The sequence below is a fragment of the Gordonia sp. AC31 genome, from assembly GCF_031844505.1.
Lineage (GTDB): Bacteria > Actinomycetota > Actinomycetes > Mycobacteriales > Mycobacteriaceae > Gordonia > Gordonia hongkongensis.
The window spans coordinates 1-42,491 of record NZ_JAUZVK010000029.1 but is presented as its reverse complement, the minus strand read 5'-3'; the positions used below and the strand labels follow the sequence as shown (position 1 = coordinate 42,491).

Genomic DNA, 42,491 nt, shown 5'->3' with positions numbered 1-42,491 from the left:
GACCCAGGTGTTGAAGCGGCGGTTCCACTCAGCGACGAGGCGGTCGCGGCGCTCATCATCCGACCACAGCCACGACCGGAACTCGGTGGTGATCTTCTCGGCTTGGACCTGGGCGAGGATGGTGGCCTGGGCGTCGACTTCCGGTGCCCCCTCTTCCTGCGCTGGCTTGGAGTTTTTGACCACGATCGACCGTTGGTTGAGCAGCATTTCGGTGAGGTCGATCGCATCGAGCGCCTTGTTCTTCCTGTCGGCATTGTCGGCGCCGTACTCGGTGCGCATCAGCGCGCTGTTGCGTTCGTCAGGTGGCACCTCGACGCCCCACGAACCGGCCGCGCGCGTCACTCGGGCACTCGTGGCGCCGAAGGTTTCGCGCACGAACGCTTCGTAGTCGCGTGGCTCGATCCAGGTCGGTCCGAGTTTGACTGACCCGATCTGGGAGGGTTGCTTGTCGTCCGGAATCACCTGCGCCAGTGCTTGTGTTAGCTCTGCCCAGTCCCGGTTACCGGGATCGGTACGGGCAGCTTCGGCGGCGCGGGCGTGTTTGGCGCGCACGTTGCCCGACAACGCTGTGGGCGCGGGCACCAGGTCCTCGGGCATGTCCGGGTCGGCGTAGACCAGCCCACGGATCGACTCGCGCGCCTGCTGGGCGGGCTGGTCGAGCAGTTCGGCGACGCGGTCGAGATCGACTCGCCCGCGTTCACCGAGACTGATCGCGACCGCCTCGGCCGGGGTGTCCGCGCGTGACACCGGGACCGGGGCGACGACGACGTCGCGGGAGAACACCGCGGTCTTGCTGACCGTGCCGGTCTGGTCGTCGTAGCGTTCCAACGCCAGCACGCCGGCCATCCCTGGATCGGCGCGGACCGCCTCGAGATGGGTTTGGCGCCGCGAGGGTGCGCTGACCTGCCATGCTTTCTCATCGAGCTCGGCCGCCACATCCTCGGGCAGCGGGCCGGGATAGTCGGCGCCGTCGGCGTCGCGATTGGCAGTACGCCACTTGCCTTCGAGTTCTGTGAACTTCTTCGCGGCTTCCTCGGCGGTGCGTTCCTTGCCGCCCACCAGCTTCGCCCGGTTCACCGGGCCGTAGGTGTTCAGGTAGGCGTCGTAGACCTCGTTGAGGTCCGCGCGCAGCGCGTCACGCTCGGCGCGGCTGCTCTGGGTGCGCTGGGCGGCGATCGTGGCCGCGAACAGATCGCGCAGCCGCAATAGGTGCCGGGTCTCGGTGGTGCGGGTGGCGGGCACCTTCATCGGCTCATCGCCGTCGATCCCGCGGCGGGTGAACACCCCGGTGGTCTCGTCGTAGCTGACGTGCCCGATCGGGATGTCCTCGCCGTAGAGGGCGGCGGCGTCCAGGGCGCCGGCGGTGAACTCCATCCCGGCTGTGGCGGTGTCGTCGGCGAGAAACAGTCCGTCGCCGCGCTCCAGTGCGGCGTCGACGATGTTGGTCAGTCGGTCGTTCAGGTCGGCGGCGACATCGCTGCCGGTTTCGGCGGCCACGACGAGCATTCCGTCGCGGTAGAGCCCGCGATCGACACGCATCGTGCCGAGCACATGTTCTGGGTGGGTGGTGAAGTAGCGGTTCACCCCGATCTCGGTGGTCTCGCCGGTCCGGTCAGGGAGGGCGACGAGGTCAGAATGCAGCCAGTCGGCGTCCGCAGGTGCGGCGACGTCGGCCTCGCGACGGCGGAACACCAGCACGTCGGTGACGACCTGGGTGCCGGCAACCCGTTCGAATGCCGTCGAGGGCAACCGGACCGCGCCGACGAGGTCGGCGACGGCGTGCATGTCGCGGCGCGCCTTGTCCGAGGCGGCATCCAGCGTTCCGGCCGTAGTGATCGCCATGACGTAACCGCCGGGGGCGGTGAGGTTGAGCGACTTGAGCAGGAAGTGGTTGTGGATGCGGTGGCGGGCCGGATTGTGGATCGGGTCGTGCACGGTGAACCCGCCGAACGGCACATTGCCGATCACCGCGGCGAACGAGCCGTCCGGGACGCGGGTGGTCTCGAAACCCTCCAACCGCACCTGGGCGTCGGGGTAGAGAAGATGTGCGATCTGAGCGGTCGTCGGGTCGAGCTCCACGCCCACCATCTGCGCGCCGGGCGGTGCCAGACCGATGAACGTGCCGCTGCCACAACCCGGTTCGAGTACCAGTCCCTCGTCTAACCCAGCGCGAGTCATCGCCGACCACATCGTCTGGGCGATCGCCGGATCGGTGTAGTGGGCGTTGAGTGTGGAGGCCTTCGCCTGACGCCACTGCTCGGAATCCAACAGGGCGCGCAACTGGTCGCGTTCGGGTGCCCACTCCGGCTTGGACTCGTCGAAGATGTCGGCCGCGGCACCCCACCCCGACCACTGCGCCAGGACCTCGTGCTCGGCGGGCGTCGCCGGGCGTCCGGTGCGCGCTGTCTCGGTGAGGACCTCGAGTGCGGCGATATTGGCGCGGGCGCGGGACTTGGCCCCGGAGGGCACGAGCACCGTCCCCGGATGGGTGAACCGGGTCGCAGCCACCACCTCGGTCGGTGCCGGGGTGGTGGCCTCGTCGAGGGCCGCGATGCTCGGCGGCTCCGGTTCCGGTGCCTCCGAGTCGGGGATGGGGTCGGGTTCGAGGCCGGCCACCACATGGTCGGCCTTGACGTAGACGACCGAGCCGTCCGGGCGGCGTGCGGGGGCGACTCGGGTGCTCGCCCACGCTGTCAGCGGCAACCCGGTCTCGGACTGCGGCACCTGCGGCAGTGCGTCGTCGGCCTTCGGTGGCAGCGGCGTGCCGCCGGGGTCGACGACGGCGGGGTCAGTTGGGATCCGCAGATCGTCCAGAGACTCAAACAGCAGTCCCTGGCCGTCGTCGACTACCTCCGCACGCGCTCGGCGTCGGCGCGATCCTGATCGGCCAGCGCTGCGTCCACCATCGCGGTCAGCTCCGGAACCAGCGGATGTGCCGGCCCGTCGGGCACCGGCAGTCCGTCGGTCAGACGTGCTTCCAGCAGTTGCTCGGCCCACACCTGAAACCGTGGTGTCTGATCCGGCCACACCTGCTCGGTCAGTCGTTCGGTCTCTCGGCTCGCCTCGATCGCCCACTGCGTCAGCCACCGTTGCATCCCGGTCATCGTGTCCGGGTTCGGCTCGTCGTCCGGCTGATCGTCGTCCTCGGGACTGCTGAATCCCTCCCACAGCGTCGCCAGCACCGTCTCCTCCGCCGAGTACCGGGCCTGCTGATACAGCCGCTGCGTCGTCAGCACGTCCGGGTCGTTGCCCCCGTGCTCGTTCTTCCACGCCGCGATCGCCGCCAGCTCCGTCTGTGACTGCGTCTGAGCGATCTCGGCCTCCAGCCGAGTCGCTTCGGCGGTCAGGAAGTCCTCGAACTCCATGCGGTCCATCTGCGTCAGTTCCTGGGCGTACCGCTCGGTCAGTGCCGTGCGCAGATCGTGAAACATCGGTGTCCTCCTCGTTGTGGGTATCCATAGTGCTCTGCGATGCCGACAACCGCTGACCCGATGGGTCGGTATCGGCGAGCAGATCGAACAGATTGGGGGTGTTGTCGTCAGGGGTGGCGTTACGCGCCATACGTCGGAGCTCCTACCAAGTGAGGTCCGCCCGGCCCGGCCAACGCCGGCCCTCGCGGGGGTGGTTATCGTTTCTCACTGGTCAGAGGCTGGATCTCTGGCCGATCAGTGCCCTGGCAGGTGTGTCCGCACCTGTCAGGGCCTGAGACATCTCACGGCGGGTCCACCCGGTCACCTGAGGACACGTGCATGTGGGTGTCGCTGCCGTCGTCTGTCTCGGGGTCGTCAGTGCCGGGCTGCTCGCTGGCAGCATCAGCCGGGGTGTCGCGCTGCCAGCCGACCACCGCGGCCGCGATGAACGCCGCCCCCGCAGCCACCATCAGCGACATGCCTGCGACGGTGCCCAACACCGCCGCCGACCACCCGAAGCCACGACCCCATGCGTCAAGGTCGCGGCGATCGGCGCCCAGCAGGGCCATTTCGGCCACCGAGAACATGGCGAGCCCAACCGCCGTCGCCAGACACATCCGGATCGACTTCTCGGGCACAGCCACACCACGCCGAATGTGGAGGGTGAACATTACGACTGCCCCCACCGCGAAGACCGGCCACACTACGGCGAACACTGACCACATCCAGGTGTGGTCGACGTGCCAGGTTGGGGGTGGTGGTAGCGGGGCGGGAAAGGCCTGCACTATCGTCAGGGCGCTCATCAGTCATTCACCCCGCAGGTGATAGTCGGACTCGATGGGCTCGCCCAGTGCCCGGCCGTCGTCGACGGTGCCCGCAGCGGCGGGGTCCTGCATGGAATCGTGGCGCTGGATGCGGCGTTGGCGAGCGCGGTTCAACTCGTAGTCGATGCGGCGGCTGAGGTCGCGGCCCTCGACTCGAAGCATAAGGATCAGCCCACCGACCACGACAGCAGAGATGCCGGTCACGGTCAGGCCGAAAACGTCGAGACCGATACCGACCACTGCCGCAGCACAACCCAGAATCGAGACCATGGCGGCCGCGAATCCGGTGTCGATGCCCGACCGGCCACGGGGAATGGCATACCTGGGGTCGGAGAGTACGGTGACCGGATCGGACAGGCAGGTGCGAATTTCCGTTGCATACAGGGGTTTCGGGATGACATGGAGGAAGTTCGCCGCCGCGGCCTGAGCCAGGGCTGCAACTTCCACGCTGTGATCGGCCAGTAGTTCGACCGCTCGTCGGCTCGCTGCGGCGAGGATGCCGTCGATGCTCCACTCTCCGGAGTAGTCGGCGGGTCGGTCGTCGCTCACCAACAGGCGAAGCGCCACCTGGTGAAGCCGTGATAGCTCGTCATCGGTCCACTCGGCCATCTGTGGGTCACCGATGGCGCCGCGGTAGTGGTAGGACGCTGCGATTGTGGCCACCAGTGTCGCCCAATTCTTTTCGGTGTTAGTGGCCGGCTCTTGCAGGAGAGCACGCCAGAGGGCGAAGGTCCCTCCGGCACGGAGTGTGGAGTTGACGATGGTGCTGCTCAGTCTGATCTCGCTCACCTGGGCGCCGAAGGCCTGCAACACCACTGTCTGAGCTGCGTGGTAGCGGGCCACAGCATCGACGGTGTCGGAGTTCTCGTAGTTCACGCTCCGCTTCATGAGGCCCCGGTGGGGCATCGCGGCGCCGGCGAGTCGGACGGTCACGAATGTGAGGGCGATGATCCCTATGACGGCGATGACTGTGGCTCCGGTGCTCACGAATCGTCCGCGGTCCTCAGCGAGTGTGTGCAGCCACGACCACACCTGTCCGCCACCGTCGTCGGAGGTCCAGAGGTCGCGAAGCGCGAGCACGAGACCGACGATGACGGCCGCGATGCCCATGTTGGCAGCAAATGTTGACGACACCGACCGCCGGTAGGGCTGCCAGCCGGGTCCCATTGACGGTCCAGGAAACGACGCGAGGGGGATGGCGATCATGATTGGTCTCCTTGGGGTGTATCGAGCTGGCCAGGATCGTGGGGTTGGCGCTCGGATGGTCGGCGACGTTGATGGAGGACGGCTCTGATGACGACGACAGCGCTGGTGATAGCGAGGATCACCAGGAGCACGACGCAGCCGACGAGTGCCCAATGAATCAGTGGCGGTGGTGGCATGGGTTGTCCCTCAGGGCTATGCGGCGTTGATGTCGGCGGGCGGGTCGAACCATCCCGGTGGGGGTGGGGTGGATTGATCGGCCAGCGTCTCGGTGGTGGTGTGTTTGTCGGGTGTGCACAGGTAGAGCGGCCCGTTTTCGGCGGTGAGCGTCCGCCAGTGGGTGTCGAGGTGGGCGGTCCACCACGACGACAGGGCGGCGGGGTCTTCGCTCAGGCGGGCGGTCTCCCACGCCTTCCACAGCTCCTCGAGGCGGATGACGACTTCGTCGTGGCGCCACCATTGCGGGCACCAGCGGGTGTCGCGGTCGAAGCGTCCAGCCTTGATGTGGCTGAGCCAGTTGGTGAACCAGTCGGCGCCGGAGGTGAATCGCCAGTGCGCGCGAGGGTCGTCGTCGGGGCTGTCGGTGTCGGGGGTGGTCATCGGGAAGTCCTTTCGCGGAGGGCGGCGGGTTGGGGTGCGGCGGACAGTGCGGCCTGCTGGGCTGCGCGTTCTGCCCCGCAGGCCTTCTTGGAGGCGTCGATCAGTTCGGCGTAGGGGCCGAGCCAGTAGGAGTTCTTGGTGGTGACGACGGTGCGGTTTCCGGAGGTCGCCAGCACTGCTCGTTCGGCGGGGAGTGCTTTGAGGTCGTCGATGCCGAGAATGGGTTCGCTGGACCAGGATTCGCTGGTGCTGGTCGATCCGAGTCCGGAGTTGGAGTGCGAGCGGCTGCGGCGGCGGACGTCGCGTTGGCCGATCATGCGGCTCAGGCCGGACAGGTAGGACTCGTTGTTCGATGATCCGGCGTAGATGTAGACGTTCGAGGAGTCCACGAGCATGTCGAGTTTGTCCTTGGACCACACTTTCGCGGCCTGGGCCAGCGATTGCAGCATCGTGACGATGACGATGCCCTGGCTGCCGAAGTGGGAGTACCAGTCGGGTAGTTCGGGCAGCTTGCATACGTTCGCGGCCTCATCGAGCACTGCCACGACGGGCACCGGCAGACGTCCACCGTTGCGCCGTGCTTGGGCGACGGAGGCTTTGAAGATGGTGTCGGCCAGTGCGGTGGTCAACGCGGTGGCCGATCCTGCCCCTTCCATCGACAGGGCATACATGGTGTCGGTGGAGGTGACGAACGCTTGCGGATCGAACTTGGGCAGGTCGTGGCGAATGTCGTTGCTGCCGACGGTGTTGTCGCCGTCGAACCGCACACGTTGGGGTGGGAGGACCGATCGGGCGTAGGCGGGCACGGTCATGACGTTGATGAACCGGCGCGCCATGTCGTAGAGGCCGTCTTGCTGGCGGGGGTTGAGGTTGGCGGCGGTGTCGATCTTGGCCGCTGCGTCGTGGTGGCCGTGGCGGGTCAGCACCTGGCGGGCGACTTTGAGTTTGGGGTCGGTGAGCCAGCCGTCGACGTGTTTGAGGTCTCCCCCACCGACGGCCGCGGCCAGAATGTGCAGTGCCAGCAGTTCTTTGGCGCCGCCGTCGAAGTAGGCGTCCAGGCGTGATCCTTCGGCGGTTTCGGCGGCGGCGAAGATCGCGGCAAGCTCGCGGGCGTCGGAGAGTTCGTGCACGCACCAGAACGGGTCCCACCACCACTGTTGGCCCTGAGTGCCGGCGATGTGCTGGAGGTCCGAGAGCCAGATGGTGCCGCGGGTGCGTGGCGGTTTGCGCCGTTGGGTGCGATAGGCCCACAGTGCGCGCAGCCCTTGTCGGCTGGTGTCGGCCATGGCGGCGGGAGCGGTGTCGAGGTCGTTGTGGTCACGGACCCAGCGGGTGGCGTCGTAGATGTCGGGCTTGTTGGAGGTGGCGAACACGGCGCCGGGCGCCTGGCAGATCATCGGGATGGCGTAGCCGGTGGTCTTGCCGCATCGGGGTCCGCCGATGACGAGTCCGACCCACTCCCAGCTCATGTAGAGCGCGGAGGTGCCCGCGCCGATCAGCGATCCCAGCACCAGCCCGTAGTCGAGGTGTCCGGTGATGGCGTCGCGGCCGCGCAGGCGCTGCGCGGAGTGCTTGGCGTCGCGGGCGGTGATGGCGTGCAGTTCCCGGGGACGGGGAAGAAACTGGGCGACCTGGTCGAACTCGCGCAGCACGGCGGTGGCGGCGCGATGACGTCCCACCACGACCGCGATCGCGGCGGCGGCGATGACCGCGACCACCAGGAGCACGGTGGAGGCCACCGGCCACTGGAAGGTGCCGTCGACGGCGGCGGTGGCCGGGTTGACCAGCACTGGGCCGGGCTGACCGGTGAGCCAGCAACCCGCCCGCCAGCACACGTAGACGATCGCCAGCAGCGCGAACAGGACTGCGGCGAGGTAGTAGCCGACCATGGACTCGTGTTGGCCGCGGTCGCGGCGATGGGTTGTGCTCACAGCTGGGCTCCGGTGTCGAGGGAGACGCTGGCGCCGACGTCGGGGGCCGGGGTGATCTGCCAGCCGCTATCGCCGGCGGCGATCAACGCGGCTTCGGGCGCGGGTTCGGTGTCGGCGATGAGCTCGCTGGTCGAGCGGTACCTGCCCGCTGACGCAGCGTCGTCGACGTCGATGGCATAGTTCGCGGCCGCGGTCGACACCTGGTCGAGCAGATCGGTGTCGGCGACCTCGCCGAGGTCCTGGTCGCGGTCGCGACCGGAGATGGTGTCGGGGTCGACGCCGGCCTCACGTAGCCGCTCATCCCAGGCTTGCGCCCATTGCTCGGCGCGCTGCACGGTGGCCTGGGTCTGGGCTTCCCGGGCGGTGTCACCGCCCCGGGCGGCCTCGGCCGCGGCCTCGCGGGCCAGGTCGGCCGCGGCGTGCGCCCCGGCCCAGCGCGCCATCAGATCCGGTGTCAGCGGGTGGCGTTCGGCGATGGTGTCGGTGTAGTGGGGCGGACGGGCGCCGGTGGCGCGCGCGGAGTTCAGGCGTTGCTGGGCGCGGGTCTGCCGGGCACGTCGCTTGTGCTGCTGGTTGCGGACCTCACGCAGCGCGTCGTCGGCGCGACGGCGGGAGTGACGCATGATCGTGCGGATTTCGTCGAAGATGTCGTCGACTTCGCGGCTGTTGTCCTGGGTGACGCTCTGTGGGTCGAGCATGGTGCGTGCCTTCCTTCGAGGGGCGGTGTTGGGAGGTCGGTGGGTCAGGTGTCGGCGCGGGGGTAGGTGGCGACCTTCCAATGGCCGTCGACGCGGACGAGTTCGGCTGTGACGGTGAACTTTCGGAAGGAGGTCACCGTGGCGTCGATGCCGAGCACGGTTTGGGTGACGGTGCCGTGCGCACTGGCCTTCTCCGGTGAGATCAGCACTGCCGAGGCGTTGTCGACGCGAGCGGTGATGACGTCGAGGGATTGCTTCCAGGCGCCCCACTGGGCGCTGGGCCGCACTGTCGCGGGGCTGTCCGCCGACGCCAGCGCTTCCCCGGTGAGGGTGGCGCGGGTGCGGCGCAGCGCGTCGGTGGGTGAGGTGTCGGTGGCGGGTTGCCAACTGAACATGGTGGTCACGGTGGTGGTGAACACCCCGATCGGTTCGGCGCGATCGGGGTGGCCGGGCGGGTTGCTGTAGTGCTCGCCGTGGTCATCGTGGCCGTGTGCGGGTTCGGTGGTGTCATCGGTGCCGGAGCATCCGGCCAGTGCGGCGATCAGCACGATCGCGATGACGACCAGGAGGTGGTGGTGGCGGTGGTGGTTCATCGGTTCTTCTCCGGAAGTCCTTGATCGGCGAACTGTTTGGCGTAGGCGATGACTTTCTGGCCGTACGGGCGGGTCTGGGTGTCGTAGTCGCCGCCGGTGGGTGTTCCGCCGGCATTGAGGACCGCGCCGACTCCGGCGTTGTAGGCGTAGGCGTAGAGAATTTCGCGGCCCTCGGCGGGTTCTTTCACCCGCCCGGCGGCGATCGCGGCGTCGATCTGTTTGGCGTTCGCGCACGAGAACCGCCCGGCGGCCATGACGGCGTCACCGATGTCGGTGGCCGAGGCGCGGCCGTTGCCGTCATCGTCTTTGGCCCAGGACGGGTAGGTGTAGTCCATGAACTGCATCGGCCCCTTCGCCCCTGCCGGGGACACCAGGGAGGCGTTGAACCCGGTCTCTTGCTTACCGATCCCGCCGAGGAACGCCGAGCTGATCTGCGGACAGAGCACCCCGGCTTTGCGGAACCACGGCTCGTAAGCCGGTGGGACCCGCCCGGCCGCGAGGTTGTCGACTCCCCCGCCGTGCTGGTCCTCGACCGGCCCGCAGTCGACGCCCTCGTCGGCGCTGATGCCGCCGGTGATCCCGGGTGCGGTGTAGACCTCATTGCCGCGGGGCATGCCGTGGCCTTCGACGGTGGCGTGGACGTGGTCGAAGTGGTTCTGGGTGGGGTCGCCGCGGTCGTTCATGACGTTGGACTTGCCGACCGCCGGGTAGTAGGTCTGACGCCAGATCGTGTACTCGAGCTTGAAGTGCTTCTTGTTGTCGTGGATGTATTTGTTGACGGCGTTGCCGAGCGCGATCCCGTGTGCGGAGGTGTAGTTGGGGATCATGACGTCGACGGCGCGGCCGGATGGGTGGTCGTTGTAGCCGCCGCCGTCGGCGCGCCAGCCGCCGATGGTCTGGATCTGGGGGAACTTGGCGGCGATCGCGCGGGCGAGGCGGATGGTGTCGACCTGGAAGTGCGCTTCGGAGCCCTTGGACTTGGGCAGCGGCGGCAGCGGGCCCGACGGCCCGGACGGTGCGGGCGGGCCGCTGGGGGCGCCTGCCGGTGGCGGCACCGCGGCGGCGTTGAGGAACGTGCCTGCGGGAGCGGGTTTCTTGCCGGTGACCCCGGCCTTCTTCGAGGTGGTCGGCCAGGCGCCCCAGCCCTGGGAACCCAGGACGCGGTTGGCGACCTCCATTTGCTGTTCGCGGGTGGCTTTGTCGGCGGTCGGCGCGTACTGTCCGCCGCCAGCGCCGGTCCAGGTCGACGCCGCGAACTGCAATCCGCCGTAGTAGCCGTTGCCGGTGTTGATCTTCCAGTTGCCGCCGGATTCGTGCTTGGCCACCGCATCCCAGTCGGCGGCGGTGACCACGTCGGCGGCGGGCAGGACTCGGGGTGCGGTGAGCACCCGCGGCCCGCCCGGTTGGGCCGGCGCTCGTCCGGCCGGGGCGGCGCCGGGTTCGGGGCTGGTCGACACCCACCCGGCTGGATCGACCGAGCGGCCGCCGGTGAAGTCGCGGTGCCCGCCATCCCACACCTCGAAATGCAGGTGCGGGCCGGTGGATTGGCCGTCGTTGCCGAGCTTGGCGATGTGTTGTCCGGCGGTGACTTTCTGGCCGGCTTTGACCAGCACGCCGTCGGCGAACATGTGCCCGTAGACCGTGGACCACACGTGCCCGTTGATGTTGTGGGTGAGCACGATCCAGTGCCCGAACCCCGAGGCGCTTCCGGCGGCGGTGACGGTGCCGTCGGCGGCGGCATAGATCGGCGAGCCGAGTGCCCCGGCCAGGTCGATACCTTCGTGCATCGCCCCGTCGCGCATCCCGTAGCCGGAGGTGATCTGAAAGTCCTTGACTTTCATCGGCTTGACCTTGGCGCCGGGTGAGAGGGAGGCGTCGGCGGGTTGGTCGATGCCGCCGGTCAGCGGCAGACACGCGTCGTCGTCGCCGGCCACGGAGATGATGACCGTGCACGAGGCGAAGAACCCCATCACCAGTGCCAGCAGCGGCACCAGCAGTTTGGAGGCGTTGCCCTCACCCACGAGGCAGACCCCGATAGTCGGCGGTGGTGATGTCGAGGTCGCGGACGTGCTCGGTGAGGGCCTTGTTCATCGAGCGCATGACCTCGAGGCGGGTGGCCCATTCGCGGTCGCGGGCGGTGACGTCGCGGCCGACCCCGGCTGCCCGGCACCACCGCATGACGCTGTTGGTGCCGGCGCCGACGTTGGCGGCGACGTCGGCGGCCGCGGCGGTCAGCGACAGCGATGTGCGAGCGAGCAGCTCAGCGACGGCGAGTACCGCCAGTCGCCGGACTTCCTCGGAGTGGGCGGTGCGGCGAGGGTTGGGTTCGACCACCCAGTCCTGCACCTGCTCCCAGGCACTGGGTTGCGGGTCGATCGGGGTGGCCACCCCCGGGTCGCTGTCGGTGCTCATGCCGCGGATCCGGATTTGGCGCCGCGGCCGCGGGCGAAGCGCTTGTTGGTGTTGTGCATCTCGGTGGCGCGCTCGGTGGCGGTCAACCGCATCTGCACCGGGATACCGGGCTGCTCACCCTCTTTGATCAGGAACTTGCCCATACCTGGCGGGACGGTGTTGGTTTCGGTGCCGGTCGCGCGGACCCCGTCGGCCCAGTCGGTTTCGCTGATCTCGGAGACGACCGGGTCGTCGATGCCGCGGGGGGTGGTGGCCCACTCGGCGAGGGTGGCGGCTTCTTTCTCGTTGAGGTTGACCTTGCCCTCCATCAGCGAGGCTTCGTCCTCGGGCAGCGGGAAGCACACCTTGACCCGGGCGCGGTCGAGAAAGCCCATGGCGCGCTGGCGATCTTCCATCGAGTCGAACGCTTGGAGGTCCTTGACGGTGTGGGTGGTGAACAGGCTGCCGGTGCCCTGTTCGCGCTGGACGCGGGTCACTTCGTCGACGCGCCACACGATGCCGTTGCCCACACCGAGCACCAGCGAGAACTCGTCGCACACCAGGTCGTAGTTGCGGGGCTCTTGCAGGCCGTGATCGGAGAGCAGGTGCGAGGCTTCGACGGCGGAGAAACCGTCGGACCAGCACGCCAGGAGCACCGCGGCGCGCAGCTTGCGGGCGTTGGCCGGCAGCCGGGACATGTCCACGCACACCCCGAGGGCGTCGATGTCGATGGGCTCTTTGGTGGGAGCGTTGAAAATCTCGCCGAACTGCCCCGACACCAGCTGGTCGAGCGACTGGCGCAGGTTCTCGGTCAGCAGCAGGTAGCGGTCGACGGCGATCGCGTCGTGGGGTCGACGCCCCAGGGCGCCGGAGGCATCGAGGAGGTCTTGGTGGGCGCGGCGCAGTTCGGGATTGGTACCGGCGTCGCGGGCGGTGGCGTCGATGAGAGTCTGCGGGACCTGACGCAGCAGGGTGAGCACATCCCCGGGCAGGGGCGCATTGGTCAAAGTGAACTCGTTGGCCGTGCCGTAGAGCACCCGCAACGCGGTGGTCAGCAGCGTCTCCTCGTGCGGAGCGATCGGGCGGCCGGAGCTGATCTCGAGCAGGCCGGTCGCGGCGGTGACCTGGCGCGCCCGCATTTCGCGTTCGGCGAGCTGGCGGGCCGCGGCGGGCAACCGGGCGATGAGGTTGCCGAAGGTGCCCACCGCCAGCGGATTCATCGGCGAGTCGAATCCGACGCTGGTGACCTGCGGGGTGACCGGGGTGATGCCGTCCTCGCGGTACTGCACCCGGCCGTTGTCGTCGTGCAGGACCATCTGGCGCATCATGTTGACGAAGTCGGGGCGGTGATCGCCCATGATGAGCGGCCGGACCCCGGTCGCGAGGTCGTGGCAGACGATGCGCCGGTTGAGGGTGCTTTTGCCGAACCCGTTGAGGCCGAACACCATCGCTGACGGTGCGGTGATCTGTCCGGCCTCGAACCAGCCGATCTGGTCGAACCCGACGGGTTGTCCGGTGTCGAGGTGCGAGCCGACGGGCGCGCCGTCCAGGGGGGCTGAGGCGCCGATGGGGAACGGATAGAACCCCGGCACGTGCGCGGTGGTGCCGCGCAGTTCGTTGGGGCGGCGCACGTGGGCGACGCGGCCGCCGCCACGACCGTCGAAGCCCCGGTTGGTGCGGATCAGGGCGGGCACATCGAACTGGATCGGCCGGGCAATGGCGGCTTCGTGGCGTTCCCGTCGGCGAGCATCGTTGCCGAGTTTCTGTCGGGCGAGGTAGCCGTTGACTCCACCGCTGCGAGCGGTGTCGAGCAGGTCCTCACGGGTGTCGTCGTCGTAGAACGTCGTCGGCTTGGCCGAGCGTTCTTTGGTGCTCGGCCGGGTGGCCGAGGCGGCACCGGCATCCAGGCGCAACGTCGAGGACGCGGTGGTGTCGCCACCAGCGGCGGTGGAGGCTTTACGGAGGTCGGTGACGGTCATAGTGGCGTCTCGCAATCGGTTAGCGGTGGCGGTGGCGCAGGGCTTCGTCGGTGATGTCGCCGTGTTCGGGCAGCAACACCCCGAGTCCGATGCCGGCGGCGAACAGTTCGGCGTGGCGGTCATAGCCGTTGCGCACGCCGAGGCGGGCGAACAGTGGCAATCGGTCGCGCACGGAGTCCACCGACGGGGTACGAGGGCGCGGCTCGGTGATCGTCAGCGTCGCGCCGAACCGCTGCAGGGTGGGCTGAAAGGTCGCCCGGATCGGGTCGTCGGGGGCGATGGTCTCGGCGATCCGAGTGGCTCGCCAGGTGATCGCCAACCGGGTGCGCGGGGTGGTCGGGTCACGCTCGAGCAGCTGGCCCAGTACCGAACCCATCGCGTGGGGCGGTTCGAGCACGTGTGGGGCGATCACCCATGTCGCCGAGACCAGGTCGTTGTGGCAGAACACATCCCGCACCCGGTGTGGTGTCGAGTCCGGTGCGATGTCGGCGAACGCGGGCGCCGGGTCGTCGGGCAGGCCGCCGCGGTAGGCCCGCACTCCGACCGCGGCGACCTGTGCTGCGGTGAGCGGTGTGGTGGGCAGCCCGGCGGCGTGCAGGGACCCGATCAGGGTGTGCAAACGCCGGCCCACTTCCACTGCCATTTCGTCGGGTGTGGACTTCATTGCTGAGGTGGCCGCCACGAACGTCACCGCGAGATAGGTGTCGGTGGCGAGGTCGGCGACGTCGAGGCGGTAGTGGTGATCTGTGTCCATCCACTGCCGGTGTGCGGTGTCGGTGCGCGGGAAGGTATCGGCGACGGCGGTGACCGCGACGACATCCCAGGCGTCGGCACCGAAGTCGATGCGGGTGAAGTCGCACAGCTGTTGCCAGTCGCGCAGCGTCGCCCCGGTCGCGGCGAGGATCACCGTGTAGTGGCCGGTGGCGTGTGCCCGGATCAGGCCGTAGTCGTGGCCGCCGGCCGAGCGGTGCTCGGTGATCGACAGCACGGTGCTGATCTGGGGCAGCGTCGTCGCCGTGGTGGACAGGCGGGCGCGTGAGCGCTGGAGCAGCGAGGTCAGGGCCGGGAGCGTCGGCATCGCAGGGTGGTCCTTTCTGTCCTGGTCAGGCGGCGAGCTTGTCGGAGACGGTGCTCTCTTCGGAGAGCACGACACCGAAACCCAGTCCGGCGCAGAAGGTGACGAGTTGTTCGTCGCGGGCCGGTTCGAGTGGGGTGGCCGCTGAGAGGCCCAGATCGGTGACGAGGGTGTCGATCTTCTGGGTATCGGCGCCGATCGGGCAGGTGGCGGTCACGACCATCGACACCCGGGTCACGCCCGCACCGCGGGCCTGTTCCTGGCGGGCGCCTTCGGCGCTGTCCAGGCGCACCAGTGCGCGTTCGGGCAGCTTGCCGACGTGGGTGCGCACGGCCTGGCGGGCATCGTTGTGGTCTTTGTTGACGATGGTGGTGGCTTGGGCCGGGGTGTAGGGCTGGTAGACGAAGGTGACTCGTTTGCGGGGCACGTCGCTGTGCGGGGACAGCAGATCAGCGAGCACGTTGGAGTCGAACGGCGCCTCGGGTTCGTTGCGCATCGTCCACGACATCGACTGCGCCGCATCGTGAAGCAGGCGGCCGTGTTGGTCTGAGGCCGAGGTCGGTCCGCAGTCTTCCCACCGCAGGCGCATCGGTTCACCGCTCATCAGACCGATCTCGAGGTCGAGCTCGTCGGCCGGGGAGAAACTGCGGCGGGCGATCGCGCAGATTTCGCGTTCGAGCATCGGCCGCACCCGCAGACCGGCGGCGTGGCAGTAGTCCCGAATCCGTCCGAGACGGCGCGCCACCTCGTTGCCCATGTCGGTGGCGTCGCGTTTGCGGTGCATGGTGTCCGCGCGCCAGGTCAATCCGATCCGGGCTTCCAGGCGCACTTCGGCGGTCGGTACCGCTTCGGTGGCTTCGATGATGATCTTGCGGGCCAGCGCCGGTGCTGTGTCCTTGAGCCGGGACCGCACGATTGTCGAGGCCCGCATCCCCGACTCGGGCAGCGTCTCCATGGTGATCGTCGCGGCCACGAAGTCCGGTGATTGGCCGAGGAAGGTGAGCATGTCGCCGAGGCGGGCGACCCAGCGGTCGCGCACAGGCTGGTCATTCCACTCCCCGCCCTGGGGCCAGGTCCGCAGCACCAGGGTGTAGAAGTTCTTCGACGACAACTTGATCAGACCGAACGGTGCCGACCCGTCGCCGGGTGAGAAGTTGAACGTCTCGGCCGTGGCCAGCGGCCCCGGTAGTGGGGTGCCGTCGGGGATCATCGTGAACGGCCCGGACCGCAGCAGAGTTTCACCGGCACGGCGGGCCTTCGACACCGAGCGTGCACCCATGCCCAGCTCCCAGGCTGAGCGGCCCCGCAGCGACACCACCAGCGGCACAAACAGCACTGCCAGCGTGAACGGCAGCCCGAAGAACTTGATCACACCGGGCAGCGGCAGCATCAGGCCCACAACGGCGACGAACATGAACACCAGCAGCACCATCGTCGAGAACATGGTGAACCCGAACGCGCCGGAGGACCGGAACGCCGCGGCCGGGCGGTACAGCAATCGGCGGGTGCTCGCTTTGTCTGTCATGACAACCTCTTTCGACAGTCAGAGAGATGGGGTGGGCGGCTAGTGCGCCATGGCGTGTTCGTTCCAACCCGAGCGCATCGGTGGCGGGCTGCTCAGTGACGGGTCGGAGCTGGTGGATTCGACTTCGGATTCGACGCTGTCGGCGACGGTTTGCATGGCTGCCCCGGCGAGTCCGCCGGCCGATCCCATCGCGTCGCCCAGCCCGGACGTGGGACCACCGCCGCCACCACCGCCGCCGGAGCTGGCCTGTCCGCCCTGGCCGCCGGAGAGGGCGGGTTGGGCGCCGGGGCCACCACCGCCCGATGGCGGTGGTGGTGAGGGTGACGATGCCGTGGAGATACCGCCCGAGGGTCCACCGCCGCCGCGACCGGCGATTGAGGACATGCCGCCCGCGCCCGCACCGCCGCTGGCCCCGGCGGTCGCCCCGCCCGAGGCAGCCATGGCCGCGACCTTGCCCGCCGCGACGCCTGCACCGATGGCCGCGCCGGCTGCCGCGGCACCCGAGCCGCCGCCCCCCATGCTCGCCACAGCAGGGGCAATCAAACGCATGAGTGCGGGTAATACGAACGCGCACAGCATCATCAGCACCATGCCGAGCACGACCTGTTGGGCGTTGTCTTTGGAGGCTCCGGCACGGAAAGCCACGAAGTAGGTCAGCGCGCCGACGGGTTTGAACAGCAGGAACGCCACCGACCAGGCGACGAGCCGCTGGTAGCTCTGTGACCCGGGGCCGGTGCCGGAGAATGCCGCGGCCACCGGGAGTGCGGCGACGACCAGCAGCAGCATCGCCTCGCGCACCACCAGCAACGCCAACTGCAAAAAGGCGCCGAGGAATCCGACGAGGGCGAAGATGCCGATGGCGGTGGTGCCCAGCGCGGAGTTGGTCAGCAGGTTGAGTTTGAGGAAGTTCTTGATGACATCGCCGTTGCCGCCGCCGGCGGTCACTGATTCGCTGACCAGCCAGTTGGAGATGCCGTCGGCGATCTGCCCGCCGACGGTCAGTGCCAGCGGGATCGCGGCGGTGGCCATCGCCGAGCGGAAGATCAGTTTGAAGCCCTCCTCGGCGTCATCGGCCATGGAGCGTTTGCGGTCGATCATCATCCGCAGGCCGAAGAACATCAGCGAGAACGTCAGGCCCACGATCTGGATTTGCAGGGTGTGGTCGTGCACTTCCTGCATGAGGGAGGAACTGTTGTCCAACTGCGGGTTCGGCAGCTTGATCCACCACGCCAACGCCCACGTCAGGATCGTCTGGTAGCCCTCCAGGAGCGAGTTGACGATCTTCTCGAACGTCCCGCCGACCACACTGCCGGCCACGTTGCTGGCGGCGTTGCCCGCGGCGCCGCAAAGGGCGCGGCTCAACGAGCCTGCCACGTCACACAACGGGTTCGCTGTCGCCTTACCGACCCCCACCCACGACGACACTGACGCAACGATCAGCGCGACCACGACCAGGGCGTGGGTCCGTCGACCGGTCAGGGCAGCGCGCAGACCCACATGGCGTCGGGTGCGGCGACGGTGAGAATTGTTGGGGCGGTTCACCATGGGGTCCACCCATCGCCAGTGGTCGAGATCAGCAGGCGGCTGGGATCGTTGCCGGGTTCGGGGACCACCCATTTCCACTGGCCGTCGCGCCAGACCATGTCGACGCCGACGGAGATGGCGGTGAAGCCGTCGTCACGATTGAGAGGTTGGGCGAACTCGACGTGGGCGAAGTCCTTCGAGTAGGTGGTGATGCGCACTGCCACCGGCACATCCCGCATCTGCGCGGGTAGCCCCGGATTGCCGGCATAGATCTGTGCACCGTTGGTGCGCAGGTTGTCGGCTTCGGGTTCGGCGGCCGCGGAGACCACCGCGGCACGATCGAGCAGGGCTGCGTTCTGGTCATCGGGTGCCCAGGTGGCGCGCTGGCCGATTTGCCAGGCCGCCAGCGCCGCGCCCTGCGGGGTGTGGGCAAACCCGGTGGGTACCCCGTCTGTGCTGATCGCGGTCGGACCATCTGAGGTGGAGAACGGGATCGTCGCGCCATATACGCGCTGCCACATCAATCCCTGCGGCGGTGGGAGCACGGCCTCGGGGTCGGTGGTGTCGGGGGTGTCTCCGGACTGCGGGAGGACCTGGCCGAGCGGGTTGGTCGGGGTTTCCACCCGGCGGCCGCGGGTGTCGGTGGTGGGCACCCCGAACGCGTCGTCGGGCAGCCGGGTGACCGGGGTTTGCGGCGGCAACGACGTCGGTGTGTCCGTGGCGGTGACCTGCGGTGGCTGCGTTGACGACTCGTCACCGTCACCGCGGACGGCGACCAGCACGGCCATGCCGATGACGATGGTCAACACCAGCAGCGACAGCACCAGGGTGGTGCCTTTGTAGCCACCGGACTGGCGCAGTGAGTGCAGCGCCGCAAGGCGGCCGAGGTCCTCGCGAGGATCGGGGGTGCTCATGAGGGTTAGGCTCCTGTCAGTGCGACCATGTCGGTCGGCGTGGCCGAGATCGCGTCCACCGGTGAGGCGCCCGCCGCCGCGTCGGGCAGCAGCAGCCGCCAATCACCGAACGCGGGCGCCCACACGACCGTGGTGTGGTTGACCGTCATCGAGCCGTCCGGCAACCGCGTGTAGATGTCGGCCGATGCCTTATCGGGGGTGAACGCGGTCAGTTTCCAGCCCTGCACCTGCGGGGCCTGACCAGCTGGCACACCCGAGGTGGTCGACAACTGAATGCGGTTGGTGATGAAGTCATCTCGTGCTTGTCCCGGCGCGATGAGTTCACGGACCACCTGCGGCCACTGGTCATCGAGCGCAACCGAGAGACGCACGATGGCATTGACCGCGGCCAGCCCAGCTCCCGGCGGTGTGCGGTCGAACCCTTCCGGAGCGACGACATCTGACACCTCGTGGGGGCCTTCGGCGGCTTGGGGAATGCGCATGCCGTTGAACTCCACCCACCGCAGCTCGGTGGGCGGCGTCGTCAACGGAATCTGTTGCGACGTCGACGGTGTGGCGGTGTCGGGGTCTGATCCGCATCCCGTCAGCGACCCGGCCAGCGCGTAGGCGGCAACGAGGGCAGCGATCAGCCGAAGACCAGCACCGCAGCGGCGAGGTTGCCGGCGATCGCTACCACCCACACCCCGAAGATGATCTTGGTGAACCACTCCCCCGCGGTGATCTGTGCGAGTGGATGCTCGCGCACCTTGTCGAACGCGATCGAGGCGCCCAGAAAGACCAGATGCACGAGTGCGAGCATGTTGGCTACGAACACGAACCAGCCGCCGATCAGGGTGATGTTGTTCATCACTTCGGCGGGCAGTTTCGCGTACGCCACTGTCATGGTGGTGTTCATCGCTGTAGCTTTCGGTCCGCACGGCTCACTGCCCGCCCGCGGCCTGGATGATCGTGGCGCTGGTCGCGATCAGCATCGTGCCGACAACGGCGCCGATCGCGATCTTCACGCCCTTGTTGTCGCCGCGGTCGGTGATCTTGTCGAAGGCGATGTACCCGCCGCCGACGACGATCGCCACGGCGGTGGCGAAGTAGGCCAGGAAGGTGACCCACCCGCCGAAAGTGTTGAGCCGGTCGGACAAACCGGGAATCGGGATGGGGTTGAACGCCACGTAGGTGGTGGTGGCTTTAACCGAGGCCAGCGTGAACTGGAGCATGATCTCTTCCTTCTCGTGAGGGTGGAGGTTGTGGAGTTGTGCCGTTATGGGGTTGTGCCGGCGTCACCTGACATCACCGCGACTGCGGCGTCGCGCAGGCCTTGGCCGACGGCGGCGATGTCAGGGGCGACGACGGTGCGCGGATCGGTGCGTCGCGCCGCTGGGGCCGGGTCGGGACCGGTCGAGGGCAACTCGTTGAGCGGGGTGTCGACGAGGAAGTCGTGCCAGGCGACGTGCCAGACGTTCGCGAAAAGCCCGGACCCGACGAGCAATTCCCGATCGCGGCGGAGCCGGGCGGTCGGCTTTCCCTTCCGCCCGGCTACCAGCACCAAACCCAGCAGCTGCACATGTGCTGGCGCATTGTTCGTCGCGTACTGGCGCGCGGCCAGCGACGCCGCGGCCAGGCCGCGCGCCGATTCCCGCGCAACGAGTACCGCAAACGGTGGCTCGTCGGCCCGCCCGGGCCACAACTGGCCGGAATCGCCGACATGCTCGAGCTGGGCCGCGAGCGTGGACACACCAGCACCGCCGTGGCAGCCCACGGCCGCCACTAGATGCGCCGGTAACCGTGTCGTGCGCCGCCCCAACATCTCCGATGCGCTCGGCGGCAGAATCGACGCACCCCGAATCGCTCCGGCGTTGTGCGCCGCCGACACCGTCTCCACACTCGCGGCCATCGTTGTTATGCCCCCTTCGGCGTGAGCTGCGGGAAGGTGACCTTGAGACCCGGGACGACCTTCTCCGCCTGCCGGGACAGGTCGACCGCAGCGTCGGTGACGGTCTTGCGCACCTGATCGGCGGCACCACCGAGTGCCTTGTAGGGGGCGTCGGCCTGCTCCGCGGTCCAGTTCGCGGTGTAGGTCTGGCCACCAATGGTGGTCTCGGCGTTCACATCTCTACCGACGTTGACCTGGTAGTGAACCGCCGGCAGACCGGCCTTGGTCGCCTGGTCGGCGGGCAGATGCACCTCGAACTGGTTCGCGCCAGGGTTAGGCAGCGGAGCCGGTTTCGGACGCGGCGGCGCAGGTGCGCGGCGGTTCGGGTCGGGCTGGCCGGGCAGTCCCGGTTGACGCGGGTTCGCACCCGGATCTCCGGCACCCAGGGCGTGCGCGAGGAGTCCACCGGCCGTTCCACCGGCCACCCCGCCGACGATCGCCGCGGGAATACCCAGCGCCGCGGCACCGATCGCCGCACCGGCTGCGGCGCCGACCCCTGCACCCGAGATGGCATTCGCGCCCGGGATCGGCAGCGGCACAGTCGCACCGATGGCCGCTCCCACGCCGGTACCGATCAACGCACCACCCACACCACCGACAACCGCGGCGGGCACGCCGAGGGCGACCGCACCTGCGGTGCCGCCCAGCGCCACACCGATGATGGTGGCCGCGGCCTGGCGGGACGCTTCGTCCTCGGGAACCCCGACCGAGATGAGGCCCTGGGCGATCTTCGCTTCGCCATAGGCCGACCACTCGTTGATCGAGACCCGCTGACGGTCGGTCAGCCAGGGAGCGTCGCGCTTGAGCTGGCCTTCCTCGACGAGGAAGTTACCCACGCGCAACGTCTTCGGGGGCGGGGCAATCGGGCGGACCGGCGCGACCGGGCGGGGCAGGGTGTAGGCCCGCGGCGGCGCCGGGTTGTAGACGGTGTCGTAGTTGGGCTGGTTGTACACCTGCGGATCGGCGTAGGGCCGATACGGCGCTTCCCGGGGCGGTGCCGGAATTGCGCCCGGACCGGGGTTGTAGTTGTAGCCCGGCGCGGTCTGCTGCGGAGGTGCGACCGGTGGGGTTGCGTCGTCGCCACCACCGCCGCCGACCCCACCCTGCTCGAATCCATCGTCGGTCTCGCCCTGGTCGATACCGCCCTGTTCGTAGGCTGCGGCCGGGCTGTCGACCAGGAGGGTGGCGCCGAAGGAACCGGAAACCATCAGCGCGGCAAGCACTGTCCCGACGAACGGGGCGGTTGGTGGGGCGGTGCGGTGCCGGCGTTGTGCCCGCGACCGCCGGGGCGGGGTGTCATACGGCGGAGCCGTGACCGCTGGTGAGGTGAGGTACATGAGAGGGGGTGACCTTTCTATTTCTTATTTCGTGTGACAGACGCGATGTAGGTGCGTTCGCCGATCTGGGTGGTGGTGATGTTCTGGACATCGGGGTCGGGGTCGCGGGTGCCGTCGGGCAGGATCAACGTGACCGCCACGCGATAGGTGTTGGAACCGGTCTCCTCAATCGACAGGCAGTACCGCGCCTGGGGATTGAGCGTGTCGATGCTCGACTGCAAATCGACGGCGCTGCCGATGCCCTCGACATTGGACGAGGCCATCGCCCGCGCGGCCGGTCCCGAACGCCAGTGGAAGTAGGCGTAGTTGAACGCTTTGATCACGTTCGGGCCCGACGTCAGGTCGCCCGGGTCGCGGCCGGTAGTGGTGGCTCCCTCACTGGTCGAGGGGCATTCCACCGCATCGGAGAACGGATCCGGGGTATCCATCGCAGTAACCGGATCGGTGATGCCGTCCTCGCCGCCGCCGCTGACCAGGCCCCGGATCATGACTGCGATCGCCACTAGCCCCATGACCGCCACCACAACGGCAGCCGCCACGATCAGCAGCCACCGGCGGTCCCGACGTCGAACCGGGGTCGGAGCGGGCGCACTTCGTGTGAATGGCGCTGCGGCATAGACGTTGTCGGTGTACGGGGGCTCCTCGACTGCGGGCTCGGCGACCTCCGCGAAATCGGCGTCATCAGATTCAGCGTCATCGAGTGGGGCGTAGCTGTATGTGTCGTCGACCTGGTCAACGCCCCCTGCTGTGATGTCCTGTTCGGGGCGCGTCGGGTCGTCAACCCACTCGGTGAGCTGGTCGGAGTGAGGCTCGCTGGTGTGCAGCCAGGACTGCACGCTCGGGTCGTTCTGCCAATCAGTGCTCATCCGAACGTCACCTCGTTCCCGTGGCGGTATGCGCGGGTCCAGCGATCGCACGCGGCGAGGTGCCAGTGCAGGGGGTGTTCGTCGCCGAACACACCGCGCCGGACCGCGGTCAGCGAGAACGGATCGATGGTGTGTAGCGTGTCGTCGAACACGTCGCGGTAGGTGGAGCCGACCAGCAGCTCGTCCGGCAACGAGCCGTTCGAGCCGACCACCAGCACAACGCTGTTCGCGTCGAGGCGGTAGCCGCGGTCACCGGGCAGTACGCACCGCGCCCGTTCGTCGTAAGCCTCTTTGAGCCGCGTGATGCTGAGGCCGTTGCCCATCCCCCATCGAGTCGACGTGCAGCCGTTCTCATCGGTCAAGATCACCGACGTGGCCGGGTCGGTGACTGCGGTGATCAGATCGATGGGACTCAACCACGCCGGCTCACCACCCTGCGGGCTGATGGGACGGTTCGGATGGCCGGGGTTGTGAGAGGCATGTCCCCCGAACGGGGGCCGGATTGCACTGTCACTGAACATGTACTCGCTCCTTCCGGAGTGATTCGTTGAGTGCGCTAGTGGAGAGGAAGGGTCTAGCTGGAGGTGGTGGTTCGACCACCACCACAAGCCCGGCACAACCCGCGCCTGCACACGCGGGAAGGGCTGGCCGAGAGGACGGTCAGACTCATTGCGAGGCCCCGCTGAGGAACGGCGGAAGGCCGGACGCGCCGCCAGGAGGTGTGGATTGCGGGACCGGTGAGGACCCTGAGGGAACCGTCTCGGACGAAGCCGATGGTGACGAAGTGTCGAGCTCCCACGGATACGCCGGTTCCGACGTCGCAGCGCTCGGCGGCAACGACGTCGTGGTCAATGATGGAAGCGTCGACGAACCAGCGGACCCCTCGCCGAACAGCCACGAAAAGTCATCGCTGCCGCTGCCGCTACCGGACGAGTTCGACGGCGCGCCGTCCTTGCCGGCGATGTCGCGCGCGGCCGCCACGATCCAATCACCGATCAGCTTCGTCGGGGGCTGGCCGGTCGGCGTGGCCGACACCTGCGAGTACGACGTGTGCTGCTTGGCCGCATCCCAGTACTTCAACAGCGAGGACACCTTGAACAGGTCGGAGTTCGCTTGGAACTCGGACTTGAACGCGGTAAATGCCTCAGAGACAAGACGTTCCTGGGTTGCCGGTGGAACCAGCGTGACCGCTGCCTGGCCCAGCTTTGCGCCCAGAATGCCGACGATGGCCAGTGGATTCGCAGCACCCGCAGTAGCGATCGCGGCGATGGTGCTCGGGGTGGCGACTGTCTGCACAACGGTCTTCACCGCGTTGAACCCGATCGTGCCCACCTTGATGACCGCCGACAACGCGTCCTGGACACTCGGCAACGGCGTACGAGGGTCTGAGGCCACGGCCAACCGCTCTGACAGGGTCTGTCGCGGTTGGTAACTCACGGATTCGAGGTTGTTCTCCGGCGCCTGGACATCTTCATTGACCACCGGCACCGCGGTCTTGACTGCGGTCAATGCCAGTGCTTCGGCGATCGTCGACAACGACCCGATCGGATCGTCCGGGTTGAGTTCCGACTGACCCGCGATGTTGGTGACCAACCGCGCCAGCGGTGCGTTCGCCGGGGCATCGCAGGCGAGGTCGCCGGGCGTGCACGCGGACAGATAGCGCCCCGCGATGGCCTGGTACGACGTGTCCTCGACGTCACCGACCGGGGCGATACCGCCACCCGGGGCGTTGGTCGTCGACACCGCCACGACCTTGGACACGTTCGCGCCGCTTGTTCCCGGCACCGGATCGGGAGAAGTTTGCCCCGGCTTACCGGGGAACAACGAAGCCCCTTCGGGACGGCCAGGATCGCCGAGGTTGGCCAGCAGAGCCAGTTTGTCGGCGCCGATCGCTGCTTTGCCACCGACGATGTCGTTCAACACGATCCGCGTGACGTGAGCGCCCTGGGAGTAGCCGACCAGACCGAACTTCGTGGCCGGGCACGCGGCGGCTTTGTCTTTGATCCAGGACAGTGTCTTGGCGACCGCGCCCTGAACGGACTGCTCGTACGGGACCTTGCCGCCCGCTACAGCACCACCGAAGCCGGCGTCGTAGGGCACATACGCGCGGTCCATATCACCGCGGGCGGCCGTGATCGCCGGATGAAGTACCTGAGACAGGAAGCCCGCGTCCTTCGACGGATCGGCGTCTGGCGACGACTGGCCGGTGCCCTGCACCGCATACACCATCAGACCAGGGCAGCCCCCCGGCTGCGCCGGCGCCGCTGACACGTTCCCGACCCCGACATTGGCCAGGGCGATGACGGCCGTCGCCATGACTGCCAAGGTCGCGGCCCAGATCGAATGTCGCGACTCCTGTCCACCCCTCTGGACAGGACGATGCATCTCTACACTGGTCACCGGGACAGCCCCCCATCGACAGACAGGGAGCTGTCTCCTCGGGTGACCACGCGTGAGCCGTTCGACGGCAAATCAATCGCGCTCGCGCGTAGTCGCCAACCACCACTCCGGAGAGGGACTGTTCGACGGCAATCTGACCGTCCCTCTCCGGAGCCTGGGACCTGTGCGATCGATCGAGAGTCGACAGCGACATGCCCAGACCAATCTGGCCCACGAGGATCGGGCTCAAGAAGGTTCGTCATGCGAGTTCCTTCACTCCAAGGGTTTCCTCGAAGCTGTAGGAGCAGCCCACCCAGACGACCGTTGTCAGCGCATACCCGCAGGTACACTGTTTAACGCCCGCCTCGATGCCTGCACTTACCGCATCGAGCTGGTAATCACCCGGTCCGGACGCCGTTCGAGTCGCCAAACTTTGCAGCGTCCGGCCGGGGTCAAACTTCGAGACAGAGACCCTGTGCCTACGTGGTGTACATGGGTCTCGCCAGGTGCCAAAGCCGCTCAATCGGCAACTTTAACCGTGCAGTAACCGATCAAATATCGAGCGTCGATACCTACTATAACCCGACAGTAGACCGATTGAAAACCGAAGTTAGACGATCATTGGTGGCATACCGTAGGGGGCACGCCCCGGAACGGTCTATAGCGCCTAGAGTGCGGGTGTGGCCGATGCTTTGCGCTTTGGGCGCCTCGTGCAACGGCGCCGGCAGGAACTGGGAATGTCGCAAGCCGATGTAAGTCTCGCCGGCGGGCCGAGTGACCCGACTATGCGACGCCTTGAGCAAGGTTTAATGGCCAAGCCGAGGTTCGTCACGTTGACCAAGCTGGACGCTCCGCTGCGGTGGTCCCCCGGAAGCGCCGCGCGCGCTTTCGAGGGAGGTGACCCGGTACCTCTGCAGGACGAACCCACGACCGATCTGGCCCCGGGTACGAATGATCCGGTCTCTTCTCGCCCCACACGTCCTCTGACGCCCTCTGCTTACGGCGTGTTCATTCGAACCGACGCGCTGGCCGAACTCGCTCGGAAGGTGCGCGCAGTCGATGACCTGTCGCCTTCGCTCGACGAGGACCAGCGCGTTGTGGTTGCGAATCTTCGTCATGCGACCGACAGGTTGACCCGAGCGTGGATAATCAGGCAAGCAGAAATAGCGCGTCGTGATGACACTCTCGCTGATCTAATCCTTGTTCTTGACGATCATCTACGCATGCCACCACCGGAAGGCGAGTCCACCTCTGACAGCGATGACCTCAACTACTTGAGGTGGCTAGCCGGCTACCCGGTGTCAATGCCTCAGGTTCGGCGATACGAAGCGCGGTTCGCTGAGTTCGTAGCGAGTCAGTCAGAGCAAGCTGACTGACACAAACTTGGAGTTCTCCTCAGGTGTTGCTAGGTGCGGTGGCCCAGCGGGCCGGGTTGGTCTACTGCAACCTCCAACCCGACCCGCGAGCACGATCCGGCAAGACCAGTCTTTAGGCTGCGCAGTCATTGGACATCGCGCCGCGCCACAAGACGCCATTGGTGGTGGCAAACCGACGTTACACCGATATTAGACCAAAATAAAGGGCGTGCACTCTGCGCGTCCGTCGAAGCGGGTGAGTCCCAGGCTGGCCCGCAACGGTATGGACTGGCAATTCCCTGCGTGCCCGTTGCTTCGTTCTGATACGTACCCAGATGTCAGACGCCCTTCGGCGACCCTCACCTATCGAACTGCGTTTGGTCGCGCGGACCCATCACCCCTCCCCCGCGTGACTGCAGGGACGCCGCGGGTTTGGGTGTGCAGCTCGTGCCTGCGAACCGCCAGCCGGCAGGGATGAACCGTCCGAGGATTGGGTGTACCGGCTTACTCCGAATCCACCGACTGAGACTGGAGGTGGGCTTCTAGAGCCGCCCTGCACAGCTGCGAGCGATTCTCGGCACCAACTTCGACAACTAAGCGATCGATGACAGTCAGGTTGCGACCAAGCATCCGGAACGTCAGCGAAGATCGCTCTTCTTCTGGTCTGGCTTCGATTCGTACGAACAGCCCATCGTCGTGGTGCTGGCGTTTGAGCTTCTCTACTAACGCCGGCAAGCGGTCGTGATTGGCGACAATCGCGTCCATCAATGTCCCGGCAATGGTTGTTTCGTTCTGTTTGTTGTGTGCCTTGGTGGCTGTGCAGAGTGGCGTGGGAAGCGACAGGGTGACTGACACCAGCATCTCGTCTGGGCGGGTTTCGACGCGTTTCGGGCGTCGGGCACCTCGCGAGACAGGCCGAGTGGACGCTGCCGGTTGCGGTCGATTGTGCGGTAGCGCTGGGCCGTCGGGTACTGCTGGGGTCGCCGCCGGTGCCGCTGTAGGAGCGGTTGGTCTACGGGGCGGCGGCCCCGGGACGCTACCGGTCCTCGCGAGACCGGTGACAGGCTTGCGATCGGTGGTCATCAGGCAGATGCTCCTTCGTGTGCCGGCTCCGCGGAGGAATCTTGTTCGGTCTCGCGTCGGTCGATCTCCTGGAGGATCTCTTGGGCGAGGAGGACGTAGTCTTCTGCGAGAGACGGCGCGGTGCCTGGCACACGGTCGGGCCGCCTGCCTTCCTTGAGGGCCTTCCAGTACGGCTCGGCGTTGTCGACTTGCTCGGCCAGCTCGTGGGCAAGCAAGCCCTTCTCCCGTACCTGAACCGAGGTCATGGTGCTATGGCGCACAACAGAATTGAACAGCGGGGCCACTCCTCCGAGCGCTGCGTCTAGCTTGGCCCGCGCCTCTCTACGAATGGCTTTCGCAGCGGCCTCGATACCGAAAAGCACGGCGCCCAGGACCTCGATGTCGGGGTTTGTTGATCTGGCACTAACCAGTTCGTCAGCGAGTTTTTGCAGGCCGTCGATGCTCGAGTCGTCCGGTTTCGTCGGGATGACGATCCAACGTGTTGCAGCCAGCGCTAACCGTAGAAGATGGGGTCGTGTAGGTGGGGTATCGATGATGATGAGGTCGTAATCATCTGCGATGGGGCTTAATGCATCTGCGAGTTGCCTGTGTGAACCTGGCGAACGCTGAGAACGACCGATCAGTATCGCTTCAAGATCGTCGAGTCCGCTCCCACCTGGAAGTACGTCCAAGTTGGGTCGGTAGTTGACAAGACTGGGTCGTAGAGGCTTCTCCTGCATGATCGCGTCGAAGATCTGTTGTCCGGAGTCGCCTGACCCATCCATCTCGTAGCCGAGGTCGCGTCCCGCGTTGCCCTGCGGATCGAGCTCAATGAACAGGACGTGCCAACCGGCGGCAGCGGCCAAACCAGCGACATTTGTCGCCGTTGACGTCTTACCGACGCCACCCTTGCCGTTTGCGATCGTGACAACCCGAGCTAGTGCGGGTTGAGATAGGTGTTGCACTGAGTCCTCCAATGGGGTGGTGCGCATGGACCGCAGGAAGGCAGTGCCTCCCGGGCGCATTGGGGTCCGCTATGCGCAGAGGATAACAGCGCACATCGGTTCGCGCGGTGTACGACACGCTACGGACGACTTGGCGTTCTACCGCGAGGTCTCCCGTGCGCGACGCCGCAGATACTCACTTGAGCGTGGCAATGATCGAGGCGTTAACAACGACGATGTCGCTGGTCGGCGGGCAACATCTACGTCCTGCGTTACGTATAGACATAACTGCTTAGACAGAGCTGCCATCACTGCGCACGGGTATGTGTTCAGTAGTTTGGTATGTACATCGATCTACATGCACCGCATCAGCGGAGCTGGTAGATGGTGAAACATCTTGACACACAACGCTTGCGACGTGGGACAAGATATGGCGATGCATGCGGACATGAGTGCTCTGTGCCGCATAGAGCGCCTTGCCAGCGTCCGCAAGCAGCCCAGTACGTAGCACTTCACAGCACCGTGTACTGAGTGCGACATGGTGTCTCGCAGTTGAGTGGGTACGTGTCTTACTGCTCCGCAGCGTATGGGGGTAAGGACGCTGAGGCCCATCCCGTACATCGGTGCGGCACTTCACGCTGTATGTATGGCGCGCCGAACAGTGCAGGGTACGGACCGGTACACGTAGGAACGTATTTGCTGGCGTGTGGTCTGACTGGTGGCGCCCATTAACGCAGAAGATCCGGGCGGCCACCATCGAGGGTGCACTGTCTCGAGTGTTGTAGTTCGTGCTATGAGGCCCATTGCTTGGCGTAGCGCGTAGCTCCGTGACCACAGTGTTGTCGCGATTCACCTAGACGGTCTCGTCAACTGCACTGGGCGCGTGACTGCGCGCAGTGCAGCGTGAAGTAATGCGTGCATTATTACGAGCTGAACAGGCCGTTTGTGCGCACGGCAGTCGCCATCGACGCGGTCGGTAGCCACGTGTGCGGGGAACGAAAGTCGGAGACCAGGATCGCGGATACGATACCCAGGGACGAACAGAAGCATCGTGTCTGCACCCGGAGAGATTCGCGCTCTCGACTAGACCCGTGAAAGACCAAGGCGCCGGGTGACATAGCCACACAGCACGGCTGTCGGCCAAGTGGCTTGTGAGCCGACAGCTCAACGAAGCGGTCCCCGCGCAGACTTGCGCGTCTGCGTGACCTGACCCGGTGGGACGGGTTTTGACCGTTCGCGACACGGGTGCACAGAGCCATAAAGACATGAGACCACAGCGCAGCTCGTTCACGACGAGTTTCGTCCCACCAATGATGACCGGGGGATGGCATCCGCCTTGCTCGATCGCTCGTCTACCTCGACGCAGCCATCCGCCAACATGTAACAGCGGCCCTCGAAGTCTTTGGAATGGCCGGGCGGACCACATTGTTGGGTCACGACACAGACATCGGCCGCTCTTGTGGGTCCACAACTGAACCGGGCTGACTTAGGACGACCTGATGGCTGACCGGGGAACCAGTGCCACAACTACATGCGGCAGCTCAGGCGGGCACCTACAATCCGTGCTCTACGTAGATCACCTAGTCGTCTCACTCCCCCGGGGGCACCGGTGTCGCCGCCGGCCCCTCGAGTTCCGCCGCTAGGCCCAATGCCACAAAGCTCTCGGCACTTCGGGAGACTCCCTGAGTTATGGCTGCGGTGGGGTTCCGAGAACTGATCCGACGTCGTCACCAACCGGATGACACCCGTATGGGTCGGCGGTATGGGCCGGCGGGAGAATGTTCGACTCTGAAGGTGGGCCATCGTGTATCGACGACCCGTTGGGGCTGAGGATCAAGAATGAACGCTTAGTGCGGCTGACAGGAGTCCTGGCAATCGCGCTGAGACCGACAGACTTACGTAAACGGCTCCAGATCGCACCGTGACGAGCTGCCACCCATTTTGGCCCTAGGGGATAGGACAACTCAGTTTCGTCGTTCTGCGGGAAACTGGGAGGCAGCTTCGATTTGCGCAGGTCACGGTGCTCAAATGTTGTCGTGATCCGATAATCGTAGTCACGCGCTGGCTCTCGACCGGCACCGCTGGCCGGTGGGGGAGCGGAGAACCGCGGCGGAGTAGATCTTTCAGACCCATCAACGAACTACTGCTGATGGCCCGCTTGAGGCGCGCCTGTGCCTCAGTCGGTACCGCTTCTACCGACAGGCCGACGGCTTGTCGATTGCCTGCCGGTTAGCCCGCTCGATGTTGCTGCTGCGAGGGCTGCGCAGCACGAACTGCGTCCAGCAAGCGAGTGAACTCGCTTGCCAGAACACTCCCGTCTGAAAGCCCCAAGAGCACACCTTCCGCGCGGGCAACGGCTGTGTCTAAGCCAGCCACTGACGAGGGCTCCGGGGCGGACTTGGGTGACGCGGACGAATCGAACGCCGCAAGGTCGCGTTCGAGCATCTGCGCCATCTCGCGATGATGCTGAAGTTGCGCGGAAATTCGTCGAGCGGCGTTCTCGGCGGAGCGCCGGCAGGCATCCGAGCAATAGATCCGAGGCCGACCACGACCCGCGGTCCTACGAAACTCCTTTCGGCACTGCGGGTCAGCGCAGTACGCCGTCACTACCGGAGCTTTGGTCGACCGGTTCTCGATAGCTGCCGGAACTGGCGTGGGTGCGCCAAGGCGCCCACGCCGGCCGTCAGCGGACCGATCCATCCACCCAGTGTGGCATAAATTCGCGCGAAAATACAGCCGAACAACGCCCATGACCTGCGGAGATGAGAGAACCGCCCTACTTGATGTCCCCTGACCCGCCGTCCAACACCAACATAAAATCGCGCGGAAATGGCGCTCATACAATTACACCGATGTGATTCGAGCCAGCAAGGGGGTGTGATGACTGCAGGACGCGCAGGTAGCGCCGGTCCTAGCGTGGCCACTGCACCGCGGCTCGATCGTCCCTGCGGAAGATCGTGCTCGAGCTTGCGCAGTTCTTCAGCCCAGCACCACGGTCGGTCCCTACTACCGACGAGGGTCGATCAACGCCGGCGCCGCGCCTTCGGCGCGAACCAGATCTTTCCTACCCTGCGCCAGCTTCGTGCTGCGCGCCTAGCATCGCCAACCCAGAAGGGAGCCTCCGAACCTTCCGAACGCTGACATCTGAATAACGCGCGAGGTCCAACACAAGGACCCCCCGATTACCAGTCGGAGGGTCCTTGATCTGAAGTTTCGAGACTGAGTTACCAGCTCGGTCTCACGGGCTCTCGCCCATCCCCGAAGGGACTGTCTTGCCGGACAGATCTCAGGGTAGCGTGCGCCCTCTCGGAGTGCCCGCAATCCCTGTGCTCCGCGTGTCGCACAACCACACGCGGGGAATCGACTGCATTCGTCCGCAGCACTCACCCACTAGTGGGTGGACATGCTGAGTGAATGGAGGCAGTGGTCGCCCCGCTCCACAGTGCGTGTCGACGCAACAAATGAACACAGATACCGATCAGCACCATGGCCAGAACGAATGCCACCGGTGCCTATCGCGACGTATCTAGCGGACCGCCATTCCCGGTACACGCTGCTCGCATTCGACCTGGATGCAGGACCGTACGGTCCCGAGGCCGTTGCTGTGGATGCCAACGTACTTACCGGCGTCCTAACCGACTTGGGTGTGAGCCACCTGCAAGTGCAGTCGGGGCCCTCAGGAGGGCGGCACATCTGGGTGCGCGTCATTGACCCAGGGATACCCGCGGAAAAAGTCGCCGACCTTGCTCGTAGGCTGCGCGCACACCTTCCAACCCTCGACATCTCACCGCTTACCAACCCCGTGTCGGGCGCAGTTCGGATCCCCGGGTCTGTGCACCGGTCGGGCGGAAACGCGAGCCCACTATTGACCGGACGGGAACTGGGCAACGCCGTCAGGGACATGCAGGCTCGGCCGGCGCCACCCGACCTAGCTGAGTGGCTGATAGCGAGGTTCCCAACAACCGCGCGGCAAAACTCCACGCAGCGAACGACGACTATCGGCCTACGGCTGGTCGGGCAGGGGCCTGCCACACGGGTTGATCGCGCGCGAACCGAACTATCCACAACTACGGCTGAGCGCCTAGCCACGCGGCTCACAGCCGCCGACGATCGCTCGGCACACGCGTGGTCGATCATGCTCGGGATGGCCGCTAGCGGTTGGTGCTGGACTGATGTGCTTCAACATCTGCACAAGCCTGGACTCGTCCGCTTGCGCGAAGACCTCCGCCAGAACGAGGCGCACGCCCTCACGCAATGGCACAAAGCTCTGCGCACTGCTGCCGAGACAGCGTGGCCAAGAGCGCAAGGCGACCACACCGTCGACGACCCAGTCCGCACTCACATTGAGGCTGTCTTCGCTGCAGCGAACTCAGATCCCGCAACTTGGGCACGGAAGGGGTGGGCCAGTGCTGAACGGGTCCTGCACAGCCTCCTCGTTGTGTGCGCTCAGGCGCACACAACGACCGTGAACATCGACGTTCGCCGGCTAGCCGAAGCCGCTAACGTTCACGCCGCAACAGCATCGAGGGCACTCCACCGCCTCCAGGCAGAAGGCTGGATCAGACGAGTCGCTGAGGCGCAGGGGACAGAGTCGGCAACTTGGGAGCTCGCACATGTTGCGCATGACACAGCTGCAACACAAGGGGAAACACGCCCCCCGTTTGCCAGCTCCACCCTGAGACTCCACCATGCCCACCACGACATCTGGGTCTGGCGAGAAGGTTTAGGCGGAATCGCCGAGAGGATCCACGCAGCCTGGCAGGGTGGTCACGTATCCGTGCTCGGCCTTGTGAGTGCCACGGGTTACTCCAGCCGGTGCGTCCGTGCGTGGCTTCGCTACTTCAGGGAGCTGAACCTACTGACTCCCTACAGAAATAGGTGGGACGAAGTGGCCGTCGCATTCGGATCTTACGGCGCAATGGTCCGACGGGCGCAGAGCCATCTTGTCGATCGACTGGTTCGGGACTGGTGGGATGAAGAACTTCGCTGGCGAAAGCAAAGAGGGAAGCGAAGGTATCGAGGACCGGGCAGAGTGGCAACGGATCCGCAAGCAATCGCACTGCCAATCGCAGCGCCCTCGCGGACACGGTATGGGCGGTTCCCGACGCGGCCCAGCGGAAAGGTCGACTATCCGTCGGCTCGTTCGTTGGTGCGTAGTCACATGCAGACAAGTAACGCTGCTTAGGTGTCACCGCGATCATCAGGACTCCGCGTGACAGTTCAACGTCACGCCACAGCGAAGTTCCCGCGGGGTTTAAGGAGATAGTGCTGGGCCGGATTGGACGCCTGCTCACGCCGGCACACCTCCGTTGGCGGGCCGTTGATGGTCGGCCGGGTGTCGGGCGTCGAAACTCGGGAACATTTAGGTGACGACACAGCAACTGACGGGTGTAAGGGTCGCCGCAGCGGCCACCTCTCACCCGATTGGAGAACCAACCTATGGCAACAACCTCGACTCGTCTGCTCGCCGGCGCTGTGCTTGCAGCGGGCCTCGCGGGACTCGGAGCGGGTGTCGCGACCGCGGCGACGGGCCCGTTCGTTTCGGACTTCGGAATCCACCAAGTGCACGGCGGTGCCACCGAAAGTCAGGAGCCCTTCACCTTCAAATTCGGTGCTGAGTACGGCGATCCAGTTGACAACGACGACTTCACCCGCCGTGGCTACGGCGATCCGATCGGTGACGCTGGGCAGCCGAAGGTTTTCCGCCCCTGACATCCGGGGTGAGTTCGGTGCCCGGACCCGCAGTGGCGGGTCCGGGCACCTCTGTCTGCGAGGAGATGACGACGTGCGCGATGTCGTCGGTCAGTGTGCTCGTTGGTCGGCGGTCGTCAGGATCAGGTATTGGGCCGAGGCCTGTTGGTGAGTATCGGTTTTGGTGTTGCCGATGACCTGGGCGCCATATCGCCCGACAGTCAGTGCGCAGCTGTGTGCTTGGCTTGTCGGGTGCTTTTGGCAGGTGGCGGTGGGCAAGCCTGGTGGGCTGTCGGCGCCGGTCCAGCCTCGGGTGCGGTTGGATCCGAGGAAGCTGTCGAGATAGGTGCGCGCGCCCTCGGCGGTGTCCGCGCGGAAGACCGCCGAGTTCTCCACTGCGTTGGCATCCGAGCCAATCTTGGTCAGTACCTCGAAGTCGGTGACGGGGTCGGTGCTGGTGTGGGCGATGCCGCGGGGCCCGTACACCGCTCCGCGGTCAGGGGATTCGGGGTTCGCCCGCAGGTAGGCCGCGGTGAACGGCAGCGCGTAGATGAGGATGACGTCGGGGTCGATCAGCGGAGTTTCACCGTCGGGGGTGGGCGTGAACTCGTCGATGAAAATCTTCTGCTGAGTGATCGCGTTGGCCATACGCACCAACGACTCTCCGCTACGGAACTGCGTCGTGGGGCCGTAGTACCGATCGAAGAACACATACGAGTCGTGAGCGGTGACAGCCAGGATCGCTGTGGACGCACCGAAATCTTGGATGACAGTTCGGGTGCCCGGCGCCCCGTCGAGCGGCACGATGGGCTTGTTGTCGATTTCGGCGACCGCGGCACTCATTTGCTCAGCGGCGGCCGAGGCGTCGGCAGGGCTGCGATATCTCAGGACCGCATGCCGCAGCAGGTGACGAGCAGCCCCGACGTTGGCATCCCCGTTGTCGGCGGTGGTGACAAATCCGGTGACGAACTCCGCGTTGGCCGGAACGTCGGCCGCGCCCGGGACGACCGCGCGACCGATCCCGGCAGCGTCGTCGAACTCGCCGACAGGCCATTGCCCATGTGTGAGATCGGGATTGACCTCGAACGGTGCCAGCACGAATTGCGCCATCCGGGTCGCCTCGACCCGCTCGGGGTCGGTGACCGCGCGTCCGAACGCCGCTCGCGCCCGGGTGGGGTAGTCGCCGGTGTCGAGGGCCACAACCTGCACGGCAGGGTCGGTGAATGTTGCCGAACTGGGCTGCCCGTCGACCGTGCAGCCGGCCAGCACTGCGGTCACCGCCGCGGCCGCGGCGATGGAGCGACCGAGGTAACTGCGCGTCATCGTCGCCTCTCGTCCCGTCTACTTGGCGTTCTGGTCGGCCTTGGTGAGGATCAGATACTGAGCCGCGGCTTGCTGGTAGACGTCAGTCTTGTTGGGCGACTGCACTTCTCCGACGTAGCGGCCGACCTGCACCTTGCAGTGATAAATCGTGTACTTGCCGTCGGCGCTGGATTGGGCAGAGCAGTTGGCGGTCGGCAGCCCGGGCGGTGCGTCGATCTTCTGATCGTCGGCTTCGCTCGTAGCGGCCAGCGTGGCGGCCTGCTCCTCGGTGTCGGCGCGGTAGACGATGGAACGCTCGATCGCGTTCGCGGTCGATCCGGCCGCACGAAGGTCGTTGAAGATGCCGGCCGGGTCGCTGGAGAAGTGCGACAAGCCGCGCGGCCCGTACACCGCGCGCATGCTCTGCTGTGGTCGGCCGGTGATGCCGTTTTCCATCTCGGTGTCGGTGTAGGGCAGGGCGTAGATGAGGATGCTGTTCTCGTCCATCTTTGGCGGCTGGAAACCTTCGCCGTTGCCGCGGGCGGCGTTCTCCGCAGCCGTTGGGGTGCGCGGGAATTGGTCGATCAGCGCCGACTGCAACGTGATTGCTTTGCGGGCCATCGGCTCGAGCTGGTCGGAGTGGGCCGCCAGGGAGGAGGCGAACTCGTAGATCACGTACACCCCGTGCGGGGTGTAGGTCGTGAAGTAGCTCTTCTCGTTGCGGGTGGTCTCGAGGGCGTAGGCGCCCTCCACACCCGGCAGGCTGGTGACGGGGCTGTTCTGCTGGCGGGCGCTGACCTGGGCGAGTTGCTGTGCGGCGGCGCGGGCATCAGCGGCGGTTTCGTAGCGCAGCACCATGTTGTGCAGGCCACGCGGGTTGTCACGTTCGGTCGGCGCGGTGGTGAATAGTGACGAGAAGCCGCCGAGCAGTGCGTCGTTGGCCGGGATCGTCGCCGCGTCGGCGTTGATGTGGGACACCAGGTTGCGGCGGCTGGTGATCGGTGCGTTGGATTTGTCCGGGGCGGTCAGGTCCGGGTCGACCTCGAAGGGCACCACGATGAACTGCGCCATTCGCTGGCTTTCGACCTGCACCACTTGTGAGTCGTCGGCAACGCCGAACGGTGGGCGCGGTTCGGTGGGGTAGGCGCCCGGATCGAGCGCGGTCAGATCGACCGTCGGCTCAGCGCTACCGGTTGTGGAGGAGTCGGGGGCGGGTTCGCCGCCGGTGGAGCATGCGGCCAGCATGCCCGCGGTGACCGCGGCTGCGGCCGCGAGTGGGTACCAACGCTTCATCAGGGTCTCGTTTCTCTCCTGCAGCCCCTGCCGCGGGAGGACCAATGACCTCACCCGGGCTAGCGCTGCACACTGGTGTTGTTCCAGTGTGTTGCTGCGCGAACCCCGAACGGTTCCCCCGAAACCCGGATTTGCACGATCCTCTTGTTCGGCTGCAGAATAATGCGCCCACCTTCGCGCCCCCACAGTCGGGTCTGCCATCGCGGGCGAACGGTCCGCGGCGGTAGCCGCGGACAGTGAGTCCGGGCCGGGGTCCCGCACGATCATCTGGGCCTGCACCGCCGGCGCCTGACGCCCAGCGTTTTGCGTTGCCCTGCCGCTTCGACCAGCATGCTTTCCATGACCGGTCGGGGGAACGGCGGCACCGCTACGAGACGATGGTCGGCGTGAACGCGCCCGCAGCACCCCAGACGGGGGTTGATGCGGCCGCGGCGGCGGTCGTGGCTGAGGCGGGAAAAGTGCTGCGCGCCTACAAACACGACGCCGTCGCCGACCTCGCCGAGACGAAACTGCATCGGGCCCCGCAGCGCACCGTGGTGGTGGCCGGCGAGGTGCAGCGCGGCAAAAGTTCGCTGGTCAACGCCCTGGTCGGCTACCGTGACCTGTGCCCGGTGGGGGTTGATGTCACCTCCTCGGTTGCGGTGTCGGTCACCACCACCGGTGATCTGCCCGCTGCTTATGCCGCCGAGTTGTTCTTTCCCTCCGGCCCGCGGCCGGCTGAGATCGGCGAGCTGGCCGACTGGGTGACCACTGGCGGGCGCATGGTGTGTGATCGCAGCGTTGAGGAGCTGCCCACCGCGGCGGCGATCGCGCTGCGTGAGGCGGCGGTGGCCGATATGACCCTCATCGACACCCCCGGTGTCGGCGGCCTGGACCCCGGTTTGGCGAAACTGGCCGCGCACTCCACCCAGCAGGCGTGCGTGCTGGTGCTGGTCTGTGATGCCTCCGCCCCGATCACGGCCCCGGAGATGACCTTCGTTCGCGAGGCCAGCGCTGGTGTCGATGCCGTCGTCGTGGCCGTGACGAAAACCGACAAACACCTGGGCCGCTGGCGGGCGATCGTCGCCGAGAACCAGCGGCTGATTGCCGAGCACCTGGGGCGCACGGTGCCGGTGATCGGGGTGTCGAGCCTGCTCGCCGTCCTGGCTGCCGAGACCCCCGACCCGCAGGCGCGTCACCGCCTCGAGGTCGACTCCGGGATCGCCGCCCTGCGCGCGGCGATCACCGACCGACTCGATGCCGCCGCGGCGGCCCCGCACCTGGATGCGGTCCGCACCTGTCTGGACGGGCTGCGTACTGTGCGCACGACCATCGCCGACGAGCTCGCCGCGCTGACCGCTGGGGCGAAAGCGTTGCCGGATCTGACCGCCGAACGCGACCGGCTCACCGACCTGCAGGCCCAGTCACGCCAGTGGGAGCAATACCTCGCCCGGGACCTGACCCTGTTGCGGCAATCGGCGGTCGATGACCTCGAACGCCGCCTCGATGGGGTGCGCGAGAAGTGGACCACCTACATCAACAGCAATGGTATGCAGGTGTTGCGGCGCAGCGAACAGAAGTTCACCGCCGACATGCAGGTCGATCTGCAGATGGCGATGGCCGAAACCCTCGCCGGGTTTCTGCACGAGCTGCACGACACGATCATCACCCCACGCTTCGCCGACGACCCCGCGGTGTGGGAACAGATCAGCGACCGCATCGTCGCCTCGATGCAGGACAAGAAGATCGAAACCCACCAGGTCACAAGCAAACGCCAAGGACTGCTCGACCCGACGTTGCTGACCATGGGTGTGGTCGGGTCCTCCACCCTCGGTGGCCTTGTCGGGCTGTCGGCGCTGATGGGTGTCGGCGCCGTCATCGGCGCGGTGTGGGTCGGAGTGAACTTGAGCTTCCGGGCGATCCGCGCCGGCAAAACCAACCTGCTGGCCTGGCTGCGAGAAACCCTGGCCGCCACCAAGACCGCCACCGGCCGACTCCTCGACAGCGCCGTCGCCCAAGCCCGCCCCGACATCGTCATCCGCTACCGAGATCACCTGCGCGCCACCATCGACCAGCTCCAGACCACCATCACCCACGTCCAAGAGGCCGCAGCCGCCGACGCCGCCACCCGCGAGAAATCCACTCAACGTCTCACCTCGAACCTGGCCATCGTCGACAAACGCATCACCGCCGCCCAAGCACTGCTCGACGGAGACCCGACATGAGTAGCGCGACACCAGATTCGGTACACACCACGCTCGACCGCGGCCTGCACCAGCTGGCCGCGCTCGGCGGGGACTGCATCGACCACGCCAACGCGATCGGCACCATCTTGTGGTCACCGCCGCGCGTCGTCGTTGTCGGCCGACTCAAAGCAGGCAAATCCACGCTGGTCAACGCGCTGATCGGCGCCCCGGTCGCCGAGACCGCCGCCCTTGAGGCCACCAACGTCGTCACCGTCTACCGCGACGGGTCCCCGTCCCGGGCCGAGGTCCTCGCCCTCGACAGCACCCGCCACCGCGCCGCGCTGCGCCCCGGAGCCGGGATCGAGTTACCGATCCCGTCAGCCGAGGTCGCCTACGTTGACCGGTGGCTGCCCTCAGCGGCGCTGCGTGAACTCACCCTCATCGACACCCCCGGCCTGTCGACGCTGACCGCCGCTAACGACGCCGCCACCCGCCGGGTGATGATCGACGGCTTCGAACAGACCCGCACCGCCTCCATCGATGCCGATGCCGCGGTGTTCCTCTTCGACGCCGCACCCCGCGTCGATGAGATCGAGTTCCTGCACCGGCTGCCATTCACCCCGTTGACCATGCTCGGGGTGCTCTCGCGCGCCGACTCCTTCGGCGAAGGCGCCTTCGGCCGCCGCGACCCGCTCACCCACGCCGCCGCGCACGCCACCGCCATGGCCGGCCCGCTGGCCGGGATCGTCCACGCGATCGTCCCGGTGTCCGGGCTGATGGCGCAAACCAGCCACACCGGCATGCTGACCGAACGCCACGCCGCGCTGCTCGCCCAGCTCCGCGACGTCCCGCCACTGGACGTGCTGCGGATCTTCGACTCCGAAGACCCCACCAGCGGGGGAGTGCCGCCGGCCGAACGGCGCGAACTCCTCGCCCTGCTCGGCGAGTACGGCGTCCTCAACGGCCGCCGTATCGCCGCCGACGGCGCCGCAGCGCTCAACACTTGGCTGGCCGAACGCTCCGGGATCGCCGCCCTGCGCCACGCCCTGACCGCGGCCACCGGCCGGTTTGCCGTGCTGCACCGCGCCCACCGCATCCTGGCCCGCCTCGATCAACTGGCCTTCACCCATCCCGCCCGCGACCACATCCGCACCCTGACCGCCGGATTACGCGCCGACCCGGCCCTGGCCGCGGTGACCGTGCTCGAGGACTACCAACGCATGCTCGACGTCGACCCCGACGCCGCGGTCACCGACGAACTGCGCACCATCCTCACCGCCACCACCCCCGCCGGCCGCGTCGGCCTCGACGGCCACCCACCACCGGCCGCCGTCGCCGCCGAAGCCCACCGCCTCCTGGCCGCGGCCCAGCAACGCACCCTGGCCACCCGGTCGGCGGCCGAGGACGCCGCCCTGGTCACCCTCATCCGCACCTACACCGCTCTGGCCGCCGGCCACTGACACCCCCTCCCGCACAGGACGATCCGACACCATGACATCTGCCACCCAGACATCTGCTACCCACGCCTGGTCTCTGGCCATCGACTTTGGTACCAGCAACTCCGCGGCCGCGCATTCGGGCGCCACCAGCCGCAGCATCGAAGCGCTCTCGCTGACCCACACCAGCAACCTGATGCCCTCGGCGGTGTTCGTCGACACCGCAGGCACCGTCCTCGTCGGGGGTGCCGCCCTCAACTCCGCCGCACAGAACCCGGCCGGGTTCATCGCCTCACCCAAACGCCTCATCGGCGCGCAACCGGCCGTCGCAGCCAACGGGCACACCCTGCCGATCTACGGCCTCGTCGCCGCCGTGATGCGCACCATCATCGGCCGCGGGGTCGCCGCACACGCCGGCACCATGCCCGACCGGGTCGTGCTCACCCACCCCGAAGCGTGGGCGCCCCAACAGATCCAGGTCCTCACCGACGCCGCGAGGGCCGCCGGCATCCCGGCCGAGCGGATCACCACGATCTCCGAACCACGCGCCGCGGCCGGGCACTACTCCCGCTCCCACGCCCTGCAACACGGCACCAGGATCGCGGTGTTCGACTTCGGCGGCGGCACCCTCGACATCGCCGTCCTCGAGGTCACCCCCACCAACACCTTCCAAGTCATCGCCGCCCGCGGCGACAACGGTCTAGGCGGCAAGAACTTTGACGCCCTGCTGCAACGCTGGGTCGAGGACCGCCTCGCCGACCGCGAACCCGACCACGCCGCCTGGTTGCGCCGCACCGCCCCCATCGACGCCATCCAGTCCCTGCAGGACTCCATCCAGCAGGCCAAAGAGCTGCTGTCCGAAACGCCGTCGGCCACCATCACCGTGCCCGGCCCGAGCGAACGCACAACCCTGCAGATCACCCGCGACGAGTTCGACGAACTCATCACCCCCGCCGTCGACGCCGCCGTCCACCTCACCCGAACCACCCTCGCCGACGCCGGCCTCACCCACCCCGACCAGCTCACCGCCCTCTACCTCACCGGCGGGTCCTCCCGCATCCCCCTCGTCCAACAGCGCCTCGGCGAACTCGGCCCCGTCGCCACCCTCGACGACCCCAAAACCGTTGTCGCCCAGGGTGCGCTGCTCACCGTGTTGGCGGACTCGGCGCCCACCCAGCCCCGCGGCATCCCCGAAGCCGCCGACCTCATGCCGACCTGGCACACCCAACCCCGCACCTTGGGCTCACCAGCCCAGCCCGCCTCGACGCGGCGACGCTGGCTGCGCATCGGCGCCGCCGCGGCCGCCGTCATCGCCGCCGCCGCGATCGTGACCACTATCGTCACCACCGCCAGCGGCAGCGACGACGACCCCACCGATGCACCCCAGGCCACCGAAACCCTGGGCACCGACACCACCGCCGCCGGCCCCACCGGTGAAGACGGCGGGCCGATCCTCACCGACCCCGACCAGATCCGTCAGCAACTCCCCGGCGCCCTGCAATCACAGATCACCGACTGCAGCAAGGGCAGCTTCACCGACAACGGCGCTCTCACTCTGGACTGCACCCTCAACGAGGCCGGCACCCTGGGTGGCCTCAAGATTGCAGGCGGCCTATCGGACTCACTGCGGATCGACATCAACGTCGACGACAACGAAGCCGCCCGCGAGATCCGTAACCTGCGTAACGGGGTCTACAGCGCCGGCAAGGGCACCGTCGTCGAAGACACCAACCGCCAGGCAGCCGCCGAGATCACCCCAGGTCTCAGCGACAACGAATACTCCATCTGGTACGCCAACACCGGTACCGGGCTGGTCCTGAGAGTCACCGAACTGTCCTCCGTTGAGAACGCCCGTACCTTCCTCACCCGCTCCGGGCTCATCAACTAAGTGCGCAGAAGTGTCGACGTGATCGGGCAAGCCCACCGTGAAGGACTGGAATGACGAAGTCGCTCGAGCGCGCGATCGCCCGTGCGATCACTACTCGGATCGCCCAGCTCGATGACGGGCCACGCTACGCCGTCTATGCGACCGCTGGACTGGTTCTCGCCGCCTGCGCGCTCCTGCTC

The 42,491-nt window shown here is 66.8% G+C and carries 32 protein-coding genes and 1 pseudogene; 6 read left to right on the top strand and 27 right to left on the bottom strand.

What is annotated here, in order from left to right:
* The 16 genes and pseudogenes from Q9R39_RS22170 to Q9R39_RS22095 form a co-directional block, all read right to left on the bottom strand.
* A pseudogene (locus Q9R39_RS22170) lies at window positions 1-2,724 on the bottom strand (helicase); the annotation flags it as partial.
* 122 nt (window positions 2,725-2,846) lie between these two features.
* Window positions 2,847-3,431 (bottom strand): hypothetical protein, encoded by a 585-nt coding sequence (locus Q9R39_RS22165; RefSeq protein ID WP_311278278.1) that lies wholly within the window; start codon window positions 3,429-3,431, stop codon window positions 2,847-2,849.
* 281 nt (window positions 3,432-3,712) lie between these two features.
* A complete protein-coding gene (locus Q9R39_RS22160) occupies window positions 3,713-4,048 on the bottom strand; it encodes a hypothetical protein (protein WP_211539919.1) in 336 nt (111 codons plus the stop codon).
* 168 nt (window positions 4,049-4,216) lie between these two features.
* On the bottom strand, window positions 4,217-5,440 hold the full coding sequence (locus Q9R39_RS22155; protein ID WP_311278277.1) for a hypothetical protein: 1,224 nt from the start codon (window positions 5,438-5,440) through the stop codon (window positions 4,217-4,219).
* Window positions 5,441-5,632: 192 nt separating this feature from the next.
* Window positions 5,633-6,037 carry a DUF4913 domain-containing protein gene (locus Q9R39_RS22150; RefSeq protein WP_311278276.1) on the bottom strand — a complete coding sequence of 135 codons (405 nt, stop codon included), beginning with the start codon at window positions 6,035-6,037 and terminating at the stop codon, window positions 5,633-5,635.
* Complete coding sequence (locus Q9R39_RS22145) at window positions 6,034-7,968, bottom strand: TraM recognition domain-containing protein (protein ID WP_311278275.1); 1,935 nt, start codon at window positions 7,966-7,968, stop codon at window positions 6,034-6,036. The genes Q9R39_RS22150 and Q9R39_RS22145 overlap by 4 nt, the downstream gene beginning before the upstream one ends.
* On the bottom strand, window positions 7,965-8,666 hold the full coding sequence (locus Q9R39_RS22140; protein ID WP_311278274.1) for a hypothetical protein: 702 nt from the start codon (window positions 8,664-8,666) through the stop codon (window positions 7,965-7,967). Before Q9R39_RS22140 ends, Q9R39_RS22145 begins: the two co-directional genes overlap by 4 nt.
* Window positions 8,667-8,710: 44 nt before the next feature.
* Window positions 8,711-9,259 (bottom strand): hypothetical protein, encoded by a 549-nt coding sequence (locus Q9R39_RS22135; RefSeq protein WP_311278273.1) that lies wholly within the window; start codon window positions 9,257-9,259, stop codon window positions 8,711-8,713.
* Complete coding sequence (locus Q9R39_RS22130) at window positions 9,256-11,280, bottom strand: transglycosylase family protein (RefSeq protein ID WP_311278272.1); 2,025 nt, start codon at window positions 11,278-11,280, stop codon at window positions 9,256-9,258. The genes Q9R39_RS22135 and Q9R39_RS22130 overlap by 4 nt, the downstream gene beginning before the upstream one ends.
* Window positions 11,273-11,671, bottom strand: a complete 399-nt coding sequence (locus tag Q9R39_RS22125; RefSeq protein ID WP_311278271.1) for a hypothetical protein — start codon at window positions 11,669-11,671, stop codon at window positions 11,273-11,275. The genes Q9R39_RS22130 and Q9R39_RS22125 overlap by 8 nt, the downstream gene beginning before the upstream one ends.
* Window positions 11,668-13,629, bottom strand: a complete 1,962-nt coding sequence (locus Q9R39_RS22120; protein ID WP_311278270.1) for a hypothetical protein — start codon at window positions 13,627-13,629, stop codon at window positions 11,668-11,670. Before Q9R39_RS22120 ends, Q9R39_RS22125 begins: the two co-directional genes overlap by 4 nt.
* A 19-nt stretch (window positions 13,630-13,648) precedes the next feature.
* Window positions 13,649-14,707, bottom strand: coding sequence for a hypothetical protein (locus tag Q9R39_RS22115; RefSeq protein ID WP_311278269.1), 1,059 nt, complete (start codon window positions 14,705-14,707; stop codon window positions 13,649-13,651).
* 25 nt (window positions 14,708-14,732) lie between these two features.
* Window positions 14,733-16,229: an SCO6880 family protein gene (locus tag Q9R39_RS22110; protein WP_311278268.1), complete on the bottom strand. Its 1,497-nt coding sequence runs from the start codon at window positions 16,227-16,229 to the stop codon at window positions 14,733-14,735.
* 39 nt (window positions 16,230-16,268) lie between these two features.
* Window positions 16,269-17,774, bottom strand: coding sequence for a hypothetical protein (locus Q9R39_RS22105; RefSeq protein WP_311278267.1), 1,506 nt, complete (start codon window positions 17,772-17,774; stop codon window positions 16,269-16,271).
* Entirely contained in the window at window positions 17,768-18,667 is a 900-nt protein-coding gene (locus Q9R39_RS22100) for a hypothetical protein (RefSeq protein ID WP_311278266.1), read from the bottom strand. The genes Q9R39_RS22105 and Q9R39_RS22100 overlap by 7 nt, the downstream gene beginning before the upstream one ends.
* A 5-nt stretch (window positions 18,668-18,672) precedes the next feature.
* Window positions 18,673-19,149, bottom strand: a complete 477-nt coding sequence (locus tag Q9R39_RS22095; RefSeq protein WP_311278265.1) for a hypothetical protein — start codon at window positions 19,147-19,149, stop codon at window positions 18,673-18,675.
* On the opposite strand from Q9R39_RS22095, the gene Q9R39_RS22090 reads away from it, so the two are divergent.
* Window positions 19,148-19,273, top strand: coding sequence for a hypothetical protein (locus tag Q9R39_RS22090; protein WP_311278264.1), 126 nt, complete (start codon window positions 19,148-19,150; stop codon window positions 19,271-19,273). The two genes, Q9R39_RS22095 and Q9R39_RS22090, sit on opposite strands and share 2 nt — an antisense overlap.
* A 19-nt stretch (window positions 19,274-19,292) precedes the next feature.
* Here the strand turns inward: Q9R39_RS22090 and Q9R39_RS22085 are convergent, their stop codons facing one another.
* From Q9R39_RS22085 to Q9R39_RS22045, 9 genes are all read right to left on the bottom strand, one after another.
* Complete coding sequence (locus Q9R39_RS22085) at window positions 19,293-19,562, bottom strand: hypothetical protein (protein WP_287016145.1); 270 nt, start codon at window positions 19,560-19,562, stop codon at window positions 19,293-19,295.
* 25 nt (window positions 19,563-19,587) lie between these two features.
* Window positions 19,588-19,878, bottom strand: coding sequence for a hypothetical protein (locus Q9R39_RS22080; RefSeq protein WP_287016144.1), 291 nt, complete (start codon window positions 19,876-19,878; stop codon window positions 19,588-19,590).
* 44 nt (window positions 19,879-19,922) lie between these two features.
* Window positions 19,923-20,396, bottom strand: coding sequence for a hypothetical protein (locus Q9R39_RS22075; protein WP_311278263.1), 474 nt, complete (start codon window positions 20,394-20,396; stop codon window positions 19,923-19,925).
* 164 nt (window positions 20,397-20,560) lie between these two features.
* Window positions 20,561-21,802, bottom strand: a complete 1,242-nt coding sequence (locus Q9R39_RS22070; protein ID WP_311278262.1) for a hypothetical protein — start codon at window positions 21,800-21,802, stop codon at window positions 20,561-20,563.
* 146 nt (window positions 21,803-21,948) lie between these two features.
* Window positions 21,949-22,470, bottom strand: coding sequence for a hypothetical protein (locus tag Q9R39_RS22065; protein WP_311278261.1), 522 nt, complete (start codon window positions 22,468-22,470; stop codon window positions 21,949-21,951).
* 323 nt (window positions 22,471-22,793) lie between these two features.
* Window positions 22,794-23,318: a hypothetical protein gene (locus tag Q9R39_RS22060; protein ID WP_311278260.1), complete on the bottom strand. Its 525-nt coding sequence runs from the start codon at window positions 23,316-23,318 to the stop codon at window positions 22,794-22,796.
* A 145-nt stretch (window positions 23,319-23,463) separates the two neighbouring features.
* Window positions 23,464-25,113 carry a cutinase family protein gene (locus Q9R39_RS22055; protein WP_240199200.1) on the bottom strand — a complete coding sequence of 550 codons (1,650 nt, stop codon included), beginning with the start codon at window positions 25,111-25,113 and terminating at the stop codon, window positions 23,464-23,466.
* 1,922 nt (window positions 25,114-27,035) lie between these two features.
* Window positions 27,036-27,386, bottom strand: coding sequence for a hypothetical protein (locus Q9R39_RS22050; RefSeq protein WP_144066077.1), 351 nt, complete (start codon window positions 27,384-27,386; stop codon window positions 27,036-27,038).
* Window positions 27,387-27,613: 227 nt separating this feature from the next.
* Entirely contained in the window at window positions 27,614-28,585 is a 972-nt protein-coding gene (locus tag Q9R39_RS22045) for a ParA family protein (protein ID WP_065629415.1), read from the bottom strand.
* Between the two features lie 3,355 nt (window positions 28,586-31,940).
* Between Q9R39_RS22045 and Q9R39_RS24795 the strand changes: the two genes are divergently transcribed.
* Window positions 31,941-33,722: a MarR family transcriptional regulator gene (locus tag Q9R39_RS24795; RefSeq protein WP_350339599.1), complete on the top strand. Its 1,782-nt coding sequence runs from the start codon at window positions 31,941-31,943 to the stop codon at window positions 33,720-33,722.
* 254 nt (window positions 33,723-33,976) lie between these two features.
* Window positions 33,977-34,249: a hypothetical protein gene (locus Q9R39_RS22040; protein WP_139115519.1), complete on the top strand. Its 273-nt coding sequence runs from the start codon at window positions 33,977-33,979 to the stop codon at window positions 34,247-34,249.
* Between the two features lie 90 nt (window positions 34,250-34,339).
* Here the strand turns inward: Q9R39_RS22040 and Q9R39_RS22035 are convergent, their stop codons facing one another.
* Window positions 34,340-35,551, bottom strand: a complete 1,212-nt coding sequence (locus tag Q9R39_RS22035) for a hypothetical protein (protein ID WP_065629348.1) — start codon at window positions 35,549-35,551, stop codon at window positions 34,340-34,342.
* An 18-nt stretch (window positions 35,552-35,569) separates the two neighbouring features.
* On the bottom strand, window positions 35,570-36,823 hold the full coding sequence (locus Q9R39_RS22030; RefSeq protein WP_311278259.1) for a hypothetical protein: 1,254 nt from the start codon (window positions 36,821-36,823) through the stop codon (window positions 35,570-35,572).
* Window positions 36,824-37,200: 377 nt separating this feature from the next.
* On the opposite strand from Q9R39_RS22030, the gene Q9R39_RS22025 reads away from it, so the two are divergent.
* Genes Q9R39_RS22025 through Q9R39_RS22015 form a run of 3 tightly spaced genes read left to right on the top strand, consistent with a single transcriptional unit; the run spans window position 37,201 to window position 42,312 of the window.
* A complete protein-coding gene (locus tag Q9R39_RS22025; RefSeq protein WP_311278279.1) occupies window positions 37,201-39,027 on the top strand; it encodes a dynamin family protein in 1,827 nt (608 codons plus the stop codon).
* Window positions 39,024-40,448 (top strand): GTPase, encoded by a 1,425-nt coding sequence (locus Q9R39_RS22020; RefSeq protein ID WP_311278258.1) that lies wholly within the window; start codon window positions 39,024-39,026, stop codon window positions 40,446-40,448. Before Q9R39_RS22025 ends, Q9R39_RS22020 begins: the two co-directional genes overlap by 4 nt.
* Window positions 40,449-40,479: 31 nt before the next feature.
* Complete coding sequence (locus Q9R39_RS22015) at window positions 40,480-42,312, top strand: Hsp70 family protein (protein ID WP_311278257.1); 1,833 nt, start codon at window positions 40,480-40,482, stop codon at window positions 42,310-42,312.
* Window positions 42,313-42,491: the final 179 nt, after the last annotated feature.

Coding starts and splice junctions, on each gene's coding strand:
- Q9R39_RS22165 (WP_311278278.1), bottom strand. CDS start 3,431: ATGTTTCACGATCTGCGCACGGCACTGACCGAGCGGTACGCCCAGGAA.
- Q9R39_RS22155 (WP_311278277.1), bottom strand. CDS start 5,440: ATGATCGCCATCCCCCTCGCGTCGTTTCCTGGACCGTCAATGGGACCC.
- Q9R39_RS22150 (WP_311278276.1), bottom strand. CDS start 6,037: ATGACCACCCCCGACACCGACAGCCCCGACGACGACCCTCGCGCGCAC.
- Q9R39_RS22140 (WP_311278274.1), bottom strand. CDS start 8,666: ATGCTCGACCCACAGAGCGTCACCCAGGACAACAGCCGCGAAGTCGAC.
- Q9R39_RS22135 (WP_311278273.1), bottom strand. CDS start 9,259: ATGAACCACCACCGCCACCACCACCTCCTGGTCGTCATCGCGATCGTG.
- Q9R39_RS22125 (WP_311278271.1), bottom strand. CDS start 11,671: ATGAGCACCGACAGCGACCCGGGGGTGGCCACCCCGATCGACCCGCAA.
- Q9R39_RS22120 (WP_311278270.1), bottom strand. CDS start 13,629: ATGACCGTCACCGACCTCCGTAAAGCCTCCACCGCCGCTGGTGGCGAC.
- Q9R39_RS22115 (WP_311278269.1), bottom strand. CDS start 14,707: ATGCCGACGCTCCCGGCCCTGACCTCGCTGCTCCAGCGCTCACGCGCC.
- Q9R39_RS22110 (WP_311278268.1), bottom strand. CDS start 16,229: ATGACAGACAAAGCGAGCACCCGCCGATTGCTGTACCGCCCGGCCGCG.
- Q9R39_RS22105 (WP_311278267.1), bottom strand. CDS start 17,774: ATGGTGAACCGCCCCAACAATTCTCACCGTCGCCGCACCCGACGCCAT.
- Q9R39_RS22100 (WP_311278266.1), bottom strand. CDS start 18,667: ATGAGCACCCCCGATCCTCGCGAGGACCTCGGCCGCCTTGCGGCGCTG.
- Q9R39_RS22090 (WP_311278264.1), top strand. CDS start 19,148: ATGCCGTTGAACTCCACCCACCGCAGCTCGGTGGGCGGCGTCGTCAAC.
- Q9R39_RS22095 (WP_311278265.1), bottom strand. CDS start 19,149: ATGCGCATTCCCCAAGCCGCCGAAGGCCCCCACGAGGTGTCAGATGTC.
- Q9R39_RS22085 (WP_287016145.1), bottom strand. CDS start 19,562: ATGAACACCACCATGACAGTGGCGTACGCGAAACTGCCCGCCGAAGTG.
- Q9R39_RS22080 (WP_287016144.1), bottom strand. CDS start 19,878: ATGCTCCAGTTCACGCTGGCCTCGGTTAAAGCCACCACCACCTACGTG.
- Q9R39_RS22070 (WP_311278262.1), bottom strand. CDS start 21,802: ATGGTTTCCGGTTCCTTCGGCGCCACCCTCCTGGTCGACAGCCCGGCC.
- Q9R39_RS22060 (WP_311278260.1), bottom strand. CDS start 23,318: ATGTTCAGTGACAGTGCAATCCGGCCCCCGTTCGGGGGACATGCCTCT.
- Q9R39_RS22055 (WP_240199200.1), bottom strand. CDS start 25,113: ATGGCGACGGCCGTCATCGCCCTGGCCAATGTCGGGGTCGGGAACGTG.
- Q9R39_RS22045 (WP_065629415.1), bottom strand. CDS start 28,585: ATGCGCACCACCCCATTGGAGGACTCAGTGCAACACCTATCTCAACCC.
- Q9R39_RS24795 (WP_350339599.1), top strand. CDS start 31,941: ATGCTGAGTGAATGGAGGCAGTGGTCGCCCCGCTCCACAGTGCGTGTC.
- Q9R39_RS22040 (WP_139115519.1), top strand. CDS start 33,977: ATGGCAACAACCTCGACTCGTCTGCTCGCCGGCGCTGTGCTTGCAGCG.
- Q9R39_RS22035 (WP_065629348.1), bottom strand. CDS start 35,551: ATGACGCGCAGTTACCTCGGTCGCTCCATCGCCGCGGCCGCGGCGGTG.
- Q9R39_RS22030 (WP_311278259.1), bottom strand. CDS start 36,823: ATGAAGCGTTGGTACCCACTCGCGGCCGCAGCCGCGGTCACCGCGGGC.
- Q9R39_RS22025 (WP_311278279.1), top strand. CDS start 37,201: ATGGTCGGCGTGAACGCGCCCGCAGCACCCCAGACGGGGGTTGATGCG.
- Q9R39_RS22020 (WP_311278258.1), top strand. CDS start 39,024: ATGAGTAGCGCGACACCAGATTCGGTACACACCACGCTCGACCGCGGC.
- Q9R39_RS22015 (WP_311278257.1), top strand. CDS start 40,480: ATGACATCTGCCACCCAGACATCTGCTACCCACGCCTGGTCTCTGGCC.